45 protein-coding genes and 1 pseudogene (2 of these 46 cut by a window edge) are annotated in these 56,888 nt (G+C 72.6%); 21 read left to right on the forward strand and 25 right to left on the reverse strand.

What is annotated here, in order from left to right; translation table 11 throughout:
* On the reverse strand, positions 1–431 hold the beginning of the coding sequence (locus ACSIH6_RS04665) for a sensor histidine kinase (protein ID WP_435106945.1). It extends 1,930 nt beyond the left edge of the window; the window shows 431 of its 2,361 coding nt (coding positions 1–431); it begins with the start codon at positions 429–431; the stop codon falls past the left edge of the window.
* A gap of 423 nt (positions 432–854) precedes the next feature.
* Between ACSIH6_RS04665 and ACSIH6_RS04670 the strand changes: the two genes are divergently transcribed.
* Entirely contained in the window at positions 855–1,139 is a 285-nt protein-coding gene (locus ACSIH6_RS04670) for a 4a-hydroxytetrahydrobiopterin dehydratase (protein WP_435106947.1), read from the forward strand.
* Positions 1,140–1,218: 79 nt separating this feature from the next.
* On the opposite strand, the gene ACSIH6_RS04675 is transcribed toward ACSIH6_RS04670, so the two are convergent.
* Positions 1,219–2,838, reverse strand: coding sequence for an AMP-binding protein (locus tag ACSIH6_RS04675; RefSeq protein ID WP_435106949.1), 1,620 nt, complete (start codon positions 2,836–2,838; stop codon positions 1,219–1,221).
* Between the two features lie 231 nt (positions 2,839–3,069).
* Here ACSIH6_RS04675 and ACSIH6_RS04680 point away from each other — a divergent pair, with 231 nt between their 5' ends.
* From ACSIH6_RS04680 to ACSIH6_RS04705, 6 genes and pseudogenes are all read left to right on the forward strand, one after another.
* On the forward strand, positions 3,070–3,213 hold the full coding sequence (locus tag ACSIH6_RS04680; RefSeq protein ID WP_435106951.1) for a hypothetical protein: 144 nt from the start codon (positions 3,070–3,072) through the stop codon (positions 3,211–3,213).
* A gap of 344 nt (positions 3,214–3,557) precedes the next feature.
* A pseudogene (locus tag ACSIH6_RS04685) lies at positions 3,558–3,710 on the forward strand (transposase family protein); the annotation flags it as partial.
* 533 nt (positions 3,711–4,243) lie between these two features.
* Positions 4,244–5,272 carry an acyltransferase domain-containing protein gene (locus tag ACSIH6_RS04690; RefSeq protein WP_435106953.1) on the forward strand — a complete coding sequence of 343 codons (1,029 nt, stop codon included), beginning with the start codon at positions 4,244–4,246 and terminating at the stop codon, positions 5,270–5,272.
* A 1,132-nt stretch (positions 5,273–6,404) separates the two neighbouring features.
* Positions 6,405–8,753, forward strand: a complete 2,349-nt coding sequence (locus ACSIH6_RS04695; RefSeq protein WP_435106955.1) for a phosphoketolase family protein — start codon at positions 6,405–6,407, stop codon at positions 8,751–8,753.
* On the forward strand, positions 8,753–9,829 hold the full coding sequence (locus ACSIH6_RS04700) for an acetate/propionate family kinase (RefSeq protein ID WP_435107063.1): 1,077 nt from the start codon (positions 8,753–8,755) through the stop codon (positions 9,827–9,829). Before ACSIH6_RS04695 ends, ACSIH6_RS04700 begins: the two co-directional genes overlap by 1 nt.
* 102 nt (positions 9,830–9,931) lie before the next feature.
* Entirely contained in the window at positions 9,932–10,921 is a 990-nt protein-coding gene (locus ACSIH6_RS04705) for a tyrosine-type recombinase/integrase (RefSeq protein ID WP_150251366.1), read from the forward strand.
* Between the two features lie 205 nt (positions 10,922–11,126).
* Here ACSIH6_RS04705 and ACSIH6_RS04710 read toward each other — a convergent pair whose 3' ends face one another.
* Positions 11,127–12,374, reverse strand: coding sequence for an RNA-guided endonuclease InsQ/TnpB family protein (locus tag ACSIH6_RS04710; RefSeq protein ID WP_435106957.1), 1,248 nt, complete (start codon positions 12,372–12,374; stop codon positions 11,127–11,129).
* A gap of 298 nt (positions 12,375–12,672) precedes the next feature.
* Here ACSIH6_RS04710 and ACSIH6_RS04715 point away from each other — a divergent pair, with 298 nt between their 5' ends.
* Together ACSIH6_RS04715 and ACSIH6_RS04720 are read left to right on the forward strand one after the other, a co-directional pair.
* The gene (locus ACSIH6_RS04715; RefSeq protein ID WP_435106959.1) at positions 12,673–13,476 is read left to right on the forward strand and encodes an exodeoxyribonuclease III; all 804 of its coding nucleotides are present in this window, start codon (positions 12,673–12,675) and stop codon (positions 13,474–13,476) included.
* A 12-nt stretch (positions 13,477–13,488) separates the two neighbouring features.
* Positions 13,489–14,235, forward strand: a complete 747-nt coding sequence (locus ACSIH6_RS04720) for an alpha/beta fold hydrolase (RefSeq protein ID WP_435106961.1) — start codon at positions 13,489–13,491, stop codon at positions 14,233–14,235.
* A 53-nt stretch (positions 14,236–14,288) separates the two neighbouring features.
* On the opposite strand, the gene ACSIH6_RS04725 is transcribed toward ACSIH6_RS04720, so the two are convergent.
* The 3 genes from ACSIH6_RS04725 to ACSIH6_RS04735 form a co-directional block, all read right to left on the reverse strand.
* Positions 14,289–14,999 (reverse strand): class I SAM-dependent methyltransferase, encoded by a 711-nt coding sequence (locus ACSIH6_RS04725; protein WP_435106963.1) that lies wholly within the window; start codon positions 14,997–14,999, stop codon positions 14,289–14,291.
* A gap of 104 nt (positions 15,000–15,103) precedes the next feature.
* On the reverse strand, positions 15,104–15,760 hold the full coding sequence (locus ACSIH6_RS04730) for a response regulator (RefSeq protein WP_435106965.1): 657 nt from the start codon (positions 15,758–15,760) through the stop codon (positions 15,104–15,106).
* Positions 15,757–17,016, reverse strand: coding sequence for a sensor histidine kinase (locus tag ACSIH6_RS04735; RefSeq protein ID WP_435106967.1), 1,260 nt, complete (start codon positions 17,014–17,016; stop codon positions 15,757–15,759). Before ACSIH6_RS04735 ends, ACSIH6_RS04730 begins: the two co-directional genes overlap by 4 nt.
* Positions 17,017–17,414: 398 nt before the next feature.
* Here ACSIH6_RS04735 and ACSIH6_RS04740 point away from each other — a divergent pair, with 398 nt between their 5' ends.
* Together ACSIH6_RS04740 and ACSIH6_RS04745 are read left to right on the forward strand one after the other, a co-directional pair.
* Positions 17,415–18,800 carry an amino acid permease gene (locus ACSIH6_RS04740; RefSeq protein ID WP_435107064.1) on the forward strand — a complete coding sequence of 462 codons (1,386 nt, stop codon included), beginning with the start codon at positions 17,415–17,417 and terminating at the stop codon, positions 18,798–18,800.
* Positions 18,801–18,908: 108 nt separating this feature from the next.
* Positions 18,909–19,424 carry a hypothetical protein gene (locus ACSIH6_RS04745; protein WP_435106969.1) on the forward strand — a complete coding sequence of 172 codons (516 nt, stop codon included), beginning with the start codon at positions 18,909–18,911 and terminating at the stop codon, positions 19,422–19,424.
* A 56-nt stretch (positions 19,425–19,480) separates the two neighbouring features.
* On the opposite strand, the gene ACSIH6_RS04750 is transcribed toward ACSIH6_RS04745, so the two are convergent.
* From ACSIH6_RS04750 to nirB, 12 genes are all read right to left on the reverse strand, one after another.
* Positions 19,481–23,980 carry a molybdopterin cofactor-binding domain-containing protein gene (locus tag ACSIH6_RS04750; RefSeq protein WP_435106971.1) on the reverse strand — a complete coding sequence of 1,500 codons (4,500 nt, stop codon included), beginning with the start codon at positions 23,978–23,980 and terminating at the stop codon, positions 19,481–19,483.
* Between the two features lie 201 nt (positions 23,981–24,181).
* Complete coding sequence (locus ACSIH6_RS04755; RefSeq protein ID WP_435106972.1) at positions 24,182–25,609, reverse strand: hypothetical protein; 1,428 nt, start codon at positions 25,607–25,609, stop codon at positions 24,182–24,184.
* 133 nt (positions 25,610–25,742) lie between these two features.
* Positions 25,743–26,984 carry a tyrosine-type recombinase/integrase gene (locus tag ACSIH6_RS04760; protein WP_435106973.1) on the reverse strand — a complete coding sequence of 414 codons (1,242 nt, stop codon included), beginning with the start codon at positions 26,982–26,984 and terminating at the stop codon, positions 25,743–25,745.
* A gap of 80 nt (positions 26,985–27,064) precedes the next feature.
* Positions 27,065–27,571 carry a hypothetical protein gene (locus ACSIH6_RS04765; protein WP_435106974.1) on the reverse strand — a complete coding sequence of 169 codons (507 nt, stop codon included), beginning with the start codon at positions 27,569–27,571 and terminating at the stop codon, positions 27,065–27,067.
* 56 nt (positions 27,572–27,627) lie between these two features.
* Complete coding sequence (locus ACSIH6_RS04770) at positions 27,628–27,948, reverse strand: hypothetical protein (RefSeq protein WP_435106975.1); 321 nt, start codon at positions 27,946–27,948, stop codon at positions 27,628–27,630.
* 463 nt (positions 27,949–28,411) lie between these two features.
* Positions 28,412–32,008: a TM0106 family RecB-like putative nuclease gene (locus tag ACSIH6_RS04775; protein ID WP_435106976.1), complete on the reverse strand. Its 3,597-nt coding sequence runs from the start codon at positions 32,006–32,008 to the stop codon at positions 28,412–28,414.
* A gap of 225 nt (positions 32,009–32,233) precedes the next feature.
* The gene (locus tag ACSIH6_RS04780) at positions 32,234–32,953 is read right to left on the reverse strand and encodes a septal ring lytic transglycosylase RlpA family protein (protein ID WP_435106977.1); all 720 of its coding nucleotides are present in this window, start codon (positions 32,951–32,953) and stop codon (positions 32,234–32,236) included.
* Between the two features lie 221 nt (positions 32,954–33,174).
* On the reverse strand, positions 33,175–34,329 hold the full coding sequence (locus ACSIH6_RS04785) for a protein phosphatase (protein ID WP_435106978.1): 1,155 nt from the start codon (positions 34,327–34,329) through the stop codon (positions 33,175–33,177).
* A gap of 193 nt (positions 34,330–34,522) precedes the next feature.
* Positions 34,523–35,215 (reverse strand): sirohydrochlorin chelatase, encoded by a 693-nt coding sequence (locus ACSIH6_RS04790; RefSeq protein ID WP_435106979.1) that lies wholly within the window; start codon positions 35,213–35,215, stop codon positions 34,523–34,525.
* Positions 35,216–35,285: 70 nt separating this feature from the next.
* Complete coding sequence (locus ACSIH6_RS04795) at positions 35,286–36,461, reverse strand: uroporphyrinogen-III synthase (protein ID WP_435106980.1); 1,176 nt, start codon at positions 36,459–36,461, stop codon at positions 35,286–35,288.
* Positions 36,458–36,829, reverse strand: a complete 372-nt coding sequence (nirD, locus tag ACSIH6_RS04800) for a nitrite reductase small subunit NirD (RefSeq protein WP_435106981.1) — start codon at positions 36,827–36,829, stop codon at positions 36,458–36,460. The genes ACSIH6_RS04795 and nirD overlap by 4 nt, the downstream gene beginning before the upstream one ends.
* Positions 36,826–39,327 carry a nitrite reductase large subunit NirB gene (gene nirB, locus ACSIH6_RS04805; RefSeq protein ID WP_435106982.1) on the reverse strand — a complete coding sequence of 834 codons (2,502 nt, stop codon included), beginning with the start codon at positions 39,325–39,327 and terminating at the stop codon, positions 36,826–36,828. Before nirB ends, nirD begins: the two co-directional genes overlap by 4 nt.
* Before the next feature lie 308 nt (positions 39,328–39,635).
* Here nirB and ACSIH6_RS04810 point away from each other — a divergent pair, with 308 nt between their 5' ends.
* The 5 genes from ACSIH6_RS04810 to ACSIH6_RS04830 all read left to right on the forward strand — a co-directional run bounded on the left by ACSIH6_RS04810 (position 39,636) and on the right by ACSIH6_RS04830 (position 44,344).
* Complete coding sequence (locus tag ACSIH6_RS04810) at positions 39,636–40,277, forward strand: DsbA family oxidoreductase (RefSeq protein ID WP_435106983.1); 642 nt, start codon at positions 39,636–39,638, stop codon at positions 40,275–40,277.
* Positions 40,278–40,471: 194 nt separating this feature from the next.
* Positions 40,472–41,629 carry a hypothetical protein gene (locus tag ACSIH6_RS04815; protein WP_435106984.1) on the forward strand — a complete coding sequence of 386 codons (1,158 nt, stop codon included), beginning with the start codon at positions 40,472–40,474 and terminating at the stop codon, positions 41,627–41,629.
* 252 nt (positions 41,630–41,881) lie between these two features.
* Positions 41,882–42,313 (forward strand): hypothetical protein, encoded by a 432-nt coding sequence (locus tag ACSIH6_RS04820; RefSeq protein WP_435106985.1) that lies wholly within the window; start codon positions 41,882–41,884, stop codon positions 42,311–42,313.
* 209 nt (positions 42,314–42,522) lie between these two features.
* Positions 42,523–43,692: a PP2C family protein-serine/threonine phosphatase gene (locus ACSIH6_RS04825; RefSeq protein WP_435106986.1), complete on the forward strand. Its 1,170-nt coding sequence runs from the start codon at positions 42,523–42,525 to the stop codon at positions 43,690–43,692.
* 169 nt (positions 43,693–43,861) lie between these two features.
* Complete coding sequence (locus ACSIH6_RS04830; RefSeq protein WP_435106987.1) at positions 43,862–44,344, forward strand: anthrone oxygenase family protein; 483 nt, start codon at positions 43,862–43,864, stop codon at positions 44,342–44,344.
* Between the two features lie 135 nt (positions 44,345–44,479).
* On the opposite strand, the gene ACSIH6_RS04835 is transcribed toward ACSIH6_RS04830, so the two are convergent.
* From ACSIH6_RS04835 to ACSIH6_RS04845, 3 genes are read right to left on the reverse strand one after another with little or no spacing between them, the layout of a single operon-like run.
* Positions 44,480–45,928, reverse strand: a complete 1,449-nt coding sequence (locus tag ACSIH6_RS04835; RefSeq protein WP_435106988.1) for an FAD-dependent oxidoreductase — start codon at positions 45,926–45,928, stop codon at positions 44,480–44,482.
* Positions 45,925–48,021: a molybdopterin oxidoreductase family protein gene (locus ACSIH6_RS04840; protein WP_435106989.1), complete on the reverse strand. Its 2,097-nt coding sequence runs from the start codon at positions 48,019–48,021 to the stop codon at positions 45,925–45,927. Before ACSIH6_RS04840 ends, ACSIH6_RS04835 begins: the two co-directional genes overlap by 4 nt.
* Positions 48,018–49,403 carry an MFS transporter gene (locus tag ACSIH6_RS04845; protein WP_435106990.1) on the reverse strand — a complete coding sequence of 462 codons (1,386 nt, stop codon included), beginning with the start codon at positions 49,401–49,403 and terminating at the stop codon, positions 48,018–48,020. Before ACSIH6_RS04845 ends, ACSIH6_RS04840 begins: the two co-directional genes overlap by 4 nt.
* 415 nt (positions 49,404–49,818) lie before the next feature.
* On the opposite strand from ACSIH6_RS04845, the gene ACSIH6_RS04850 reads away from it, so the two are divergent.
* Together ACSIH6_RS04850 and ACSIH6_RS04855 are read left to right on the forward strand one after the other, a co-directional pair.
* Positions 49,819–50,688: an NmrA family NAD(P)-binding protein gene (locus ACSIH6_RS04850; protein ID WP_435106991.1), complete on the forward strand. Its 870-nt coding sequence runs from the start codon at positions 49,819–49,821 to the stop codon at positions 50,686–50,688.
* A 400-nt stretch (positions 50,689–51,088) separates the two neighbouring features.
* Positions 51,089–51,871 carry an SDR family NAD(P)-dependent oxidoreductase gene (locus tag ACSIH6_RS04855; RefSeq protein WP_435106992.1) on the forward strand — a complete coding sequence of 261 codons (783 nt, stop codon included), beginning with the start codon at positions 51,089–51,091 and terminating at the stop codon, positions 51,869–51,871.
* 283 nt (positions 51,872–52,154) lie between these two features.
* On the opposite strand, the gene ACSIH6_RS04860 is transcribed toward ACSIH6_RS04855, so the two are convergent.
* Positions 52,155–53,162 (reverse strand): MerR family transcriptional regulator, encoded by a 1,008-nt coding sequence (locus ACSIH6_RS04860; RefSeq protein WP_435106993.1) that lies wholly within the window; start codon positions 53,160–53,162, stop codon positions 52,155–52,157.
* 393 nt (positions 53,163–53,555) lie between these two features.
* On the opposite strand from ACSIH6_RS04860, the gene ACSIH6_RS04865 reads away from it, so the two are divergent.
* Positions 53,556–54,218: a hypothetical protein gene (locus ACSIH6_RS04865; protein WP_435106994.1), complete on the forward strand. Its 663-nt coding sequence runs from the start codon at positions 53,556–53,558 to the stop codon at positions 54,216–54,218.
* 102 nt (positions 54,219–54,320) lie between these two features.
* On the opposite strand, the gene ACSIH6_RS04870 is transcribed toward ACSIH6_RS04865, so the two are convergent.
* Positions 54,321–54,488, reverse strand: coding sequence for a glycine zipper domain-containing protein (locus tag ACSIH6_RS04870; protein WP_435106995.1), 168 nt, complete (start codon positions 54,486–54,488; stop codon positions 54,321–54,323).
* A 77-nt stretch (positions 54,489–54,565) separates the two neighbouring features.
* A complete protein-coding gene (locus ACSIH6_RS04875; RefSeq protein ID WP_043706442.1) occupies positions 54,566–55,030 on the reverse strand; it encodes an Lrp/AsnC family transcriptional regulator in 465 nt (154 codons plus the stop codon).
* 107 nt (positions 55,031–55,137) lie between these two features.
* On the opposite strand from ACSIH6_RS04875, the gene ACSIH6_RS04880 reads away from it, so the two are divergent.
* The gene (locus tag ACSIH6_RS04880) at positions 55,138–55,548 is read left to right on the forward strand and encodes a DUF2000 domain-containing protein (RefSeq protein ID WP_435107065.1); all 411 of its coding nucleotides are present in this window, start codon (positions 55,138–55,140) and stop codon (positions 55,546–55,548) included.
* A gap of 244 nt (positions 55,549–55,792) precedes the next feature.
* On the opposite strand, the gene ACSIH6_RS04885 is transcribed toward ACSIH6_RS04880, so the two are convergent.
* Entirely contained in the window at positions 55,793–56,488 is a 696-nt protein-coding gene (locus ACSIH6_RS04885; RefSeq protein ID WP_435106996.1) for a TetR/AcrR family transcriptional regulator, read from the reverse strand.
* A gap of 101 nt (positions 56,489–56,589) precedes the next feature.
* Between ACSIH6_RS04885 and ACSIH6_RS04890 the strand changes: the two genes are divergently transcribed.
* A protein-coding gene (locus tag ACSIH6_RS04890; RefSeq protein ID WP_435106997.1) for an NADP-dependent oxidoreductase crosses the window boundary here: on the forward strand, positions 56,590–56,888 show its 5' portion. The gene runs 640 nt beyond the window's last position; 299 of the gene's 939 nt are visible here — the first part of the coding sequence; its start codon is at positions 56,590–56,592; its stop codon lies off the right edge, out of view.

Below are 56,888 nucleotides of genomic sequence, written 5' to 3' on the forward strand. Positions count from 1 at the left end.
GTCTCCTCCAGGTCGATCTCGGTGGGGGAGGAGGCGTCCACCCGGGCACGCAGGGTGTCGACGCGGTTGACGGCGGCGCGGAAGGCCAGGGCCTGTTCGGGCAGGTCCTGCACGTCGAAGGCGTCCAGGCTCTGGCTGAGGGCGTCCACGGCCTCGTCGGTGTGCTGGCGCGAGTAGGTCAGGTACAGGGCGGTGCGCTCGGTGCCCCAGGCCGCGTCCATGGTGGCGCGGCGTTCGCGCTGGAGCGCGCCGATGGTCTCCTCGACGGGGACGCCGACCTGTTCGGTGAAGGTGGCGGTGGCGCGCAGCTCGCCGATGTCGCCGATGAGCAGGGCGGTGAAGGCGGCCCACAGGGTCAGCAGCACGGTGCTGGGGAACAGGACCAGCGTGATCATGCGGGCGCGAAGCGAACGGCGCTTGTTGTGGGGCATGGGCTCGCTTCCGGGGGGAGAGCGGCGGGCGTTGCCTGCGGGGGACGTCCACCGGGCGGGGGAGGGGCCGGAGTTCCCCAGAGTGAACCGCTCAACGGGGGATTGCGCAAGCCTGAGAGGGACACAGGGGCCCATACGGGCAGGATCGGCGCAGGTGGGGAGGCTGGCCTCAGCTTGATAACGCGAACTACTAAGCTACTAAGTTGATTAAAATCTACGTCGTACAGTCGGGCCTTCTTTTTCTCGAAACAACAAAAAACCTAAAGGAGCGGCTTCGCCGCACCAACCACCACACAGCTCCACCTCGGAGAACACACGCACCGAATGTGACCCCCACCCCGCACACGGGTACGTAGCCCCCTGCGACCACCCACACGGGCACCCGGCCGCACCGGAACACCACAACAGGGGAGAGGACCCACCATGAAGCTCACCGAGGAGCAGATCCGCGACGGCCTGACCCGCCTCACCGACTGGGAACTGGACCCCGCCGCACCCGCCATCCGCCGCACCGTGCGCCTGCCCGACTTCCCGGCCGCCATCGCCCTGGTCAACGAGATCGCCCAGGCCGCCGAGCAGGTCGACCACCACCCCGACATCGACATCCGCTACGACACCCTGCACCTGGCGCTGAGCACCCACTCCGAGGGAGCCGTCACCGACAAGGACATGTCCCTGGCCGCCCGCGTGGACGAACTCGTCCCCTGACCCCCACACGGGGGAAGCACCAGACAGCGCCGACGCGCCCGCCCGCCCCGCACCACCGAGCAGGGGAGGGGAGGAGGGGTCAGCGCAGACGCGCCCGACGCATCTTGCCCGAGGCCGTGCGCGGCAGCTCCTCCACGAAGTCCACCACCCGCGGCGCGGCGTGCGCGGCGAACCGCTCACCCACCCACCCCTTGAGCTCCTCGGCCAGCTCCGGCGTGGCCTCACGACCGGCGTGCAGAACCACCCGCGCACCGATCACCTGCCCCGCGAGCTCGTCGGGGATCGAGTACACCCCGCACTCCTCCACCGCGGGGTGGGCGTTGAGCACCGACTCCACCTCCGTCGGACCGATCCGGTACCCGTAGGTCAAGATGGCGCCGTCGTCACGGGTGGAGAAGAACAGCGAACCCTGACGGTCCTGGATACCGGTGTCCCCGGTCAGGTAGTAGGCGTGGTCGGGGGTGAACCTGACCTGCGAGGCCCCCTCGTGGCCGATGTAGCCGTCGAACCAGGCCAGCGGACTGTGCGCCAGGTCCACCGCCACACGCCCGTAGGCGCCCAGGGGAGCGGGGTCGTCGGAGATCGCCTCCAGGATCTGCACCCGCCAGCCCGGCAGGGCGGGACCGATCGCCCCCGGCGGCAGAACGGCGGGCTCCCGACCGGTGTCGCCGTTGGCAACGCCCACGCACCATCCCAGCTCGGTCTGCCCGTAGTGGTCGCGCACCGGGATGCCGAAGACGTCGGTGACCCAGTCGATGACGTCGGGGGCCAGGGGCTCGCCCGCACTGGCCAGGCTCTGCACCATGACCTCGGGGGGCAGGGTCTTGGTGGCCGCGCGCAACGTGCGGTAGGTGGTGGGATCGGCCGCCAGGTTGGTGACGCCGTGCACGCCCAGCACGTCCAGGGTCAGCTCGGGATCGAAGAACCCGGCGCGCAGGGCCAGGGAGTTGTGCCCGGCCAGCAGCGGTGAGATGAGCCCGTGGTACAGGCCGTAGGCGGAACCGGGGTCGGCGGTGTTCCAGTAGACGTCGTCGTCGTGCACGCCCAGGCCGTAGTGGTGGTAGGCGTGCATGGCGGCCAGGGCGCGCACGGGCACGCGCACGCCCCGGGGCGGACCGATGACGCCGGAGACGTAGACGACGGCCAGCAGCCCGGCCCCGCCCACGGCGGCGTCGGGGGCGGGCGGCGCGGTCGCGGCGCGGGCGGCCAGGCCGGTGAGGGTGTGGTCGCCCTCGTGGGCGGGCTCGACGGCGGTGGTGGCGATGTACCAGGGGTGGTCGGCGCCGGGGTCGAGCTTGGCGCGGTACTCGGCGTCGCACACGACCAGGCGGGCACCGGAGTCGGTGAGGCGCTCGTTGATGGCCGAGGGGGCGAAGGAGGAGAGGAGGGGGACCAGGACGGCTCCCAGGCGCCACACGGCCAGGGCGGTGACGGTCAGGTCGGTGCCCTTGGGGATGAGGGTGGCGACGCGGTCTCCGGTGGTGATGCCCAGGTCGGCGAGCCCGGTGGCCAGGTCGCGGGAGCGCTGGGCGAGTTCGCCGAAGGTGAGGGTGGTGGCCTCCAGGGTGGGGCCGATCTCGGTGGTGGCGGTGGCGTGGGGGTCGTGGCGGTCGCAGAGGAGGTGGGCCACCGATGTGGTGGGTGTGTCGTATGTGGCGAGCCAGTCGCGGACGTGCTGCTCCGGGTCGGGCACGGGCATCGGTGGCGGTCCTCTTTTTCGGTTGGTGTGGGGCTTTCGCGGGTTACGTCAACACTATGCCCACCTGTGAGGCTCATCATTAACCCTGGTTTTCCTTCGGCCTTGACCGGGCGGCCCAAGACGGACCTCCCAAAGACGAACCAGACCCCAGTCAGGACAACACAGCCCGAGCCAGCCAGCGCACAGGCCGCAGCGTCACCAGGACGCGGGAATTTCCCGAAACCCTCACACGTGTCCGTGCTGCGTGCCATGCTCGCCTTCATGCGCACCCGCTTCCCGGCCCCGGGCCGGACTCTGCCCGGGGCGGTCGGCCAGCAATGCCGATCGCCCCAGCCGGGTGCGCCCACCTGCCTGGTGTGGGGTGGTGACCGGTGAGCCGCAAAGCGCCTCTCATGAAGGGCGAGATCTCGCGCACCGCGTGCGCTCCGGTCGTGCTGCGTACCGGGTCGCAGGAGAGGGCCGGCGCACTCGTGTCAGCCTCAGCGCTGGCCGAACGTGTGGGCTGGTGTGCTGATCTGGTGTCGGCCATCCACCGGGTTGCTGGCCGAGCACTTCAATACCGCTGACGTGGACGCGTTGGCGTCCAGTGTGGACGAGACCGGGCGGCGATTGCCCTCGAACGCGTGGATGGCACTGCGCCGCCTGGGCTGGACCGCCGAACCGCCGAACCGCCGAAGGGCGTGCGTGTCAACGACCGGATCGTGCGCATGGCCCAGGAGATGGCCGGGCGCATCCTGCGCTCCGCGAAGTGGCGCGCCGAGGTGGGGATCGCGGTGGTCACCGTGCCCGCCCGGGGCACCTCCAAGCACTGCCCCCGCTGTCTGGCTCCGCTGGGGCACCGCAAGGCTCCTGAGCGGCCCGTCCGGGGGTGGAAGTGGGCGGTGTGTCCCGACCGTAACGGTTGCGGGTGGCAGGGCGACCGCGACGCCGGTGCGTGGCAGCGCGTGGCCGCACGCGGCCTGACCCATCAGGCCAGGACCGTCACCGACCGCGCCACGGGGGCGATGGGCATCCGCGCGGTGGTGGACACGCTCGAAACCCGCGCGGTGGTCATCGCAGCGGCCGTCACGAAGACCTGTCGGGGGGATCGGTCCAGGACCGGTCCGACCCGGCAACGACCCACACGCCCTGCGCCCAGGCGACGCGGGGCACCCACCACCGGACCGGTCCCGGCTGCCCCGCGCGGCCCACCGGCACCAGGGCGTGAACACGATCAGCACACCCACCACCCGGCACAGACCGAGAGGGGCGGCGTTGGGCGCGGGATTCCACCTGCACGCCCACGCCACCCCACCACGGTGGGAGATTCCGTTAGCAGGCAAGATGTCTTCCATCGGATCACTTAGCTAATCAGAGACGCTGGCCTCACTCGCGCGCCGCGTGGGCGCTGGGACATGATGTGGGGATGGATAGCGTCGCGGTGGTGGAACGTTTCGGTCTGGGCGCGGATGTGCGCCTGTGGCTGGAGGAGACGGAGCGGCTGCCGGAGCCGGTAAGGGCTCTGGAGGTTCCGGTGGGTGCTGAGGCGGAGCAGGTGTTGGACCTGTTCGCGCTGGAGGCGGTGGACCGGGCCGAGGTGGAGGCGCTCTGGCCGGGTTCGGGCTCGGAGCCGGGGGAGTGGCCGCCGGAGCTGTGGTACCTGGTGGGGTGCATGTACCGGCGTCTGTGCGCGGACGCGGATCTGGCGCTGGGGGAGTGGCAGGACTGGCCGTCGTTGGTGGGGGCCGAGGACGCGCGGGTGCGTGCGGCGTCGTTGTGGGCGTTCGCGGCGCGGGTTCCGGCGCAGTTCGAGGCGCACGCGGAGTTGGGCGTGGACCCCGCGGTGACGGCGGCGACGCTGGCCGACGTGGGTGTACAGGTGGCGCGGTCGCGGCGGATGTTCGGCCGGTTGGGTGTGGAGACGGCGTCGTGGGTGGCGGCGCAGTTCCGTGGGCGCCTGTACTGGGTGGGCGGGTTGCAGCTGGAGCCGGGGGTGCTGACCGACCAGGGCGGTGTGGAGTGGTACCCCCGGGAGGAGGCGGCGCGGTTGGGTCCGGGGATGGGCCGTGGGGACCTGGCGCTGCGGTTGCACATTCCGTCGGGGGGCCTGGATCCGGCGTCGGTGGATGACGCGTTGGGGCGGGCGCGGGAGTTCGCGCGCTCGCACCTGGGGTTCGATCCGGTGGTGGCCACGTGTACGTCGTGGTTGCTGGACCCGCAGTGGGAGGAGGTGTTGGGGGAGGGCTCCAACATCGTGGGGTTCCAGCGGAGGTTCACGTTGGTGGGGCGCGGGCAGCCGGGGGAGTCGGACGTGTTCCGGTTCGTGTTCGGGATGCCGGTGGTGGACGTGGCGGCGGCCGGGCGGCGCACGCGGTTGGAGCGTGCGGTGGTGGAGCGGCTGGAGTCGGGGGGTGCGTGGCAGGTGCGTACGGGATGGTTGCGGTTGCCCGAGTAGGGCGCGTGTGCGTTCCCCGGGGCCTGGTGGTGCGGGTCCCGGGGGCGCGGGCGGTTGACGTCGGTGGAGCTGCTGTGTCGCGGAATACGCGCTCGGGGGCGGGTCGGGAGAGGATCCGTCGGCCTCTGGGGGTGTCAGCGGACGGGGGAGGTCTTCCTTCAGCTCTACCTGTCAGGTCTACCTGACATAAGCTCCACTTGACATAATGTGCATTATCGGCGATACGGGATGGCCTGCGGGGAAGGGGTTCTCGGCCCTGTGGGCCGTGCGTGGGCGCGCCCGGGTGCTGTGACGCGTGGACGTCGGCGCGCCGGGCGGCTCTGGCGTCGGCGTGACTGGGCGGTTGAGTCCCTGGACGGCGGTGAGTACTGCGGCCGTGCGCGTGCCGGTCCGGGTCCGGCGCCGAGAACGCCGTCACGCGGGTGTTGGCTGGCCGTTGCGGGCTGATCGGATGTCTGTCGGATGTCTGGCAGTCCACGGCGGTGGTTACGTCTGAAGCCTGAAATCCGGGCTGGTCCACTGGTCAACCCCGGTGACGTGGCTCGCCGGACGCACTGGTGTCCGGAGATCGCTCGAGCTTCTCGGCCGCGCAGGCTGGGTCACTCTGTCCGGGCTGGCCTCCCGGCGCCGGGCGTCGTTCGCCTCGGTGTTCTGGGCGGCGGGGTGTCCCCCTGAGGCCGCACCCCTCTCCCGATTCGTCCATGTTTCATGCATAAACGGTGTTATGCATGATTTTGTGGGGTTTTGTACTTCTATGCGTAGTTCCATGGCGACCGATTGACCGATCACCGGCTTCCGCCGACCCTCCGACCCGCTCGCCGTCCACCCCTTCCGCCTCCGCTCCACCGCGAGCCTTGCCCCCACCGGACCCCGACCCTCCTCCCCCGCCAGCGCCCGACGCCACGACACCGCCCGCGAGGCGCCACCTCGCGTTTCCCCTCCCCCGCCCCGGGCAGGAGGGCGGCGTGGCACACAACGGCTCCCCGCCCGGGCCAGGCGGCCCCGCGGCACGTCGTTCGTGAACGGGTGAGCACGGAGAGTTACCGTGGCTGGGTCGGGCGCGGACTCCCCCGGTCCACCGGCCCGCTGCTCCCCCTCCACGCACGGGAACACCCTCCTGGGAGGAAGAGGCATGGCCCTGCAAGAGGACGAACTGCGACGCGTGGACGCCTACTGGCGGGCCGCGAACTACCTGTCGGTCGGGCAGATCTACCTGATGGACAACCCGCTGCTGCGCGAGGAGCTGCGGCCCGAGCACATCAAGCCGCGCCTGCTGGGGCACTGGGGCACCACCCCGGGGCTGAACTTCTGCTACGCGCACCTGAACCGGGCGATCCGGGCCCGGGACCTGGACATGATGTACGTGATCGGGCCGGGGCACGGCGGCCCGGCCGCGGTGGCCAACGCCTGGCTGGAGGGCACCTACGGCGAGGTGTACCGGCACGTGGGCCAGGACGTGGACGGGATGCGGCGACTGTTTCGGCAGTTCTCCTTCCCCGGCGGGGTGCCCAGCCACGTGGCGCCCGAGACGCCGGGGTCCATCCACGAGGGCGGTGAGCTGGGGTACTCGCTGGCGCACGCCCAGGGTGCGGCCTTCGACAACCCCGACCTGGTGGTGGCGTGCGTGGTGGGCGACGGTGAGGCCGAGACGGGACCGCTGGCGGGCAGCTGGCACGGCAACGCGTTCCTGGACCCGGTGCACGACGGCGCGGTGCTGCCGATCCTGCACCTGAACGGGTACAAGATCGCCAATCCCACGGTGCTGGCGCGGATCCCCGAACGGGAGCTGCTGTCCTACTTCGAGGGGTTGGGGTACCGGCCGTTGCTGGTCAGTGGTGAGGACCCCGAGTACATGCACCGGCGGATGGCCGAGGCGGTGGACGAGGCGCTGGAGGAGATCGCGCGGATCCAGCACCGGGCGCGGGTGTCGGGGGTACGGGAGCGTCCGGTGTGGCCGGTGGTGATCCTGCGTTCGCCCAAGGGGTGGACGGGGCCGGTGGAGGTGGACGGTGAGCCGGTGGAGGGGACGTGGCGTTCCCACCAGGTGCCGTTGGGCCAGGTGCGTTCGGACGAGGGGCACCGGAGGTTGCTGGAGGAGTGGATGCGCTCCTACCGGCCCGAGGAGCTGTTCGAGGAGTCGGGTGCCCCGGTGGCCCAGGTGCGCGGCCAGGTGCCGGAGGGCGAACGGCGGATGAGCGCGAGCCCGCACGCCAACGGCGGGGTGCTGCGGCGGGAGCTGGTGCTGCCGGACTTTCGTGGGTACGCGGTGGACGTGGGCAGGAACGGGACCCAGACCAGTGAGGCGACGCGGGTGCTGGGCCGTTTCCTGCGGGATGTGATCCGGGCCAATCCGCGGACGTTTCGGTTGGTGGGGCCGGACGAGACGGCCTCCAACCGGTTGGACGCGGTGTTCGAGGCCTCGGACAAGGAGTGGGAGGCGGGGCGGCTGGCGACCGATGAGCACCTGGGGCCCGGGGGTCGGGTGATGGAGGTGCTCAGCGAGCACCTGTGCCAGGGGTGGTTGGAGGGGTACCTGTTGACCGGGCGGCACGGGTTGTTCAGCTGCTACGAGGCGTTCGTGCACATCGTGGACTCGATGTTCAACCAGCACGCCAAGTGGTTGAAGGTGTCGCGGCAGCTGCCGTGGCGGCGTCCGATCTCGTCGTTGAACTACCTGTTGACCTCACACGTGTGGCGTCAGGACCACAACGGGTTCACCCACCAGGATCCGGGGTTCTTGGACGTGGTGCTGAACAAGCCCGCGGAGGTGGTGCGGGTGTACCTGCCGCCGGACGCCAACACGCTGTTGTCGGTGGCCGACCACTGCCTGCGCTCCAGTGACTACGTGAACGTGGTGGTGGCGGGCAAGCAGCCGGGGCTGGGTTACCTGTCGATGGAGGAGGCGGTGGCGCACTGTACGCGCGGGATCGGGATCTGGGAGTGGGCCAGTACCGACGGCGGGGCGGACCCGGACGTGGTGCTGGCGTGTGCGGGTGACGTGCCCACGTTGGAGGCGTTGGCGGCGGCGGACCTGGTGCGCCGGTGGTTGCCGCAGGTGCGGGTGCGGGTGGTCAACGTGGTGGACCTGATGCGGTTGCTGCCCGACAGCGATCACCCGCACGGGTTGCCCGACGCCGAGTACGACGCCCTGTTCACCACGGACAAGCCGGTGGTCTTCGCCTTCCACGGGTATCCGTGGCTGGTGCACCGGTTGACCTATCGGCGGGCGGGTCACGGGAACCTGCACGTGCGCGGGTACAGGGAGCGGGGCACGACGACCACGCCGTTCGACATGGTGATGCTCAACGACCTGGACCGGTTCCATCTGGTGATGGACGTGATCGACCGGGTTCCGGGCCTGGGGCAGCGGGCGGCGCAGGTGCGTCAGCGGATGGCGGACGAGCGGTTGCGGCACCGGGCCCACACGCGGGAGTTCGGTGAGGATCCGGCGGAGATCCGTGAGTGGGTGTGGCGGTACTGATGCGTGTTCTGGTGGTCAACGCGGGGTCCTCCAGCCTGAAGCTGGGGGTGGTGGACGGTGACGGTGCGGTGCTGGACTCGGAGTCGCTCGCGGCGCGTGGGGGGCACTGGGATCCGCGGGAGCTGAGCCGGGTGCTGGAGGGTGTGCCCGAGGTGGACGCGGTGGGTCACCGGGTGGTGCACGGGGGTGGTGAGTTCGTCGATCCGGTGCGGCTGGACGCCTCGGTGGTGGAGCGGTTGCGGGCGTGGGGTTCGCTGGCGCCCCTGCACCAGCCCAAGGCGTTGGAGGCGATCGAGGTGGTGGGGCGGGCGTTGCCGGGGTGTGCGGCGGTGGCGTGTTTCGACACCGCCTTCCACGCCGGTCTGCCGGAGGTGGCGTCCACGTACGCGGTGCCCGAGCGGTGGCGTCGGGAGTGGGGGGTGCGCCGGTACGGGTTCCACGGGCTCTCGCACGCCTATGTGTCGCGGCGGGCGGCGGAGTTGACCGGTGGGGAGCGTGTGGTGAGTGCGCACCTGGGGTCGGGGGCGTCGTTGGCGGCGGTGTCGGGGGGCCGGTGTGTGGACACCACGATGGGGTTCACCCCGTTGGAGGGGGTGGTGATGGCCACGCGTTCGGGGAGTGTGGATCCGGGGTTGGTGGTGTGGTTGGTGCGCCATGGCGGGTTGTCGGTGGAGGAGGTCGAGCGGGGGTTGGAGCGCGAGTCGGGGTTGTTGGGGCTGGCGGGGACCGAGGACATGCGTGAGGTGTTGGAGCGCGACGACGCGCGGGCGCGGTTGGCGTTGGGGGTGTACGTGCACCGGTTGTGTGCGGGTGTGGCGTCGATGGCGGCGGCGTTGGGCGGGGTGGACACGTTGGTGTTCACCGGTGGTGTGGGTGAGTCGGCGGCGCCGGTGCGTGAGCGTGTGGCGCGGGGGCTGGGTTTTTTGGGGGTGGGTGTGGACGGTGCGGTGAATGCGGCTGTGGAGGGTGAGGCGGAGGTGACGGGTGCTGGGGCGCGGGTGCGCACGTTGGTGGTGCCCTCGCGTGAGGACGTGGAGATCGCGGCGGGGGTGCGGCGGGTGTTGGGCGGGGGGTGAGACTGGGGCTCCCCCTCTCCCCCGCTGCCGGGTGTCGACCGTCTTCGACACCCGGTGGTGGCGGGCGGTGGAAGCGCCCGCGGAATCGGGGATGCTGGGGGTATGAGTGCTCAGACGGGGCCTGTGGCCGAGGCTGTGGAGCAGTACCTGGTGGCGCGTCGGGCGGCCAAGCCCTCCCCTCACACGGTGGCCGCCTACCGGCGTGATCTGCGCGGGGTGTTGGGGTGTGTGGCGCAGGTGGTGGGTGTGGAGCCCGATCTGGTGGGGTGGCAGGACCTGGAGGCGGGGGTGTTGCGGGCGGCGTTCGCGGAGTTCGCCGGGGAGCGGGCGGCTTCCAGTGTGTTGCGGGCGTGGTCGACGTGGAACGGGTTCTTCGCGTTCTGGGTGTCGGAGGGGGTGGTGGCGGGCAATCCGATGTCGGCGGTGCCGCGGCCGCGGGTGCGTCCCTCCGGGCCCAAGCCGTTGATGGGTGAGGACACCCCGGAGCGGTTGTTGGAGGCGTTGGCGCGGGGTGCGCGTAAGGCGCGTGATCCGTGGCCGGAGCGGGATCTGGCGGTGTTGGCGTTGGCGTTGCTGACGGGGATGCGGTCGGCGGAGATGTTGTCGCTTCGGGTGGAGTCGGTGGGTGGGCGTTCGGGTGAGCGTCGTATCCGGGTGGTGGGCAAGGGCGGGGGTGAGCGGGTCCTGCCGATCGAGGTGCCGTTGGAGGCGTTGTTGGAGGCCTATCTGGTCTCGCGGCGTGAGCGGTTCGGGGTGGTGCGGGGGTCGGATCCGTTGTTGGTGGACAACCGGGGTGAGGGGTTGCGCCGGGGTGGGTTGCAGTATCTGGTGCAGCAGTGTTACAAGCACGCGGGTGTGCACGACCGGGTGGCGCGGGGGACGTTGGTGCACGCGTTGCGGCACACCTTCGCGACGCGGTTGGCGGAGGACGGGGCGTCGGTGTCGGAGATCATGCATCTGCTGGGGCATGCGTCGGTGGCGTCGTCGCAGGCCTATATCGAGGTGACGGCGCGGGCGCAGCGGGAGGCGGCGTCGTCGAACCGTACGTACGGGGTGTTGCGGCGTCTGGTGGCCGAGGGCGGGGGCGGCTGATCGATGAGGTGCCGCGGCTGACCTCCCGCACCCACGGAATGTCGCCGTGGCCGTCGCGGATGTCGCTCATCAGCCGCTTCCAGTCCTCGCGTCTCCTGTGTGAGTACTGGGAGGTGGGCACGTCGTTGTCAGATTGACATCCTCTCCCGCTAAGGCGGGAGAATCCAGCTAACGGAACCGGTCCGCCGCTGGTGGTCTACGCTTCTCAGCCCGCCTGACGGCGAGGGCTCCACGTCCTGGCACCCACAATGTCCTGGGGCGCTTGCTGCTTGACCGCGTGCTCGACGTTGCACGCGGCGTTGGTGTCGGCGTGCGCGGTGTGCCCGCACGCGGGTGCCTTGCACACGAACCGGTCCTGGGACTCGCGGCTGCCCTCGGCGATGACCTGACACCGCGAGCAGCGCCGCGAGGTGTACAGGGCGGGCACCCGCACCAGGTGCCCGCCCCGCTCAGCGAGCTTGTACGCCAACAACGCGACCGTGCGCCCCCACGCCTGACCCGCGATCGCACGGTTCAACCCGGCCTTCTGCTTGACGTTGGTGCCCGGGGCGTCCACCGTTCCCCGGGCCGAGCGGACCATGCCGGTGATATTCAGGTCCTCGACCCCCACCACACCGAACTCCTGGGCCAGGGCGTGCGTGACCTTGTGCTGCCAGTCCAGGGCGCGGCGCTTGGCTTTCGCGCGCACCCCCGCGATCTGGTCATAGGTACGACGCAGCCGGTTCGAGGGCACCTGTCCGGGTGTGCGGTGACGCCGTTGGCGGGCGGCTTTACGCTCCAACCGGCGCACACGCTCGGCCTCACTCTCGGACAGCCACGGCTTGTGCTCACGGAACGTGCCGTCGGACAGGGCGAGCGGCTTGGCGATGCCCCGGTCGATCCCCACCCCCGGGCCGGTGTGCGGGGGCGGTTCCTTGGCCTCGGTGCGCACCCGCAGCACCACGTGCCAGCCATTGGCTTCCCGCACCAACCGGGCACCGGTGACGCGGTTGGCGGCGTCAGCGTGCTTACCGACCGGTAGGTCCTTGGTCCACCGGAATCGGACCACGCCGATCTTGGGGACCTTCACACTCCCCCACGTACGGGTGAGACGCTCGATGGCCAGGTCGCGACCTTGAGGGATGTCGACACACATCCGTGAACGCAGCCGTGCTTTGAAGACGGGCGGTCCGGCACGGCCCGCCCAGCAGTTCTGCCACGCCCGGAAATAGGTCTTCAGGACTTGTTGTGCTGCTTGCGCGGGAAGGGCCGCCAGCCACGGAATGTCCTTGCGGGCCTGCCGGATGGCCGCATCAGCGTCGGCCAGGGACACCCGCCGGTTCTCGGAGGACATGGTCCACCAGCAGTGCAAGAGGTTCCACAGGGCGCGGGCGGCATGGCCCTGGGTTTCCAACTCACGGAGTTGGTCCTTGGTGGGGTACAGGCGGGCCTTGTGGCCGCGCTCACGCTTCATGTGTCACCTCCCTTGGGTGGTCTGAATCGACCCTAGCGCGGGGGTGTGACGTTTCGTGACGGGCGATTCACCCACCGACTGAAGCCGGTGGCACTCTCGCGCAGGAGAGGTAGATTCCGGCGATCGGCCAGGAGTTTTCGGCGCAGCGGCGCTTGCCTATGCTGAGTTGTTGGTCGACGGACCTTCCCGCGTGTCCTCCTCTCTGCTGGTCCTTGGATATTCGTCCGTACAGAAGGACCCTGGGGTTGTGCTTGGGGATTTTTTGCATAGAGTGACTATATCAACACAGAGGGTTTAAGTGATCATTTCGTCGGTGAATGTGAATGGGCTGCGGGCCGCGGCGAAGAAGGATCCGGGGTTCGTGGGGTGGTTGGCGGGCACGGACGCCGACGTGGTGTGTCTTCAGGAGACGCGGGCCGAGGCCGAGCAGTTGCCGGCGGGGGTGGTGGCGCCTGAGGGGTGGCACGTGGTGTTGGCTCCGGCGGCGGCGCGGGGGCGTGCGGGGGTCGCGGTGTACTCGCGGCGTGAGCCCGATGAGGTGCGGGTGGGGTTCGGGCATGCCGAGTTCGAGGAGTCGGGCCGGTATGTGGAGGTGGACCTGGGTGAGGTGACGGTGGCGAGCCTGTACCTGCCCTCGGGTGAGGTGGGCACCGAGCGCCAGGAGGAGAAGGAGCGTTTCATGGAGGCGTTCCTGCCGTATCTGGTCAAGCGGCGTGCGCAGGTGGAGGAGCGCGGTCGTGAGCTGGTGGTGTGCGGGGACTGGAACATCGCCCATGCCGAGGCGGATCTGAAGAACTGGCGGGCCAACCGCAAGAACGCGGGGTTCCTGCCGGAGGAGCGGGAGTGGTTGTCGCGGGTCCTGGGTGAGGCGGGGTTCGTGGACGTGGTGCGGTCGTTGCACCCGGACCAGGAGGGACCCTACACGTGGTGGTCCTACCGTGGTCGTGCCTTCGACAACGACGCGGGGTGGCGGATCGATCTTCAGGTGGCTACGCCGGGGTTGGCGGGGTGTGCGGTGGAGGCGCGGGTGGAGCGTGCTCCCGAGCATGCTGGGCGTTGGTCTGATCATGCTCCGGTGACGGTGCGCTACCGGGTGCGGTAGGAGGAGGCGGTCATGGGTGTGCCGATCGTTCTGGTGCATGGGTTGCGGGTGTCGGGGAGTATGTGGCGTCCGCAGGTGGAGTTGTTGGAGAGCGAGGGGCGCACGGTGGTGGTCCCCGATCTTCCGGGGCACGGGTCGCGGCGGGGTGAGGAGTTCTCGCTGGGGCGTGCGGTGGACGCGGTGTTGGCTGCGGTCGACAGTGTGGGTGGTCGTGCGCTGGTGGTGGGGTTGAGTCTGGGCGGGTTCGTCTCGATCGCGACGGCGGCTGCCGCTCCGGGGCGGGTGGCGGGGTTGGTGGCTGCGGGTTGCACGGCCAAGCCCGCGCAGTTGTTGGCGCAGGTGTACCGGATTCCGGCGGTGTTGATGGATCGGTTGCCGGACAAGGGTGCGGCGGTCAACGAGCGGTTTCACCGGTTGACGTTGCGTGATGGTGCGGCGGACGCGGTGTTGGGGGGTGGTTTGGCGGTGGAGGCGGCCACGGCGGTGATCGACGCGGTCTCGGAGATGGACGTGTTGGCGGCGTTGGCCGCGTATGAGGGTCCGGTGTGGTTGATCAATGGGGCGCGGGACCACTTCCGGATCCATGAGAAGCGTTTCTTCGACGTGTGTGCGGATGGTCGGTTGGTGAACGTGCCGCGGGCGGGGCACATGGTGAGTTTGGATCAGCCGGTGAATTTTTCGCGGATTGTGGCGGATGCGGCTGATGTGGTGTCGGGGCGTGAGCGTGTGCGGCGTGCGGTGGAGGCCGGGGAGGGCTGAGGCCGTGGTGGTCGCGGGGGGTGGGGGCTGGTGCCTCCACCCCCCGCGGCGTGTCAGGGGGTGGGTGCGGGCAGGCGGAAGTAGATGGCGGGGTTGTGGTGGCCGGGGTGCAGGGGTGTGGTCAGGCCGAGTTCTTCCTTGAGTTCGCGTAGGGCGCGGTGGGTGTGGGGTGCGCGGGCGGCGGAGGCGGTGAAGAAGCCGGTGGTGTGGGTGGTGAGCCAGGCCATGACGTGGGCGCCTTCGGTGAAGGGCGGGGTGGAGTGGTGGCGGAAGACGTCGTGGACGGTGACGGTGGTGTGCGGGGGCAGGGTGGGCAGCAGGTGGTGCAGGTACCAGCGGGCGAACCAGCCCTGGTGGGTGGCGTTGATGTGCAGGTGGTCGGTGCGTGGTGGCAGGTGGGCGGTGCTGGTGCGGATGTCGCCGTGGGTGAAGGTCCAGCGGGTGTGGGCCAGGTCGGTGGGGACGTGGTGGGGGGCGTGGTCGCGGGTGTCGAAGGAGTGCAGGTGGCCGGTGCCGTTGTCGCGTAGGGCGGACAGGATCCAGGTGGTGGACCAGCCGTGGTCGGTGCCGATCTGGACGGTGTGGGCGGGGGTGTTCTCGCGCAGGAGCAGGTAGGTGATCTCGGCTTCGATGTCGTCGGTGCAGGGGCGCAGGTGGGGGTTGGTGGTGTGGTGGTGGCGCATCTGGTCGCGGACGCGGGCCAGGTCGTCGCGGTGGGTGCGGTAGAGGTGGCGGATGTGGTCGAGGTCGATGGTGGTGGGCATGTGCTTTCCCCGGGTGTGGCGCGGACACGGTGTGGTTGCCGAAAGTAGCAGTGTTGTTGCCGTGTGTTCACCTGGGGGTGGGTGTGTCGTCGTGTGCGGGGTGCTCAGTGGCCGGTGTTGGGGCGGATGAGGCCGGAGTCGTAGGCGGCGATGACGGCCTGGGTGCGGTCGCGGACGCCGAGTTTGGTGAGGGTGTGGGAGACGTGGGTCTTGACGGTTTCGGTGCCCAGGAAGAGGCGGTCGGCGATCTCGGCGTTGGTGAACCCCTGGGCCATGAGGGTGAGGGTCTGGGACTCGCGTTCGGTGAGGGTGGCCACGGCGCGGGCGGCGGGTGTGGGCGCGGTGGGCTGGGTGGCGGCCAGGTGGCGCAGGGCGGTGGGGAAGAGGAGGGTGTCGCCGCGGTGGGCGATGCGGATGGCGGCGAGGATGTCCTCGGGTGGGGTGCGTTTGAGGAGGAATCCGTGGGCGCCGGCGCGTAGGGCGCCCCAGACGTAGTCGTCGTTGTCGAAGGTGGTGACGACGATGACGCGGGGCGGGTCGGTCAGGGTGGTGTGCAGGGTGCGGGTGGCCTGGATGCCGTCCAGGTGGGGCATGCGCACGTCCATCAGGACCAGGTCGGGGCGGGTGCGGCGGACGAGGTCGGGGACGTCGGCGCCGTCGTCGGCCTGGCCGGTGACCCGCATGTCGTGCTCGGCGTTGATGAGGGCGGCCAGTCCGGCGCGGATGAGGGCTTCGTCGTCGACGAGGTTGATGCGGATCACGGTTGTTCTTCCCAGGTCAGGTGGCAGGTGAGGTGCCAGGTGCCGTGGTGGGGGCGGGCGGTGAGGGTGCCGCCGAGCAGGTGGGCGCGTTCTCGCATGCCGGTGATGCCGTGGTGGCCGCGTCGTCGTGGGGTGCGGTGGGCGCGGGTGGGTGGTAGGGGGTTGGTGAGGGTCAGGGTGAGGGCGGTGGGGGTGATGTCCAGGGTGAGGGTGAGGGGTTGGCCGGGGGCGTGGCGCAGGGCGTTGGTGAGGGCTTCTTGGCTGATGCGGTAGGTCTCGCGGGAGAGCAGGGCGGGTACGCGGGCGGGGTCGCCGCTCAGGTGCAGGGTCAGGTCGGTGCCGGTGTGTTGGGTGGCGTGGGCCAGGTGGGGCAGGTGGGTCAGGTCGGGGGGTGTGGTGCGTGGGGTGGGGGTGTTCTCGCGCAGGATGCCCAGGGCGTGGTCGAGGTCGGCGGTGGCGGTGCGGGCCTGGTCGGCGATGTGGGTCAGGGCCTGGCGGGCGAAGTCGGGGTCGGTGTCCAGCAGGCGGGCGGCGGTGGCGGCCTGGAGGGTGACCACGGACAGGGCGTGGCCCAGGGAGTCGTGGAGTTCGCGGGCCAGGCGGTTGCGTTCGGCGAGGGTGTGGGCGTGGGCCTGGGCGGCGGCCAGGCGTTCGGTGGGTGAGGGGCCCAGGAGGCGGGGGGCGGCCAGGGTGAGCAGGTGGCCGGTCAGGGCGGTGGTGTAGATCAGGGCGGCGAGCAGGGCGAGGCCGATGAGGGGGCCCAGGGCGCGTTGGGTGGGGGTCAGGGCGGTCTGGCCCATGAAGGTCAGGGGGCCCTGGGCGATGGTGGTGGGGTCGCGGGTCAGGGGTGCGACGGCCAGGAGGGCGGCCTCGGTCAGGGCGGTCATGGTGAGCAGGCTCACGGCCATGCCGGTGAGCATGTGCAGGCACAGCCACAGGCTGGTGCGGGCGTTGTTGCGCCAGGTGGGGTTGGGGCGGGGGGTGTGGGTGAGGGTGCCGCGGAGCAGGGCGCGGGCCAGGTGGGTCTGGGCGTTGCGGGTGCCGGGCAGGTAGGCGGTGGCGGCGACGGCGGCCAGGGCCGCGGTGAGGGTGAGGGTGAGGGCGGCGGGTGTGGGGGTGGGGTTGACGAGGGTGGCCAGGACGAGGGCGGCCATGGCGTAGGGCATCAGGAGTGCGCCGCCGATGACGAGGTAGGCCCAGCGCCGGTAGGTGTGGGCGCTGGTGAGCGGGCGCAGGAGCGGGGTGAGGTGGCGCACGTGGGTGATCGTGGCACAGGTGGGGGTGGTGGCGCCTCCCCCGGCGGGGTGAGGGTGACGCGGGGCGTTCCTACGGCCGGTGTGCGCGGTCCTCACGCCCCTCCCCCGCGGGTCCGTCTGCGGGGTGGCCCGGGGGTGAGGGGGGTTGCGGCACGTGGTGGTGTGGGCTCTTCGGGTGGGTGGCCTCGCTCATGTGCGCGGAGGGTGACTGTTCTGGGATGTTACTTATTTCACTTGATGGGGTCATCCGCTGTTTTTGGTGGGGTCAGGGCCGGTCCAAGGAATGAGATGCTCCTAAGGTTGGCCAGGTGACAAGCAGTGCGACGCCGCCCGAGAGCGCGGCCAACCAAACGCAGACCCCCGGCGCCGGACTGGCCCACTCGCTCCGGCGCCGCCACATGGCGCTGATCGCGATCGGCGGTTCGGTGGGCGCCGGACTCTTCATCGGCTCCGGGTCGGTCATCCAGATGGCGGGCCCGGCGGCGGTGTTCTCCTACGTCCTGGCGGGGGCGCTGGTGTTCTTCACCCTGCGCGCCCTGGGCGAGATGGTGGTGGCGGTCCCGGCCGGGGGCTCCTTCTCCGACTACGCCCGCCTGGCCTTCGGTCCCCGTGCCGGTTTCACCATCGGGTGGGTGTACTGGTGGATGTACGCGGTGCTGGTGGCCGCCGAGTCGGTGGCCGGTGCGGCGATCCTGGGCCAGTGGGTGCCGGGTGTGCCCGGGTGGGCGCTGGCGTTGCTGGTGCTGTTGTCGATGACGGTGGCCAACCTGGTCTCGGTGCGGGTGTTCGCCGAGACCGAGTCGTTCTTCTCGCTGGTCAAGGTGGCCACGATCGTGGCGTTCCTGTTGATCGGTGGCCTGTGGGCGGTGGGTCTGTGGAGCGGCGCGGGCGGCTCCAGTGTGGCCAACCTGTGGGAGCACGGCGGGGTGGCGCCCAACGGGTGGGTCGCGGTGCTGGCGGCCACGGTGGTGGTGCTGTTCGCCTTCGGTGGGGTGGAGATCATCACGGTGGCCGCGGGTGAGAGCGCCGAGCCCGAGCGCGGTGTGGCCTCGGCGGTAACCAACGTGCTCTGGCGGATCGGGCTGTTCTACGTGGCCTCGATCGTGGTCGTGGTGATGGTGCTGCCGTGGAACAGCGTGGATCCGGGGCGCAGTCCGTTCGTGGCGGTGATGGAGCACGTGGGTGTGCCCGGGGCGGCGCTGATCATGGAGATCGTGGTCTTCATCGCGGTGCTGAGCGTGTTGAACGCGGCGATGTACACCTCCTCGCGGATGCTGTTCACGCTGACCCGGCAGGGGGACGCCCCGCGGGTGCTGCGCGGGACCAACCGGCGGGGTGTGCCGGTGCGGGCGATCCTGTTGGGCACCGTGGTGGGGTACGGCGCGGCGGTGGCCGACTACCTGTGGCCCGACCGGGTGTTCCCGTTCCTGGTGGCCTCCATCGGCGCGATCCTGCTGGTGCTGTTCTTGACGATCTGCGCCTCGCAGCTGGTGGTGGGCAGGCGGGTGCGTCGGCGTGAGCCGGAGCGGCTGACCCTGCGGATGTGGGTGTTTCCGTACCTGACGTGGGCGGTGCTGGGGGGTCTGGTGACGATCTTCGTGGCGATGGTGGTCATCCCCGACCAGCGTCAGGCGCTGTTGGCCTCGGTGGGGTCGGTGGTGGTGGCGCTGGTGGCCTATGAGTTCCGGCGCCGGTGGGGGCGTACGCCGCCCAGTGACCGGGTGTTGGCGGTGCCGGAGCGGCCCGACGCGGACGCGCTGCGCCGTCGTCCGGGCGTCGACTAGCGCGGTGTGGGGCCTGTACCCGGGACGGGTGCCCGTCTTGATGTGATGTGATGCCGTTTCTGGTTTTTGTCGCTAGGGTGCTGCGCAACCTCTGAGAGGAGCACCCCCGTGCGACACTTCGTCGGCTTCCTGTTCGGTCTGATCCTGGGTCCGCTGCTGGTCCTGGTGGCGGGGTGGGCGTTCGTCCACCTGCGCGGCCTGCACGCGGCCGGTCTGGGCGCCCTCCAGGGCTCGGGTCCCCTGGCGGTGGCCGGGTTGGTGGGTGTGGGGTTGTTGGTGGCGATGCTGGTGGTTCCGCCGCGGCTGACGCCGATGCTGCCGCTGGGCGCGGGGTTGGCGGTCGGGTCCCTGAGTGGCCTGGCGGTGTGGCGGATGTACCTGCTGGAGCGGTTGCCGCAGCTGCCCGGGACCGAGGGCGCCCTGGTGCTGCTGCCGCTGGGGGTGTTCGTGCCCTTGGTGGTGGTGCTGGTGGCCCCGGTGTTCGTGGGTCAGCGCTGGCGCCGTGAGGAGGAGGGGCCCACCGAGGAGGAGTACTTCGAGGGCCTGTACGAGGACGAGCAGGACCCCCGGCGCACGCGCGGCGCGACCGAGTCGGTTCCCCACACCCCGCGCCACCGGGCCTGAGAAGGCCATCCGGGGCCCCTGTGAGGGCCCCGGACAGTGGGGTCAGGTCAGTGGGATCAGGTCAGGGCGCAGGCGCGTCGGACCTCCTGCACGGTGGCGGGGGCGTCCATGCGAAAGAGGCCGCTCAGGCCGCGTTCCAGGCGTGAGGCGCGCACGGCGGCCTTGACGGCGAAGAAGACGGTGGCGGCCAGGATGAGCGGGGGCTCGCCCACCTCCTTGGCCGAGAGCAGGTCGTTCGGGTTGTCGGGGACGTCGCCGGCCAGGTCGCGGGGGAACAGGCGCGTGTTCATCGTCAGGGGGATGGTGGAGGCCGCCGGGGGCTTGTAGCGCCAGGTGTTGGTGCTGTTGAGCCGTCCGCGTTCGGCGCCGGTGCCCTGGTAGGCCAGGTGTTCGGTGAGCAGGTAGCCCACGCCCTGGACGAAGGCGCCCTCGATCTGGCCCACGTCCAGGGCGGGGTTGATGCTGCGGCCCATGTCGTAGACCAGGTCGGAGCTGAGGATCTTGACCTCGCCGGTGAGGATGTCGGCCTCCACCACCGAGCAGGCCGCGGAGTAGGTGAACCCGGTGAAGGAGGTCACTCCCCCGCCGGGGACGGCGTCGGGGTCGACCTCGATGCCCGGCGGCGGTGTCTGGCCGGGTTTCTTGTAGGTCAGGGCGGGGATGGGCGTTTCGCCGCCGGTGATGGGCGCGTTGAGGGAGGCCACGAGGCTGACGCGGTGGTTGAAGGCCAGGTCGACGAGGTTTTGCCACACGAGTTTGCGGCGGCCCCCGGCCTCGGTCGGGGCGGCCCATCCCTGGGCGCCGTGGTTCCAGTAGTCGATGCCGCGTTCGGCGCACCAGGTGTCGCCGTGCTCGCGCAGCATGCGGGTGCCGAAGTCGGCCAGGCGTCGGCGCAGCTGCTCGCAGACCTGCTTGACGGCCTCGCCGTTGTAGGAGGTGCCGGTGGAGGCTCCGGTGCTGGTGGGGTTGGGGATGACGCTGGTGCGCGGTCCCTCCACGCGCAGCAGGCTCATGGGGATGTTGAGGACGTGGGCGGCGATCTGTTCGACCTTGGTGATCAGGCCCTGGCCCATCTCCACGCCGCCCTGGTGGATGACGACGCTGCCGTCGGCGGTGTGGACGGCGGCGTGCGCGGCGGCCTGTTCGAGCATGACGGCGTTGTAGCCGGACCCGTACTTGACCGGGATCATGGCCAGGCCGCGTTTGCGCCAGGTGTTGTCCCGGTTGTACCTGGCCACGTCGGCGGCCTTGGCCTCGTAGCCGGCGGTCTCCTTGAGGTAGTCCCAGACCCGGCGGATGTAGCAGTAGCTCAGGGCCTGGCCGAAGGGGGTGACGTCGCCGCGCTGGTAGAGGTTGCGTTCGCGTACCTGTTCGGGGCTCATGCCCAGGGCGAAGGCGGCGTCGTCGATGGCGTTCTCGGTGATGATCTTGCTCTGGAGGTCGCCGAAGCCGCGGAAGGCGGTGTTGGGGGCGGTGTTGGTGCGGCACACGTCGATGGTGTTCTCGAAGTGGGGCACGCGGTAGGCGTTGTCGGCGCGCAGCTGGATGCAGTTGGAGACGATGAAGGAGCAGTCGTAGTAGGCTCCGCCGTCGCCCCACATCAGGGTGCTCATGCCCCGGATCAGGCCCTTGGCGGCGGGGGTGGCGGCGCCGGTGTCCACGGCGATCTGGGCCTGGCCGTGGTAGGGGTGGCGTTTGCCGATCAGGGCGGTGTCCTGGTCGCGGGGTACCACCAGGCGCACGGGTCGGTTGAGGGCGTGGGCGGCGATGACGGCGGGGCCGGTGACGAACCGGGTGGGTTCGGTCTTGCCGCCGTAGCCGCCGCCGACCTCGTCCACGCGCACCTCCACGCGGTGGTGTTCCACGCCCAGGGCGTGGGCGGCGGTCTGGTGCATCTCCATGGGGCTCTGGGTGGACACGCGTAGGGACCAGCGGTCGCCGTCGGCGGGTTCGACCAGGCAGGCCTGGGTCTCCATGTAGAAGTGGGCCTGGCCTCCGGTGGTCTGGGGGCTGTCCACGACCGTGCAGGTGTTGTTGTCGATGTTGGTGGTGCGTGTGGTGGGTTCGGTGGTGGCGTAGGGGGTGCTGGGGCGGGTCCAGGACAGGTCGCTGCCCGGGCGGGTGACCTTCCAGATGTGGGAGACGAAGGAGGCGTCCTTGGGGCAGTCGGGGAAGACGCTGCCGCGGGCCAGGGCGTCCTTGAGGGTCAGCACGGGGGTGTCCCAGGGGGCGGGCCAGTCGATGGGGGTGTAGGTGACGCAGTGGTCGGTGACGTAGGCGGCGATGCGCTGGGCCTGGTCGTCGTCGGTGGCCGCGACCAGGGCCAGGGTCTGGCCGGCGTACATCACCCGTTGGTCGGCGAACAGGGGCTGGTCGGCGGCCATGCCGCTGCGGTTGGATCCGGCCGGGGGGACGTCGGCGCAGGTGATCAGGCCCAGGAAGGCGGGGTGGTGCTCGGCCAGGTGGCGGCGCAGCGCCTGGTGGCCGCTCTCGCCGGTGCCGGGGACGGTGAAGGCGAAGCGGGCCAGGGCCCGGCGGCTGGTGACCAGGGCGGCGTGGGCGGTGGCCTCGGGTACCGCGACGTCCTGGGTGTAGTGGACCTGGCCGGAGGCCTGGTACATGGACAGGTGTTTGACGTGGGGTTCGGAGACGGGTTCGCGGTCGTGGTCGGGGGTGTAGGTCTGCTGGCCGCCGCTGACCGGCCAGCTCCCCCAGGGCTGGGTGCCCCAGGGCGCGGTGGCGCCCGAGCGTTCGGTGGTCGGGACCAGGGCGGGTGAGTGCGAGAGCAGCAGGGACAGCAGGCTCTTGCGGGCGAAGGCGCACACCAGGTCGGCGCGGTAGGCGTCGGTGATGCCCTCGTCGGGGTGGTGGGCGCGGGCGGGGGCGGTGGCGGCCAGGGCCCGGGTGGTCTCCTGGTGCAGGGTGGCCAGCAGGGCGGGGATGTGTATGTAGGTGAGGGGGGTGTGCACCAGTTCCTGTTCGGTGCGCCTGGCGCGCCAGGGTGCGGCGGCGATGCCGGCGAAGACGAGGCGGGCCCCGTCCACGAGGACGGCGTCACCGGTGACGCCGCTGGTGCTCATGCGGGTGGCGGCGTTGACCAGGGTGTGGGCGTTGACCTCGCGCAGGGCGGTCTTGTGCGCCGTGACGTGCTCGTCCTTGCCCGTCAGGGGCAGGTCGTAGGAGAGCAGGAGCAGGTCCTGGAGCAGGGCGGGATCGGCGCTGACGTGGTCGAGCAGTTCCTGGGCGGTGGCGGTGTGCGTGGTGTCGGTGCTGGCGCGCCAGTAGGTGAGGGTGGTGTCGGTGGCCACCATCGTGGTGAACAGGTCGGAGGGGAAGGGTTCGCCCTGGGTGAGGTGGTGCAGGACCAGCATGGTGTTGCCGCCCAGGGTGGCGGTGTTGCGCACCAGGGTTCCGGCGGTGCGGCGGGCCATCAGGCGCAGGGCCTGGAGGGAGGCGGCGCCGGGGTGGGTGGTCAGGGCCTGGTCCAGGTGGGTGATCAGGTCGGTGTAGGTGGTGGCGGCGCCCACCCGCAGCCGGGCGTCGGTGAGGTCGTGCTGGTGCAGTTGGGGGATGTGGCGGATGTCGATCAGGCGGGTGGCGTCGTGGATCTCCTGGGGGTAGATGCCGTAGGAGGTGTTGGCGCAGACCAGGCGGGTGGTGCCGGTGGTGGTCTGGGTGAGCAGGGTGCGTAGCTGTTGCAGGGTGTGTGCGGTCAGCCAGGTGGTGTGCGGGGCCTTGACGGTGATGTCGCCGGGGGCGGTCTTGGCGCCTTCGGGGTAGGGCAGGGCGGGGCGGGCCTTGGGGTCGGGCGGGCAGCACACGGGTTCGGGGACGCAGTGCATGCGTTCCTCCTCGTCCTGGGGGGTCCAGTCCGAGGCGAAGGTCTTCATGCCGGTGAGGATGGGCCGGTAGCCGGTGCAGCGGCACAGGTTGCCGTCCAGGGCGCCTTCGATGTCGGCCTTGGTGGCGCGGGGGTGGTTGACGAGGAACCCGGTCATGTTCATGACGAATCCGGGGGTGCAGAAGCCGCACTGGGTGCCGTTGTTGGCCGCCAGGCGGTAGGCGACGGGGTTCATGCCCCGGCACGGGGCGGGGCCGGACTGTGGGTCGTCCTGGGCGGTGCGTGCGGCGGGGTCCGCGGGTGCGGGGGCGCTCTCCTGGGCCTGGCGCAGGGTCTGGACGGCTTCGGTCTCGGTGGAGGGGACGAAGCCGCTGGGGGCCGCGGCGAAGGAGTACAGGGTGCCGTGGGAGAGGTGGGCGGGTGCGGGTCGCTGGGCGGAGCCGGTGCCCTCGATGGTGGTCACGGCCATGCCGTCCAGGGAGCACACCGGGCGCAGGCAGGAGTTGGCGGCGCGGTGGTGGGCCGTGTTCTGGGCGCTGTCCCAGTGGGAGAGGACGACGGTGCAGGCGCCGCAGCCGCCCTGGCCGCAGCTCTTCTTGGTGCCGGTCAGCCCCACCGGGTCCGAGCGCAGGTAGTCCACGAGCAGCAGGTGGGGTGAGGGGTCGACCAGTTCGACCCGGGTGCCGTTGAGGTGGAAGGTCACACGGTTGGTCACGGTGACGTCTCCTGTCCATCCGGGCGGCCCCGCCGCCCGGGGAGTCACGGAAGGTTACAGTGACGCGACGCTACTTTGCGTGATGATTCCTGTGCAAGGAGTCGGAGTTTCGGTCACCGTGACTTTTGGTGAGGGGAACGCGCCCAATCCGGGGTCTCAGTACACCTGTCCGCCCTGCGGGGCGGACAGGCGGGAGGCGCGTCAGCGCCAGGTGGGTCCCCAGCCCGAGCTGTTGGACACCCCGGGGGGCAGGGGCGGCAGGATGCCGTTGCCGCCGGTGGGCTCGGCGGGAGGTCGGGGTGCGCGGGGCGGTTCGGGCCGCTGCGGGTGCGCGGAGGACTCGGCGGGAGCGGGTCGGACCGGGACGCTCGGGGGCTGGGGCCGGGGCCGGGCGGGTTCGGGGCGGGGCGCGCTCTGCGGCTCAGGTGGGGCGGTCACGGGGGGCGCGGGCTCGGAAGGCTCGGGCGCGGGGGGTTCCTCGGGCAGGAAGCCGCGGACCCGGACGGGTTCGGCCTCCTCGGCGCCGAGCACGACCGGTTCGGGCAGCGGCGGGTGCTGGTCCTCGTCGGCGCTGGGGATGGCCGGTTCGGCCGGGGCGACGCGCTTCCACCACAGCGCGGCCTCCTCGGGGGGGAGTTCGGCCTCCACCTCCAGCCAGCCGCGCACCTGGGGGTGGCGCCTGGCGGCGTTCCAGGAGCGGGGGTAGGGCTGCTCGTCCAGGACCACCAGGTGTTCGCCCTCCAGGGTGGGGATCTCGGCGGGCAGGCCCTCGTTCCACACCCAGGTGCCGTCGTGGGCGACCAGGTTCCACCAGCCGCGCACGGTCTGGGCGGCGGGGTCGGGGGCGCTGTCGCGGAAGGCGGCGACCCAGCGCGGGTCGGGCGGGTCCCCGGGCAGGCCCTGGCGTTGGGGGCCGATGAGGGCGTCGGCGAGCAGGGTGTGCAGCTGGGAGTTGTCGCCGATGCCCTCGAAGCGCACGCGGAAGGCGCGTTGGGAGGCGCGGTCCAGGACCAGGGCGCCGGTGGCCTCGGCCATGCGCAGCAGGTCGCGGACCTGGTCGAACTCGGTGAGCAGGTCGCCGAGCTGGTTGGCGATGGCCAGGAGTTCGGCGTGCAGGGCGGGGTCGCGGCGGATGTGGGCGCGCACCGCGGCCTCGCTGAGCATGGTCCTGGCGGCCAGGCCGTGGCGGCGGATGGTCCACCAGCACATGGTGGCGCCGGGGGCGTCGTTTCCCAGGTCGGCGGTCACGCGGGCCTCGGCGTCGGCGGTGACGGCGTCGGGGTCGGGCGGGGCGTCGGCGCCGGTGCGCTCCCAGGCGCGGACGAAGACGATGGCGCCCCGGCCCATGGTGCGCAGGCGGCGCAGGACCTCCACGCCGGTGGGGCCGGGGTCGGTGCCCATCTCGACCAGGGCTCCGGCGACCACGGACAGGTCGGCGATGATGCCGGGGGCGGCGTGGTCTCCCGAGAGCAGGGGGGCCAGGGCCTCCAGGGCGAGTTCGCGTTCGGAGGCGGGGATCTGGGAGGCCAGGACGTAGACCTTGTGGACGGCTGGGGGGAAGTGTTGGGGGTCGGTGGCGACGGAGGCGTCGATCAGTTCTTGGAACGCCGCGCGAAACTCGTCGACCATGGGCCCGTCCCCTTTCTCACGGAACCAACCTAATGTCTCATCAGGGAAGGATCGCACTTTAACTGGTGATTTCGAGTACTACTGGTGGGTTTGTTGGCAAGCTGAGATGCCCCGGGGGCTGCGGGTGCGGGGCTCACAGGCCCAGCCGGGTGACGGCGTTGTCCTCCAGCGGGTTGGCGGTGCGGATGTAGTCGTGGACCGTGCGCGGGTTGGTCCAGCGGCCCTGGCGCATGATCTCGCGGTCGCTGGCCCCGCCCAGCGCGGCCTGGGTGGCGAAGCCCGCCCGCAGGGAGTGCCCGCCGAAGTCGTCGGGGTCCAGCCCGGCGCGGCGGGCGTAGCGTTTGACCAGCTCCCCCACGGCCCGGCCCGACATCGGACGCGTTCCGATGTGGCCGTGGCGGTCCACGGCGGGCAGCAGGGGGCGCTCGGAGCCGTCAGCCAGGTCCGTGCCCGACCAGCCCTGGCACAGGTGGGCCAGGCCCTCCTCGGGGCGGGCGCGGCCCAGCAGGTGGGCCACCGCCTCCTCACCGCCCGCGCGGTGGGCCTGGAGCAGGGCGGCCCAGTCGGCGTAGGCGCACACCGGGCAGGTGTGGCGGTGCCGTCCCCGGGGCAGGGCGACCCGCTGGCCGTGGCGGCCCTCCTGGTCGGTCTTGGTCGCGCCCAGCCCCACCACCAGGGCGGGGGCGCCGGTGGCGGGGTCGGTGTGCAGGGTCAGGTCGTCGAAGGTCAGCGCGGCCAGCTCGCTGCGGCGCAGGGCCCCGCCGAACCCGGCCAGCAGCAGCAGGGTGTCGCGTCTGCGGGCCACCCCGTGGGGGTGCTCGGGGCCCGGGCGCACCGACAGCAGCGCCTCCAGGACGGGCAGGATGACCGGTTCCTTGCGGCGCGGGCGGGCCCGGCGGGTGCGGCGGATGCCGCGCAGGGTCATGCGCACGACCTCGGCGCGGGTGGGCGAGTCCAGGCCGTGGGCGCCGTGGACGGCGGCGATGGCGGCGGCGCGCCGTTCGATGCTGGAGGGAGCCAGGGCCCAGCCGGTGTCGTCGGGGGTGCGCTCCTGGGCGCAGGCGGCCAGGTACACGGCCACGTCCACCGGGTCGGCGGGCAGGGACTGGCGTTCCTGGGCCAGGCACCAGGCGGTGAAGGAGGTCCAGTCGGCGCGGTAGGCGCGCAGGGTGTTGGGCGACTGGGCGCTGGCCAGGTAGCGGCCCAGGGTCTGGGCCTGTTCGGTGTCGAAGCGCTCGCGGACCCGGGCCAGGGCGCGGGTGTCGACCAGGACGCTGGGGGTGGCCTGCTCCAGGCGGGCGCGCACGGCCCCGGGCAGGGCGATCTCGTGGGCGGCCGTGGGGTCGGGGGTGGGCTGGGGTGTGTTCACGGTCATCCATGATGGCCCAGGGCCCTGCGCGAAGGCGGGAGGCGGCGCGGGCGCCCGGGTGCGGCGGGAGCGGTCGGGGCGGGGTGTCAGCCAAGCAGGTGGGTGCGCAGGGCGTCCCACAGTTCGGCCGGGGGCATGACCCACAGCAGGGGCAGGGCCGAGACGACCAGGGCCGCGGTGAACCCGATCGCGGCGATCCTGCGCCGCAGGACCAGGGCGGTCACGGCCGAGGCCGCCGGGACGACCAGGGCCAGGACCAGGACCCAGACCAGGGCGTTGCCCACCGGTTCCAGGCTCTCGGGGGCCACCGGGGCGTCGGGGGCGGCGGAGATCACCGATTCCTGTAGGTCCATGAACACGAACAGCAGGTTGGCCAGCGCCAGTGGGGTGCCCAGCAGCCACACCAGGGTCAGCACCACCCACAGGGCGGTGATCCTGCGGTCGGGCGGGTCGGCGACGACCACCGGGGTGCGGCTGACACTTCCCGTCCGCGTGAGCGGGCCGGGGCCTGGTTCGTTCTCCTCCTGGGGAGGAGCGGCCGGGGCGGTGTCGGGGCGCTGGGCCTTGCGGCGCTTGCGTTTCTTGGGTGACACGTCGGTAGCTTACCGCCGGTCCGAGCGGGGGGCGGGCCCCGGCGGGCGGGGGGCGCTCACAGCGCCTGGGCCAGGTGGATGGCCACGACGAAGACCACCGGCCAGGCCAGCAGGGCCAGCGACCACAGGGCGGCCCTGCGGTCCCCGGCGACGGTGGCCACGGCGGCGGCCAGCAGGGGGATGCCCACGGCGGCGCCAAAGGCCAGGGTGAACCACTCGGCCGCGGAGCCGGCGTGGGCCTGGACGCTGAGTCCCCGGAGGTAGCCGGCCGGCCCCAGCACCAGGCACAGCAGGGCCAACAGGGCGATGACGACGCGGATGCCGGTGGGGTGGCGGGTGTTGCGGCCGTTGCCGGGAGCGGAGGGACGGTCAGACACGGGGGCCGTGGTGCCTTTCGAGAACGGGTGGCGGTCCAGGGCGGGCGGAGGCACGCCCGCACCGGGGTGCGGGTGGTGGTTCTTGCCGTCAGAACACGCGTGGCACCGCCCCTGACGTGTGACGCCCGGGGCGAGCGCGGTGCTGTTTGACTTCTCTTCCAGCCGAAGCAGGGAGATTCTTCCCTCGCGGGTCGAGCTTTCTGCTTCGTTGCCGGTTGCCGAACCGAACTATCGGAGGGCGGGGTGCCACCCATCGGTCTTACATCAGCTCCACCGACATCGCTTCCCGCCAGCCCGGCGGTAGGCCGACCCGGACGTGGTTTTCGTCCGAGCCGACGCCCACCAAGCTAGCACTGACTCCAGCAGCGGTGTGCGGGGCGGCGATTCCGGTGGATGGCGATCCGCCTCAGGGGCCAAACGTACTCCACCCGGCGGGTATCCGAAACCGCGGGGCGGTGACGTGTCAGTGCGCGGCGGGCCAGGGGCGGGCGCCCTCGCTCAGGCGGGTGAAGGAGGACAGCAGGCGCAGTTCGTCGATGCTGCGCGGGGCGGTGGTGAGCAGGTCGGGTGAGAAGACCACCGCCGCGACCAGCTGGGCGCGCGACAGGGCCACGTTGAGGCGGTTGCGGTCCAGGACGAAGGCGGTGCCGCGGCTGGCCTCGGCGGCGTTGGAGGTGGTCATCGAGCAGATGACGGCGGCGGCCTCCTGGCCCTGGAACTTGTCCACCGTGCCCACGCGCACCCCCTCCAGGGCGGGGTGGGTGCGGGCGGCCTGGGCCAGGGCGTGGCGCAGGGCGCGCACCTGGAGGTTGTAGGGGGCCACCACGAGGATGTCGTGGCCGGTCAGGGGACGCGGGTGCGCTTCGGCGGCGCTGGTGACCTTGTCGGTGACCAGGTGGGTGGCCACCTGCACCACCGCCTCGACCTCCTCGGGGCTGTGGGTGGTGCGGCCCTGGTGGGGGGTGGGCAGGGTGTACACGCCCGGCGCCAGGGTGGCCAGGGCGCGGTCGGCGGTGCTGGGGTGGGCGTGCAGGCGCCCCTGGTAGGACAGGGCGGAGACGGTGGCGCACACGGCCGGGTGCATGCGGCGGGTCTGGTCCAGGAAGTAGCCGCGTGAGGGGTCGATGATCTGGCGTCCGGCCATGAGGTGTTGCAGGGCGGAGGCGTCGGCGCCCTCGCCGTGGGTGCCCTGGACGACCTGGGGCAGCTGTTGGGGGTCGCCCAGCAGGACGAGGTTGCGGGCGGCCGCGGAGACGGCGAGGGTGTCGGCCAGCGCGAACTGTCCGGCCTCGTCGATGATGAGCACGTCCAGGGGGTCGGCGAGCATGGCGGCGTTGGACATGGCCCAGGCGGTGCCGCCGATGAGGACGGGGTGGCCCTGGGCGGTGTGTTTGTCGCGCCAGCTGGCCAGGGCCTGGGGGCTGGAGGGCTGTTCCCAGGGCAGGTCCTCGGCGGCGTCCTTGCCGCGGCCCTTGGCGCGTTTGGCGGCGGCCACCTCCACTCCGGCGGCCTCGGCGGCGCGCAGGGCGGCGGTCATGACGTTCTCCACGGCCTTGTGGCCGGTGGAGCACACGCCCACGCTCTTGCCCTGGCGGGCCAGGTGGGTGATGAGCTGGGCGGCCAGGTAGGTCTTGCCGGCGCCGGGCGGGCCCTGCACGGCGAGGTAGGAGCCCTCCAGGCGGTCCACGGCGGCGATGGTGGTGGCGATGAGGTCACCGTCGTGGTCGGCGGGGTCGGGCAGCGGGCCGGGGGCGCTCAGACGCGGCGGGATGCGGCGCAGCACGTCCAGGCCGGGGTGGTGGGGCCAGGCGGGCAGGGTGTCCAGGGCGGTGCGGGCCACCGTCTCCAGGGCGCCGTCCTTGGGGGTGGGGTTGACCGGGGATCCGGGCAGGACGGCGACGGGGGGCCGGGAGTAGGTGGAGTCGGGGTCGCAGGTCTCGGTGATGGCCAGGGCGTCGGCGTCGGCCTCGGCGACCTTGGCCTGGGTGGTGGTGGCGGCCTGTCCGGGGGCGCCGGGGTAGAGCAGGTGCACGTCCTGGCCGGAGGTGAAGGGGTGGGGGTGGGCGGTGTCCAGGCGCAGGGACAGTTCGCGGCGGGACTTGCGCTGGCGGCCGCTGGGTTCGATCCACTCCCCCGCGCGTACCTGCCAGGGCACGGCGCAGTCGGTGTCGGACTCCAGGTCGGTCAGGGGGGCGCTGGTGCGCCGGTAGTGCTCGCGCCAGGGGGGCAGGTTCTCGCGCTGGTAGTAGCCGACCAGGGCGGCCAGTTGGGCGCGGGTGTGGTGGTCGGGTTCGCGGTCCTGGGCCTGGGCGGGGACCTGGTCGAGCAGGGGTGCGGTGAGGGCGGCGTGGCGGGCGGCCTTCTCCTCGCGTTTGCGGGCGCGTTCGGCCTCGGCCTCGGTGAGTTCGAGCTGGACCAGGGGGCGGTCGGTGATGCCCTGGTGGGTGCGGTGGTCCTCCAGCCAGTCGCGCAGGCGCGCGGTGGAGTGGCAGTCGTCGCGGTTGTAGGCGGCGATGTCGGCCAGGACCTGCGCGGCCCGGTCGGGGCGTGCGGCCTCGGTGGCGGCCAGGTAGGCGGCGTAGGCGTCGATGCTGGAGGTGGCGGTGGTGACGCCGCCGGAGCGGGCGGCGGGCAGGTAGAGGGGTTCGAGGTACTTGATGGAGTAGGAGCGCTGGGACACGCGCAGGCTCTTGCGCACGACGGTGTACAGGTCCACGAGGCGGTTCTCGCGCAGGAGCCGGTTGACCTCCTCCTCGCGGGTGGCGAACTCCGAGCTCAGGTGTTTGAGGCGGTCCACCTCGTAGGAGGCGTAGTGGTAGACGTGGGCGCCGGGGTCGGCGTCCACGCGGGCGGTGGCGAAGTCGACGAAGTCCTCCAGGGCCTTCTTCTCCTGGGCGCGGTCGTGGGCCCAGAAGGCGTGGAAGGTCTCGTTGCCGTGTTCGTCCTCGGTGGTGGCGCCGAAGAGGTACTCCAGGCCGCGTTCGCCCTCGCGGGAGTGGTAGGGGTAGCCCTCCATGTCGAAGAAGACGTCGCCGGGGCTGGGGGCGGGCAGGCTGGCCAGGCCGTCGGGGGCGAAGACCTCGGCGGTGACGGTGCCCTGGGGGTTGGCGGGGGTGCGGGTGTGGTCCTGGCGCACCTGGAGGGCGGCCTGGGCGCGCAGCTGGTCGAAGGAGCGGCGGGGCAGGGTGGCGGGGCGCTCGTCGTCGCCGGCCCGGGCGAGGGCGTCGATGGTGCCCAGGCCGGCGTCGGTGAGTTTGGCGGCCTGGTCGGTGCGCAGTCCGGCGACCAGGGACAGGTGACGGGCGGCGGTGCGCCCCTGGGAGCACCAGGCCTGGTAGCCGCAGCCCTCGCAGGCGGGGCGTGGTTGGCCCCAGGTGGGGGTGGGCAGGGCGGGTTCGCTGGCCAGGAGGGTGAGCAGGCGGGTGGTGACGGTGCTCAGGATGGGGGTGAAGTCGGCGGTGGGCAGGGTGTGGGTGTGGTTGTCGCCGGTGAGCAGGTGCATGTGCTGGGGGGTGTGGCCGGTGGCGACGCTGACGGCGTGGGCGTAGGCGGCGAGCTGGACGACGGCGCCGGGGCCGGGGCGGCGGGCGAGCTTGGTGTCCCAGGGTTCGTAGGTCCAGGCCGTGGGGGCGGGGGTGCGGGTGCGGCCGGTGGCGGGGTCCAGGTCGGAGCGGATGAGGAAGTCGGCGCGGCCGTGGAAGGACACCGCCTGTCCGCCGGGGCCGGGTTCGGTGAGGCGGTGGTGGAAGCTGCCCTGGTAGATGACGGGGACTCCGGCGGCCATGGCGTCGGCGGTGGCCTGGGCGGCCGCGGCCAGGGAGGCGTCCTCGGGGCGGGGGTCGGGCATGCGGGCGACCTCGACCAGGGCGCTGAGGCGTTCGAGTTCGGCCTGTTCGTGGGCCAGGCCGTGCTGGGCCACGAGCGGGTCGATGGCGGCGGGTGCGGGTGCGCCTTCGACGCGGGCGGCCAGGGCGGTCTTCAGGGCGCTGCGGTGGTCGCACTCCAGGGTGTCGACGAGGTCGGTGGGTGAGACGACCCAGCCGGTGGTGGTGCGGAACACGCCCCTGCTCCCCTGTGTGGTGTTGGTGTGGGTGCTGGGGATTGTGCCACGAAGCGGTGACGTGTGGGGGCTCACACGCGCGGCGGGTGCGGTGGCCGCGTGCCCGGTGGGCGCGGTCCGGGGCCGGTGGCCCGCCTTCGCTCCGGTGGGCGGCCCTCGGACGCGGGCGCCGCGACGGCCCCGTCCGGGGGCGGCCGCGGCGCGCACGCGTGTGGGGGTGGGGCGTTACCCCACGACCTGCCACTCGACCTGGCCCACACCGGCTCCGGTGCCGATGATCTGGTCGAAGGCCGCGGTGGACAGGTCCAGGCAGCGTCCGTCGACGTAGGGGCCGCGGTCGTTGATGCGCACGGTCACGGACTCGCCGCTGCCGGGGTTGGTGACCTGGACCTGGGTGCCGAAGGGCAGGGTCTTGTGCGCGGCGGTCATGGCGTTGGGGTCGAACGTCTCACCGTTGGCGGTGGTGCGCCCGGCGAAGTCGGCTCCGTAGTAGGAGGCCTGGCAGGTGCCGCCCTGGCCGGTGGACTCGGAGTCGGCGCCGCTGTCGGCGGCGGGCTCCTCGGCCTCCTCGGTCTCCTCCTCCTCGGGCTCTTCGAGGACGTCGGAGGCGTCGGTGCTGGAGCGCTGGGTGGCGGAGGTGACGGCCTCCTGGGCGAGTTGCTGCTGCTCCTGCCCGGCGTTGGGCGTGGCGTCGTCGGCGACCAGCGGGTCCGGGTCGGCCTGGGGGACGCCCGCGGCGTTGGTGGCGCTGCCCGGGTCGGCGCCGGTGGCGATGACGGCCGCGGCGGCGGTGCCGCCCACCAGCAGTGCGGCCCCGGTGGCCGAGGCCAGGATCAGGGTGCGCTTGCGGCGGGAGCGCTTGGCGGCCACGCGGGGACCCACGGGCGCGCCAGCGCGGGTGGCGTCTTCTTCGGCCGGCGGGTTCTGGGGCGGGTGTGTGCCCACGACGGGTAGTCCTTCGAACGGGAACAGGGCGTGGCGGCGCGGGTGCTCCGGGGTGTGGTGCGCGGTTGCCGTGGCAGGGTGCGCGGGTGGTGCGGCGCCCCGGGTCGCGGGAGGGCGCGGCACCTGGAGCGGGCCGCCGGGTGGTGCGCGGGGTTCTGGGCGCAGATCCTAGGGGTAACGCGAGGGTAACGGTACCGGAAAGGGAGGATTTGTGGAACTTGTCACCCGGTGATGTGGGGTTCGGGCAGTTCGGGGCGTCGGGGCGGCACGCCCTCGGGGAAGAGGGTGGCGGCCGGGTCGGGCAGGTCCACGCCGCTGAGCCGGGCGACGGCGGTGGACAGGCTGGGGTTGTCCAGGTGCCCGCCCACGGTGCGGATCATGGCGGCCAGGGTGGGCAGGACGGGGGCGCCCAGGGCGGTGACGGCGTAGCGGGTGGCCACGGCCGGGGTGCGCGAGGCGCCCGCCCAGCAGTGCAGCAGGACGCGTTTGCCCTCCGCGCGCAGGGCCGCGACCGCGGCGGCGGCCTCGTCCAGGGTGAAGTGCGGGTGGGAGTTGGCGCCCCTGCGGTCGTGCAGCCACACCCGCACCCAGTCGGTGGCGGGCAGGTGGGGTGCGTCGCTGGGGTGGGTGCGGCACAGCGAGACCGCGGCGTCCACGGTGTCGGGGCGGGCGCGCAGGTGGTCGAGGTTGCCCAGCAGGACGCCCGGGTCCAGGGGGTGGGGGACGGCGAAGGGCGGCAGGCGGCGGGGTTCGTCGACCAGGACGGGGTGTTCGGGCCACAGGGTGGGGTGGGGGCCGCGGGCGGTGGTCAGGGCGGTGGTGGTCAGGGCGTGGGGGTCGGTGGTCTCCGACAGTCGGCGCAGGGCGTGCAGGGGCAGGGCCGAGGCGCCCCACAGGGCGGCGGCCAGGGTGCCGGTGTACAGGGCGGCCCGGTCCCCGGCGGCGGCGTAGGCCGACCAGACGGCGTCGACCAGGTGGGTGCAGGCGAAGGAGCCGCGGGCGGGGTCCTCGGCGGGGCGGCGGGTGCGCGTCAGGGCCCGCCAGGAGGCGCCCAGGGGGTCGTCGGCGGTGGTGTGCTCCAGGGCGGGTGCGGCGGGGGGCGGGGCGCCGGTGCGGGCGGCGGTGCGCAGCGCCCCGGCCCAGGCGCGCTGAACGGGGTCCTCAGGGGGCCGGGGCGGGTGGTCGGGTCCGGCCAGGTCGGTGAGCGCGGCGCGCACCAGGCGGGCGTGGGCGGTGTCGGGGGCGGTGGTGTGCGCGGTCAGGGAGGGGGAGGTGCCGACCAGGGCCGCGGCGGCGGGGGCGCCGAACAGGGCGCCGACGGCCCGGTCGCTGGCGGGGTCGTGGAAGTCGAGCAGGGGTGCGGATACTGCGGGCATGGCCGTCCTCGTGGGCGGTGCGGACCGGGATGGGTGGGGAACCCACGGGTGGTCTTCCCCGTCCGGTGGCCCCGCGCACCCGGCGGCCGGTTGTGGCCATGGCTGGGGAGCGCGCGGCCGGGTGGACCGGTGCCAACCGGTGCCCAGCCCGCGGACACCGCTCCCCTCCCCCGCCTGGTGTCAAAACCCTGAGTCAGACGGGCTGGGCGATGGCGGCCTGGCGGTAGCGGGCGGCCACGGCGTGGGCCAGCGCCGGGTCCGGGCACAGCGGGCGCGCCACCACGTCCGCGCCCGCCCCGGCCAGGCGGTCGTGGAAGAGCCCCGGCGCCAGCAGCCAGCTGGCCACGGCCACCCTCCGGTGCCCCCGCTCGCGCAGACGGGTCACCTGTTCGGCCACGGTGGGACTGCCGGTGGCGATGAACCCCAGCTCCACGGGGGTGCCCAGGCGCTGGGCCATGCGCTGGGCGGCCTGCTCCAGCTCGGCGCCCGCGAAGGGGTCGGAGGTCCCGGCGCAGGCCAGCACGACGGCGTCCCCGGGCCGGTACCCGGCCCCGACCAGGCGGCGCACGGCGGTGTCCAGGACCGCGGGGTGCTCGCCCAGGGCGGGGGTGATGACGGCGTCGGCGCGTCCGGCGCGGGCGAGCTGGTGGGGGATGTCGGTGCGCACGTGGTAGCCCGAGGCCAGGAACGCGGGCACGACCACCAGGGGCCCGGGGGTGTGGGCGGCGACCTCGCCGACGGTGGGCGCGAGCACGTCGGCGAAGGCCAGGCGGGTGGGCTGGCCCGTCACCTCGGCCACGCGCAGGGCCAGGGAGTGGGCCACGGCGGTGCCGTGGGGGTCGCGGGTGCCGTGGACGGCCAGCAGCAGGGTGGGGTGTCGGTGCATCGCGTGGCGCGGACGGCCGGGGCCGGGGTCCGCTTCTTCCTTCCCTTGGGCGGGTGGGCCGGTGCGCCCGTCAGAGGGCGGGTTCGGTGGTGTCCAGGGCCAGCCGGTAGCCGCGTTTGACCACGGTCTGGATGATCCGGGAGTCGCCCAGCGCGGTACGCAGCCGGGCCACGGCCGTCTCCACGGCGTGGGCGTCGGCGTCCTCGCCCAGGCAGGTGAGCAGGCGGGTGCGGTCCAGGACCTGGCCGGGCCTGCGGGCCAGCTCGCGCAGCACACGCATCAGGGTGGGCGAGAGGGTGCGCACGGTGCCGTCGACCAGGACGGCGTGGCCGCGCAGGCGCAGGCGGTGTCCGGCCACGGGCAGGGTGGGAAAGCGCGCGGGCAGCTCCTCGGCGAGCGCGCGGACCTGGGCGCCGACGCGGGCGCGCTGGGGCCACACGGTGGGGATGTCGTGGGCCATGAGGGGGCGTGCGGTGACCGCACCCACGCACATGGCCAGGACGTCGCCGCGCAGGGCCTGGACCAGGGCGGCCTGGTGGCCGGTGGTGTGGGCGCGGGCCAGCAGCCCCGCCGCGGCCGGGGCGCTGGTGAAGGTGACCGCGTCCACTCCCCCGCTGGTGACGGCCTCGATGAGGCGGTCCAGGGGCGCGGTGTCCTCGGGCTGGGTCCAGCGGTAGACGGGGACCTCGACGACATCGGCTCCGGCCAGGCGCAGCGCGGCGGTGAAGTCGGGCAGGGGTTCGCCGTGCAGCTGGATGGCCACGCGCAGCCCCTGCACGCCCTGGGCGAGCAGGTAGTCCAGGACCTCGGCGGAGGACTCCGAGGGCGGCGACCACTCCTCGGTGAGTCCGGCGGCGCGGATGGCGCCCTTGGCCTTGGGGCCGCGGGCCAGCAGGCGCGAGGTGCGCAGGCTCGCCAGGAGCGGGTCGACGGTGCCCCAGGTCTCGCAGGCCTCCACCCAGCCGCGGAAGCCGATGCCGGTGGTGGCCACAACGACGTCGGCGGGGCGGCGGGCGAGCTGTTCGGAGACCGCGGCCAGGCGCTGGTCGTCGCTGAGCGGGACGATGCGCAGGGCCGGGGCGGCCAGGACCTGGGCACCCTTGCGGCGCAGCAGGGCGCTGATCTCCTCGGCGCGGCGCGCGGCGGTGACGGCGACGGTGAACCCGGCCAGCGGCGCGGTGGTCGCGGGTTCGGCCGGGCGCCGCGCGGGCGGGGCCGCGGTCCCGCCGTCCAGGGAGGTGTTCACGGTGTGCTCTCCTCGGCGCGTGCGGCGATCTGCACGGCGGTGTCGGTCTGGCGCACGGGCCAGGTGGTCAGGCGCACGTGCTCGTCGTCCAGGCTCTGGCCGGTGCGCAGGGAGAAGACGTTCTTGAGCATGGGCGAGGCGACGGTGGGCTCGCCCGCGCGGTCGCCGACGATGCCGCGCGAGATGACGGCGGCGCCGGTGTAGGGGTCGATGTTGTCGACGGCGTACAGGTGCTGGTCGCGGGTGCGGAACAGGGCGACCTGGCGGCCGTCGGGGAGCAGCACGGCCACCCCGTCCTCGACGCGCAGGCCCGCGAGGGGGCAGGCGTCGATCCAGGTGGTGGGCTGGGCTTCGGTGGTGACGGTCATCGGGTGGCCTCCTGGGGTCGGCGGGCGGGCATGCCCAGGCTGACGGGAGCGGCGGGGACCGGCTGGTCGCGGGTGGTGGTGAAGCTGATGGTGGGGTCGGGGGTGTCGGGGGCGTTGGCGAAGGAGACGAAGCGCGCGAGCTTGTCGGGGTCGGCCAGGACCGCGGCCCACTCGTCGCCGTAGGAGTCCACGTGGCGTTCCATGGCCTCCTCCAGTTCGGCGGCGATGCCCAGGGAGTCCTCGACGACGACGTCGCGCAGGTGGTCCAGGCCGCCGTCCAGGGACTCGACCCAGGGGGCGGTGCGCTGGAGGCGGTCGGCGGTGCGCACGTAGAACATCAGGAACCGGTCGACGTAGCGGATGAGGGTGTCCTCGTCCAGGTCCGAGGCCAGGAGTTCGGCGTGGCGGGGGGTGAAGCCGCCGTTGCCGCCCACGTACAGGTTCCAGCCCTTGTCGGTGGCGATGACGCCGAAGTCCTTGCCGCGGGCCTCGGCGCACTCGCGGGCGCACCCGGAGACGGCCGCCTTGAGCTTGTGAGGCGAGCGCAGGCCCCGGTAGCGCTCCTCCAGGCGGATGGCCAGGCCCACCGAGTCCTGGACGCCGAAGCGGCACCAGGTGGTGCCCACGCACGACTTGACGGTGCGCAGGGACTTGCCGTAGGCGTGTCCGGACTCGAACCCGGCGTCGACCAGGCGCTTCCAGATGAGGGGCAGCTGTTCGAGGCGGGCGCCGAACAGGTCGATGCGCTGGCCGCCGGTGATCTTGGTGTAGAGGTTGAAGTCGCGTGCGACCTCGCCGATGACGATGAGCTTGTCGGGGGTGATCTCGCCGCCGGGGATGCGCGGCACGACCGAGTAGGTGCCGTTGCGCTGCATGTTGGCCAGGTAGCGGTCGTTGGTGTCCTGGAGGGTGGCCTGTTCGCCCTCCAGGATGTGCCCGTTGCCCAGGGAGGCCAGGATGGAGGCCACCGCGGGCTTGCACACGTCGCAGCCGTGCCCGGTGCCGTGGGCGGCGATGAGCCCGGAGAACGTGCTGGTGCCGGTGGCGCGCACGATCTCGACCAGTTCGGCGCGCGACTGGGGGAAGTGCTCGCACAGGGCCTTGGACTGCTCGATGCCCGCCTGGGCGAGGATCTGCTTGAGCATGGGCACGCACGAGCCGCAGCTGGTGCCCGCCTTGGTGCAGGCCTTCAGCGCGGGCACGTCGTGGTTGCCGCAGGAGATGGCCTCGGTCAGCTCGCCCTTGGTGACGGCGTTGCACGAGCAGATCTGGGCGGTCTCGGGCAGGGCGTCGGCGCCCAGGGCGGCGCCCTCGGGGGTGATCAGCGACAACGGGTCGCCGGGCAGCGGGGAGCCGACCAGGGGGCGCAGGGTGGCGTAGGCCGAGGCGTCGCCGACCAGGATGCCGCCGAGCAGTGTGGCGGCGTCGTCGGAGACCACGAGCTTGGCGTAGCGGCCGCTGGCGGCGTCGTTGACGACCACGTCCAGGGCGCCGGGGGTGCGGCCGTGGGCGTCGCCGAAGCTGGCCACGTCCACGCCCATGAGCTTGAGCTTGGTGGAGGTGTCGGCGCCGGTGAAGGTGGCCTGGCCGCCCACGAGCCGGTCGGCGACGACCTCGGCCATGGCGTTGCCGGGCGCGATGAGGCCGTACACGGTGCCCCGGTGGTTGGCGGCCTCGCCCACGGCGTGGATGTGGGCGTCGCTGGTGGTGCAGGTGTCGTCGACGACGATGCCGCCGCGCTCGCCGACCTCCAGCCCGATCGCGCGGGCGAGGTCGTCGCGGGGGCGGATGCCCACGGAGAACACGACCAGGTCGGCGTCCAGGGAGCCCTCGCCCAGGGTCAGGCGGGCCACGCGCCCGTCGGGGCCGGCCTCCACGGCCGTGGAGGCCGAACCGGTGTGGACCCGCACGCCCAGGTCGGTGATCAGGTTGCGCAGCAGGCCTCCGGCGCCCTCGTCGATCTGGGCGGGCATCAGGTGGGGGGCGAGTTCGACCACGTGCGCCTGGACGCCCAGCAGGCGCAGGGCGTTGGCGGCCTCCAGCCCCAGCAGGCCGCCGCCGACGACCACGCCGGTGCTCGCGCCGCGGGCGGAGGCGGTGATGGCGTCCAGGTCCTCGATGGTGCGGTAGACGTGGCAGCCGGGCAGGTCGTGGCCGGGTACGGGGGGCACGAAGGGTGTGGAGCCGGTGGCCAGGACGAGCCGGTCGTAGGCCAGGACGCGCCCGCTCGCGGTGGTGACGGTGCGGTTGGCGCGGTCCACGCCCACGGCGCGTTCGTTGACGTGCACGTCCACGTCGGGGCCGCTCAGGTCGCCCAGGGACAGGTCCTGGGCGCTGGCGCCGTCGAAGTAGGAGGACAGGGCCACCCGGTCGTAGGCGGTGCGGGGCTCCTCGCCCACGACGGTGATGTGCCAGTGTCCGGCGGTGTCACGGTCGCGGAGGGCCTCGACGAGGCGGTGGCCGACCATGCCGTTGCCGATGACGACGAGTTCTTCCATGGGCTCCTCCTGCTGCGGGGTCGGACAGGTTTCAGGCAACCTTCCGGGTGTTTCCCGACGGTCAGCCGTATGTGTCGCGCTTGTTTCGATGTGCTGCCACCGCAGGTGGCGGGTGCGTGATGCGAGGTGAAGCCCCAGGGTGGGCGCCGGTCGGACCCCGGATGGGTGCTTGGTCACACAGGGCGCGTTCCGCGGGCCCGGGGGCCTGTTCGCCGACGGATACGCCGGTATCGGGTCCCGGTTAGTGTGGCTCGGAGCCGGAGCGGAAACGCGCCCGAAGAACGTGTGGGTGAGTGGGGGGTTGGCCTGTGCAGGTCGAGGTGTGGTCCGACATCGTCTGTCCGTGGTGCTACATCGGCAAGCGGCGCCTGGAGAGGGCGCTGGAGCTGTTCGAGCACTCCGACCAGGTCCGGGTGCGCTGGCGCAGCTTCCAGCTGGACCCCTCCTTCCCCGCGGGTGCGAGCGAGCCGGTCTACGACTCGCTGTCGCGCAAGATGGGGGCGCCCCGCGAGCAGGTGCGGTCGATGACCGAGCAGGTCACGCAGGTGGCCGCCCAGGAGGGCCTGGACTACGACTTCGCGGGCGGGGTCATGGTCAACACCTTCGACGTCCACCGCCTCATCCACCTGGCCCGGACCCACGGCCTGGAGGGGCGGGCGCAGGAGCGGTTCATGCGCGCCCAACTGGTGGAGGCCCGCGACCTCAGCGACACCGCGGCCCTGGTGGAGGTGGCGGCCGAGGTCGGCCTGGAGTCCCAGGAGGTGCTGCGGGTGCTGGAGGGCGGGGAGTACGCCGAGGACGTGCGCGAGGACATCGCCCTGGCCCGCCGGTTGGGCGCGACCGGGGTGCCCTTCTTCGTCATGGACCGCGCCGTCGGCATTTCGGGTGCCCAGTCCGTGGAGGTGGTGGTCTCCGCCCTGGACAAGGCGTACCAGGCCGGTCAGGGATAGCCGGGCGCGGCGGCGGGGCGCACCGGTCCGGCCGTGGCCGCCCGGCGGGGACACGGGCCGGGATGCGTACGCGGGGCACCGGATCTCCCCCGCTCGGGGGAGGCGGATCCCGCTGCACGGTGAGGTGCGCCGGGGCCCGTGCGCGCGAGGGTGTGGGGGTCAGTAACGACCGCACCTGAGATGAGGAGCAGGCCATGGCCGCCTCACCACCTGTCACCGAGACCCGCCACGACCACCCGCGGCCCACCGCCGCCCCCTGGACGGCCCTGGCCTGGTCGGCGGTGGCCCTGGCCCTGGGGCTGGCCTGGCTGAGCGGGGTGGTCTCGGCGGGCGCCCCCGGGCAGGCCGGGTTCGGCTCGCTGTTCGCCCTGCTCGCCCCGGACGCCTCGGGCCTGCTGAACGCCCGGACGGCCTCGGGGGCGGTGTCCCTGCTGCTGGGTGCGGTGGGCGCGGTGGGCGCCGTGCTCATGCTGCGCCCGCGGGGAGGCGGGGGCCGCGCGGGCGAGGCGCTCTCCTGGACACTGGGTGCGGTGGTGCTGCTGGTGTTCGTGGACGGGCAACTGCTGTCCTGGCTGGGGTACACGATGATCCTGCCGGTGGCGGGGTGGGTCGTGCCCGACCTGTTCCAGCTGTGGGTGGAGGCGACCTTCACCGCCTCCCACCTGTCCACCCTGTTCTTCGCGGCGGGTGTGGCGGTGTGGGTGGTGGCGGCGCTCACCCACCGCCGTGCGGTGCGCGGCGCCTGCCAGCGCTGCGGGCGCGCGCCGGAGTGGGACGCCGGGCGCGAGCGCGCCGTGCGGGCCCGGGCGCTGTGGGTCGGCCGGATCGCGGTGGCCGTGGCCTGCGTGGTGGCCCTGTTCTACCCGTCGCTGCGCCTGCCCTGGCTCTTCGGTATCGCGGTGGGGGTCGGCCAGGAGCGGTTCGACGCCATGGCCGCCGACGGCATGATCGTCATCGGGGTGGGGCTGGGCACGGCCGGTCTGGTGGGCGTGGTGCTGATGCTGGGACTCGTCCAGCGCTGGGGCGTGCGCTTCCCGTGGTGGATGGCCGGTCTGGCCGGTCGCCGGGTGCCGGTGGGGCTGGCGGTGGTGCCCGCGTCCCTGGTGGCGGTGGCGCTGGTGGCGATGGGCCGCGGCATCGTGGTCGAGCTCCTCGACGCGCAGGCGCGTTCGCTGCTGACCGCCGAGCCGCTGCACACGGCGGCGTTCGCGTCGATGGCGGTCTGGGGCGCGGCACTGGGGGTGGCCACGGCCGCCTACGCGGTGCGGCGCCGGGCCGCGTGCGCGGGGTGCGGGCGCGGGCTGCCCGAGGTGCTGCCCGGTGACATCCGCGGGGCCCACGGGGGTCGTTAGGTCCGCGCGGTGCCAGCGCCGCGCACGGCGCCCGTGGTGCCCGGGTGTCCAGGCCGTCGACCTGTACCGCGCGGCCGAGCGCTTCCTCGCCCGCCTCCTCGGCGGGCGGGTCCGGCCCCGCCTGACACCACGGACGCCCTGACGGCCGCCTCCTCGACCCAAGGCCCGTGTCCGGTTCACGCCGGGCGCGGGCCTTACACGGCCTGGTTCCTGACCCTGGCCGTCGTCGGGGCGGTGATCCGGGCGCCGGGGATGACGGCTCAGGAGACGCTGCTGCCCGCCCTGGCCGGACTCGGAGCCGACCGACCGGACCGACCGGACCGAGCCGATCGGCCGGGTAGGCGGGCCGGTGCCGCCGGGCCGGGACGGCTGGACCGGCTGATCGCCACCCGCGAGACGATGGGCAACGTCCTGCTGCTGGCCGGACCCGGCCTGGGCGGACTGCTCGTCGGGCTGCCCGTCGCGGGTGCCGTCCTCGCCGTGCTCGCGGGCGTCACGGCGATCGCCGCCCTGGTCGCGCCCGTGTTCCGCTCACTCGACGACCCGCGGGCGCGGGAGTCGGCCAGCCCTTCCGAGCGGCCTCCGCGGTCGTCGGAGAGGACGCCCACCGGGCTCGCGCTCGCGAACACCCTGCCCTGCGCTCCGAACGCCCGCGCGGTGGAGGAACCTCCCGCCGACCGGTGAGCGGGCGGGGGCCCAGCGCCGTCCGCGGCCACCCTCCTCTACGGCGGGGGTGGTTTCGGACGGGGCGCCCCGAGGGAGGTTCCGGTGGGGGCCGTGGCCTGTTCGGTCAGGCTCTCACGTGCGAAAATGTATTTTCTGGTCGAAAGGTGGCATGGCGGGTAGAAGTTCGTGAGACGAACGACTGTCGTGCCGGATTCCGGGGTGCTGTCATGCCGGTGCAACACGTGTCCAACGAGTTGATGGTCTCCCTCGTGCGGGCCGGACACCTGGCCACCTTCGAGGAACTGCCCTCACTCGTGGCCAAGAAGGCCGACAGCGCCGGGCTCTCCCAGGCGCGCGTCTACCTCGCCGACCACCAGCAGCAGGTCCTGCGCGAGGTCACGGGAGAGGGGATCGACGCCCACCAGGGCGGTGAGGACCTGCCGGTGGACGACTCCGTGGCCGGTCAGGCCTACGTCACGGGCGTGGCCGTGCGGGTGGAGGACGAGCAGCGCTACTGGGTCCCGGTCCTGGACGGCGCCGAGCGCCTGGGCGTGCTGCACGTGGGCTACCCGGGCGACCCCGACCGCTCGGCGATGCGTGACCTGGCCTCCATGGTGGGCCTGCTGGTCATCGCCAAGCGCTCCAACAGCGACGCCTACGCCCGGTTGATCCGCACAGAACCCATGTCGGTCTCGGCGGAGATGCAGTGGACGCTCATGCCGCCGGGCACCTTCGCCGACTCGCGGGTGACGATCTCGGCCGCCACCGAGCCGGCCTACGACAACGCCGGCGACTCCTTCGACTACGCCCTGGCCGGGGAGACCGCCCACCTGGCGGTGTTCGACGCCATGGGCCACGACAACGCCGCCGGGCTCATCGCGAACCTGGCGGTGGGGGCCTTTCGCAACGAGCGACGCAAGGGCACCCCGCTGGTCGACATCTGCGGAGGGGTGGAGCACACCCTGATCCAGGAGTTCGTGCGCACCCGCTTCGCCACCGCGGTCCTGGCCGAGCTGAACATGGCCACCGGGGAGCTGTACTGGGTCAACTGCGGGCACCTGCCGCCGGTGCTCATCCGGGGCGAGGAGGTCCGCGACCTGGAGTGCGAGCCCTCCCACCCGCTGGGGATGGACCTGGGGCTGCCGGTGACGGTGTGCCGGGAGCAGCTCGAACCGGGCGACCGGCTGCTGCTGTACACCGACGGCATCATCGAGGCGCGTGACTCGGAGGGCCGGGAGTTCGGCGTGGAGCGGTTCGTGGACTTCGTCATCCGCCACCAGGCCGACAACATGCCGGTGCCCGAGACGCTGCGGCGCCTGGTGCACGCGGTGCTGGAGTACCACCACGGCAAGTTCGGCGACGACGCCACGGTGCTCTTCTGCGAGTGGCACGGCTGACCTGGGAGGCGTCGCTCGAAGGCGGGCGGGACGCCTGGTGCGGCGGGTATGCGGGACGGGCCGGTGGTGGCGACCGGAACGTGGGGGACGAGAGTGCCGTGGGCACTCCGCCCGGCACGTAGAATCCGCCCATAACACGCGGGCGGGACAACAGAATCCGGGGTGTGGCGTGGCGGAGATGGTGCACGTGGTCGTTCCGGTGTTCGCCGTGGTGGCGACCGGCCTGTTCGCCGGGTTGTTCTTCGCGTTCTCGATCGCGGTGATGCCCGGTCTGCGCAGGGCCGGGGACCGGGCGATGATCGAGGCGATGCAGGGGATCAACGTCGCCATCCTCAACCCGTTCTTCGCCGTGGTCTTCATCGGCGCCCCGGTGGCGGTGCTGGCCTGCGCCGTGCTCTACGCCAGCGTCGGCGCGACCGCCTCCGCCGTGTGGTCGGGGGCGGCGCTGCTGTGCCTGCTCGTGGCCCTGGTGTCCACCTTCGCGGTCAACGTCCCGCGCAACAACGCCCTGGACCGGGAGGGCCCGGCCGAGCGGATCGCGGACCCGGCCGCCGTGCGCGCCGCCTTCGAGCCGGTGTGGGTGCGCTGGAACAACGTGCGCACCCTGGCCTCCCTGGTCGCGCTGCTCTGTGTGGTCATCGCGCTGCGCTGACCAGGACGGACACTTCCGGCCCAGGCGTCAGAACAGCCCCCTCCCCCCTCCTCCCCCGGGGCCGGACGGTCCTTCCGGTCGGGTCCCCGGAGGGGTCCGAGGCCGCGTCTCCCCGCACGCGCCTCCCCACAGGGGTCAGATCCCCGCGGTGGCCTGGCCCTGCATCCCCGACAGCAGCGCCTGGACGTCCCGCACACACCCCCCGCAACCCGTCGTGGCCCGGGTCCGGTCGGCGATGGCCTCGCGGGTGCGCGCCCCGTCCAGCCATGCCTGTTCGATGTCGGTGCGGCTGACGGCGTTGCACCGGCACACCAGCGCGTCGGCCGCGCCGTCGGCCTCCTCGGGAGCGGCGGTCGGCAGCCCCTGGAGCAGCGCCAGCCGGTCGGCGGGCACCGGGGCGCCCGTGTCGTAGAGCTGGGCCAGGGTCGCGGCGGCCTCGGGGAAGCCCAGCAGCACCGCGCCCACCACCTTCTCCTCGCGCACGGACAGCTTGGCGTAGCGGCCGCCGTAGGGGTCGCTGATGGTCACCGTCTCCAGGTCGTCGGCGTCCTCCTCGTGCACCTGCCCGAACGCGGTCAGCTCGATCCCCTCCGCCTTGAGGCGGGTCAGCGGCCTGGCCCCGGCGTAGAGGGCGTGCGGCGCGGCACCGGTCAGACGCCTGGCCAGCACGGCGGCCTGCTCCCAGCCGGGCTGGATGAGTCCGGCCCCGCCGCCGGGGTGCTGGGCGCAGTCGCCGATGGCGTGCACGCGGGCGTCGGAGGTCGAGAGGCGGTCGTCCACGACGACGCCGTGCTCGACCTCGATACCGGCGTCCTTGGCCAGTTCGATGTTGCCGCGCACACCGGCGGTGACCACCAGGGCGTCGCCGGGCAGCACGCGGCCGTCGTCCAGTTCCAGGCCGGTGCCCGGAATCCAGCGGGCGGCCACCCGCCAGGAGTGCACGGTCACGCCCAGGGCGGCGTAGCGTTCGGCCAGGATGCGCGCGGCGGGCTGGTCGATCTGGCGGCGCATGATCCAGGGCGAGGACTCCACCACCGACACGCGCATGCCGCGTCCGACCAGGCCGCGGGCGGCCTCCAGGCCCAGCACGCCCCCGCCCAGGACCACCACGGGGGCGCCCGGGCGGGCCAGGGCGAGCAGCCGCTGGCAGTCGTCCAGGTCGCGCAGGGCCGTCACTCCGTCACCGGGCGCGCCGTCGGGCCCGGCCACGCCGGTGACCGGCGGGAAGGAGGCGCGTGCCCCGGTGGCCAGGACGAGCTCGTCGTAGGGCAGCGCGCTGCCGTCGTCCAGGGTGACGGTGCGCCGTTCGGTGTCCAGGGCGGTGGCGGTGACGCCGGTGCGCACGGTGACGCCCGGGGTGTCGGGGACGGGCAGGCGGATCTGCTCGGGGGTGTAGTCCCCGGCGACCACGCCCGAGAGCAGGACCCGGTTGTAGGCGGGGTGGTGCTCGGCGCCGACCACGCTCACGTGGACCCGTTCTCCGGCCGGGTCCAGGCGTGCGGTCTCCTCGGCGAAGCGGGCGCCGACCATCCCGTTGCCCACGACCACGATCTGACGCGGGGACGCGCCCTGCACGGTGCTCAACTGCTGCCTCCTGGTGTGTGCGTGTCCTCGGGTTCCAACCGCACCGCGCTCACCTTGAACTCGGGCATGCGGCTGGTCGGGTCCAACGCCGGGTTCGTCAGGTTGTTGGCGGACTGGGCGCCCGCGTAGTGGAAGGGCAGGAACACCGTGTCCAGGCGGGCGGTGGGTGTCAGCCGCACCCGCGCGCGCGTGTGGCCGCGCCGGGAGGTGACGCGGGCCCAGTCTCCCGCGGCGAGCCCGGCGTGCGCGGCGGTGTCGGGGTGCACCTCCACGTACGCCTCCGGTTCGGCCCGGTCCAGTTCGGCGACGCGGCGGGTCTGGGCGCCGGACTGGTAGTGGCCCATCAGCCGTCCGGTGGTCGCCACGAGGGGGTAGTCGGCGTCGGTGTCCTCGGCGGGGGGCCGGTGGGCGACCGGCACCAGGCGGGCGCGGCCGTCGGGGTGGGCGAAGGCGTCCAGGAACAGCCGGGGCGTGGGCGGCTCCTGCGCGCGCACGGGCCAGTGCAGGGCCTCGCCCGAGGCCAGCCGCTCGGGGGTGACGCCGGAGTAGTCCGCCGCTCCCCCGGCCGAGGCCCGGCCCAGCTCGGCCAGGACGGCGTCGGGGTCGGCGGGAAAACGGTCGGCGGGCTGTCCCAGGCGCACCGCCAGCGCGGAGAGCACCTCCAGGTCGGTGCGCACCCCCTCGGGCGGGGCGGCGGCCCGCGTCCGGCGCAGAACGCGCCCTTCCAGGTTGGTCATGGTGCCGCTCTCCTCCGCCCACTGGGCCACGGGCAGCACGACGTCGGCCATGGCCGCGGTCTCGGAGAGCACGAAGTCGGCGGCCACCAGCAGGTCCAGGGAGGCCAGACGGGCGCGCACGCGCGCGGTGTCGGGGGCCGAGACGACGGGGTTGGAGCCGAACAGCAGCATGGCGCGCGGTCCGCCGCCGCTGCCCAGGGCGTCGAGGAGTTCGAAGGCCGAGCGGCCCGGGCCGGGCAGGGCGTCGGGGTCCACGCCCCACACCCCGGCCACGTGGGCGCGGGCGGCGGGGTCGTCGATCCTGCGGTAGCCGGGGAGCTGGTCGGCCTTCTGGCCGTGTTCGCGCCCGCCCTGGCCGTTGCCCTGGCCGGTGATGCACCCGTACCCCGAACCCCGGCGGCCGGGCAGGCCCAGCGCCAGGGCCAGGTTGATCCAGGCCGAGACGGTGTCGGTGCCCTTGGCGTGCTGTTCGGCGCCGCGTCCGGTCAGGACGTAGGCGGAGCGGTTGCGGGCGGCCCCGCCCAGCAGGTCGGCGGCGGCGCGGATGCGGGTGGCCGGGACGCCGGTGACCTGTTCGGTGCGTTCGGGCCACCAGGCGGCGGCGTGCTCCCAGGCGGACTCGAAGCCGGTGGTGCGCTCGGCGAGGAACTCCTCGTCGCACCAGCCCTGGACGCGGGCGGCGTGCAGCAGTCCCAGGGCCAGGGCCAGGTCGGTGCCGGGGCGCGGTGCCAGATGCATGCCGCCGCCCGAGAGCGCGGCCTGGGCGGTGGCCGAGCGGCGGGGGTCGATGACGATCAGGGTGGGCGCGGACAGGTGGCCCATCATCGGCGGCATGGTCTCGGCCGGGTTGGCCCCGGCCAGCAGGACCACCTCGGCCTCGCCGACGTCGGTCAGCGGGAAGGGCATCCCGCGGTCCAGGCCGAAGGCCCGCGTGCCCCCGGCCGCGGCCGAGGACATGCAGAACCGGCCGTTGTAGTCGATCTGGGAGGTGCCCAGGGCCAGACGGGCGAACTTGCCCAGGGTGTAGGACTTCTCGTTGGTCAGGCCGCCGCTGCCGAAGACCGCGACGGTGTCGGGCCCGGACTCGGCGCTCAGGGCCAGCAGGCGTTCGGCGACGTGGTCCAGGGCGGTGTCCCAGTCGGTCTCGACCAGGTCGGAGCCGCGGTCCTTGCGCACCAGGGGGTGGGTGAGGCGGTCGGGGACGGTGAGGACCTCGGCGGAGGTCCAGCCCTTGCGGCACAGGCCGCCGCGGTTGGTGGGGAAGGGCGCGGGGCGGGCGGCCAGGCGCCCGTCGGGCCCGGGCTCCAGGTGCATGGCGCACTGGAGCGCGCAGTAGGGGCAGTGTGTGGTGGTCATCGGTTGGCGCTCTCCACGCTGGTGGCGCCGACCGGGGCGGCGGCGGGGCGGCGCAGGTAGACCGCCCAGGTGACGGCGGCGCACACCAGGTAGAAGGCGCCGAAGGCGGCGAAGGCCGGGGCGGTGGAGCCGGTGGCGGCGAAGGACTCGCGGAAGGCGATGTTGACGCCCACCCCGCCCAGGGCGCCGACCGCGCCGATGAGGCCGAGCACGGAGGAGGCCACGCGCTTGGTGCGGGCCAGGGCCTGCTCGCGGGGTTCCCCGGCGGCGACGGCGTCCTCGGCGCGTGCGGCGTAGAGGGAGGGGATCATCTTGTAGGTGGAGCCGTTGCCCAGGCCGGTGAGGACGAACATCACCGCGAACGCGCCGATGAACAGGGCCAGCTGGGCGGCCTGGACGGAGAGCACCAGGACGGCGGCGCAGGCGGCCATGGCCAGGAAGACCCACAGGGTGACGCGGGCCCCGCCCAGGGAGTCGGCCACCCGGCCGCCCACGGGGCGGATGAGGGAGCCGATGACCGGGCCGAGCACGGCGATCGCGGCGGACTGCACGGGCGCCAGCCCGAACTGGGACTGCAACAGCAGCCCGAAGGCGAACCCGGTGCCGATGAAGGAGCCGAAGGTGCCCACGTACAGCAGCGACATGATCCAGAAGTGGCGGTCGCGGGTGGCCGACAGCTGCGCGGAGACGTCGTTGCGCACGTGGGCCAGGTTGTTCATGGACCGGTACGCCCACCAGGCGGCCAGCAGGATCAGCGGCGCGTAGAACAGCGGGACCAGGTACCCGGCGGAGGTGGTGAACAGGGCGATGACGGCCAGGCCGACCAGTTGGACGGTGGCCACGCCGATGTTGCCGCCGCCCGCGTTCAGGCCCAGCGCCCACCCCTTCTCCCGTTCGGGGAAGTAGGAGTTGATGTTGGCCATGGAGGAGGAGAAGTTGCCGCCGCCCACGCCCGCGGTGGCGGCCAGGACCAGCAGCAGCCAGAAGGGGGTGTCGGGGTCGCGGACGAGGAAGAGGGCGGCGACGGTGGGGACGATGAGGGTCAGGGTGGAGATGACCGTCCAGTTGCGTCCGCCCAGGGCGGGGACGGCCAGGGTGTAGGGCACGCGCAGGATCGCGCCGACCAGGGTGACCACCGACAGGAGCAGGAACTTCTGCTCGGGGGTGGTGGAGAAGCCGTGCTCGGGGGTCATGAAGAGCACGAGTACCGACCAGATGCTCCACACGGAGAAGCCGATGTGCTCGGAGGCGATGGAGGCCCACAGGTTGCGGCGGGCCACGCGTCGCCCGCCGTCGTTCCAGAACCCCTCGTCCTCGGGGTCCCAGGCGGAGATCCAGCTCTTACCGGTGCGCGGTGCGCGCGGGCCAGACTCTGAGGCCACGGCCGTGCCTTCCTGCTCGACGGCTGCTGACAAAACCGAAGGTAGGGAGCCCGCGTTGCCTGGAGGTGTCCAGCCGTAACACGCGGGAAACAGTCGGCTCACCCGGAGCGCGCGGCCGCGGTGAGAAACCCCGTCATAGCTGGTGGGAGGGGGTGCGGGCGTTCGCGGTGCGGCGGGTCCCACACCGGCCGGTGTGGGGCGAATCACCCCCGGTGGGCGGGTGCCCGTGTGACCGGGGTCGCTTCCCCCCACCGTACGGCTCCCGGGAGCGGCGGACCGCCGGAAGGAGGCGGTGTTCTCGGGAGGTACCGGGCGCCCGTGTCGTCGAGGGAGGGGAAAGCGTGAGTTGTGGCCGGAATCCGACCGCTTCCCTTCCTAGCGTGGGAGCACTTCCGTCGAGCACAAGGAGTCCGTGGTGAGTATCGCCGTGACCACACCCACCGGCAACGTCGGCCGCCACGTGGTGGCCGGCCTGGTCCGCGCGGGCGTGCGCCCGCGCGTGCTGATGCGCGACCCGGCCCGGTTGGACCCGGCGCTGACCGACTGGGTCGACCCGGTCGCCGTGGACCAGGGCGACCGGGACGCGGTCCTGGCCGCGACCGCGGGCGTGGACGCGCTGTACTGGGTGAACCCGCCGACCCCGGCCGATGATCCGGTCGCCGAGTACGCCCGGATGGGCGCGCACGCCGCCCGTGCCGTCACCGCCAACGGGATCTCCCGCGTCGTCTTCCAGAGCAGCGTCGGCGCGGAGAGGCGCTCCGGGGCCGGGGAGATCGACGGGCTGGCCCGCACCGAGCAGCTGTTGGAGGGGACCGGAGCGACCGTGGCGCACCTGCGGTGCGGTTTCTTCTTCACCAACCTGCTGATGGAGCTGGACGCCATCCGGTCGGGCACCGTCTCGGTGGTGCTGCCCGTGGACCATCCGATGCCCTGGGTGGCGCCGCGCGACATCGCCGACACGGCCGTGGGTCTGCTGCTCAACCCCGACCTGGCGGGCCGGGCCGTGCGGGCCGTGCACGGCCCCGCCGACCTGACCTGGGAACAGGCCGCGGCCGTCGTCACCGAGGTGACGGGGCGCCCCGTGCGCGCCGAACGCGTTCCCGACGAGCGGATGCGCGAGGTGCTCGCGGGCGCCGGCCTGGGGCCGGGTTCCGTCGAGGCGATCATGGGCATGTCCACCGGTCTGCGTGACGGCTTCACGCCCGAGCAGTCCCGCACCGTGGCGACCACGACGCCGACCACCCTGGCCGCCTGGTGCCAGGACGAACTGCGGCCCCTGCTCTGACACCGCGGGCGTACCGACGGCGCCCCCGCTCCCCCGGCGCGGCGACGGTGCCGTCGGGCCCGGCCCGCGTCACGGGGGCGGCACCCGCGCGGCCCCTGCCAGAGCGGTCGGTCCGGTGCACAACGGTTCGTGGAAAGGAAAACCGGTGTGTACCATGCCCGCATGCGTTCCTGAGAGTGCCGGTCCCCGCGTGCGCGGCGTACAGCCCCGTGGGGTAACCCTCCCCCCCAGCTCAGGACGCCTGTGCTCCTTTTCCGCCTCCCGGCTTCGCGCTCGCGGTTCTCGCCGCCCCGTCCGTGGCGCGCCTCCTCTCCCGTCCGTGGCCCTCCCGCTCGCGGGGCGAGCGCCCGTGCTCGCCTTCCACGAGTCCGGCTGACGGAACAACCACGGAGGAGAAACCATGATCGACACCCGCCTCGACGGCCAGACCGTCCTGGTCACCGGAGGGTCCGGCAACATCGGCGCGGCGATCAGCCGCGCGTTCGCCGCCCAGGGGGCGCGCGTCGCGATCCACTACCTCGCCCAGGATCCCCCCGCTCCGACGAGCGCGGAATGGGCGCACATCACTCCCGCCGCGGAGGAGGGGGCCAGGCTCGCGGAGGAACTCGGCAACGGCTCCTTCGCCGTCAGCGCCGACCTGTCCGAGCCGGATGGAGCGGCCCGGCTGGTGCGTGAGGTCGTGGGCCGGGCCGGTGCGGTCAACGTCCTGGTCAACAACGCGGCCCACTGCGAGACACCGGACACCGTCGACACGTTGACCCACGCGTCCTTGGAGCGCCACTACCGGGTGAACGCCATCGCCCCCGCGCTCCTCACCGCAGAGGCGGCGCGGCTGCGCCGGGGAAGGGACCCGTTGTGCGTCGTCAACGTCACGACCGACGCCGCACGGGCCTTTCCCGGCCAGACCGGCTACGGGACGTCCAAGGCGGCGCTGGAGGCGATCACCAGGTCCACCGCGCTGGACCTGGCGGCGCGCGGCATACGCGTGAACGCCGTCGCTCCGGGTCCCGTCCAGACCGGCTGGATGGATGAGGACATCCTCGCCCGGGCGGAGGGGATCGTGCCGATGGGCAGGGTCGGCGAGCCTGAGGACATCGCTGACGCGGTGGTGTACCTGGCCTCCCATCAGGCCCGCTGGGTCACCGGGCAGGTTCTCCAGGTCTCCGGCGGGCACGCGCTGTGACCCTGTCGGCCACGGCCTCCGGCGGCGGGTAGGGGCGCTCCGGGGCCGCCTTGCGCGCCCTGGAGCGCCCGGTCCGCCGGGGCCGGATGAAGGCCGTCGTCCTGGGCGGCCTGAACGAGACCGCCCGCCTGCTCGACTGCCTGGAAGGCGTCCTGGCCCCCTGACCACGATCTACACCTCCCCCGACGGCGAGCGCGGACTCAGGTCCCACTACCTCCGGGCCCTGGAGTCCTGGCCGGTGCCCGCCGACCACCAGGAGTCGACGGTCGGGGCGGCGGGGCTCTCAGGAGTCGGCGGCCGGAGCGCGCATGGCCTCGGCGATCCAGGCGTAGGGCAGCGTGTCCTCCTCGGGCGGGGTCCCGTTGACCGCCGCCACCAGGGACAGGTACCGGCCGTGGGTGTCGTCGTAGACGGGGTCCTCGGAGGCGGCGTCCTCCTCGGCGATCTGGCGCTCGATCTCGGGGATCTGCCGGAACGTGTCGGCCAGCCGGTCGCGGATCTCGGGGGTGAGCGGGGTGTCGGACACCCCCGCGGCCGCCTCCATGAAACGCGTGATGACCTCCTGCGACCGGGGGGACCGGGGGGACTCACCAGCGCGGTGCGCGGCCAGGACCTCCTCCACCAGCGCGGTCCCGCTCCCGTACATGAAGTCCTGGAACCGTGGGCTCGCCACACTCCTTCCCACGTCCGTGGAGTAGGTGTCGCGCAGGTAGGTGCGGACCGCGTCGCGAAACTCCGGGTCACGTACCAGATCGGCCAGTTCGATCCATGCCTCCAGTTGGGCGGCCGTGGGGTCCGCGGGCAGGACCGGGCGCATCGTGCGCAGCCGGTCGACGAAGCCCTCGGGGACGTCGAGGCCCGCGCCGACGTCGTTCCAGAAGTCGTCGACGACCTGTTCGCGCTCCTCGTCGGTCATCGAGACGAGCTTGTGCATCAGGTCGGCCTGCGCGGTCGTGCCGCCCTGTCTGATCAGGGTCCGCAGCACCGCCCTCCTGGCCCGCAGGGTGCGCTCCTGGCGCTCGACGATCTCCAGGTGGGTGGTGAGCAGGTCGTGCAGGGTCGTTCCGCCTTGGAGTAGCCGGCGGATCTCGTCCAGGTCGGTGTCCAGCTCGCGCAGGGTGCGGACGAGTTCCAGGCGGGCGATGGTGTCGACGTCGTAGAGGCGGTGGCCCGCCTCGGTCAGGCGCGTGGGCTCGACGACTCCGGCGTCGGCGTAGAAGCGGACGGCGCTGACGCTCAGGCCGCTGCGGCGTGCGGCGTCTCCGATGGGGTACAGCTCGTGTTCGTGCATGGGAGCCACTGTGGTACCTCAAGCCGCTTGAGATGCAAGCCCGTGCGGTCCGGCGAGGGCACCGCTGTGCGGACCACCACCGAGCGCACTCCCTCAGCCGCCGGTGGGGACCTCGCCCCGCTCTTCGCCGACCCATGACATCTGTCATGCCCGACCCGTGCGGACCGCAGAGGGAACCCATGAGTCGCGACACTCCGTCACGGCTCTGCTCCGGTCTAGCTTCGAAGTACGGACTTCTTCCCCCTCAGCCCGCACGGGGTCGACGCCCTCGCTCTGGCACGCGACGGCGCGCCCGTGGACGCCTGGAGTCCTCCTGCCTGATGACCAGTCGGCCTCGACGCCGCCGGGGCCCTTTCCCGAGATGACAGTCCGCGAGATGACGGGGAGACCGAGATGTTCAAGGAGTGGCGTCGGCACCGAGCCACGCAACGGGTCAAGCCCGGGAACGGGCGTCCGCTGAAGCCCTTCCGCTGGTGGCAGCTGACGTCCCGTGCCCTGTTCTACCTCGCGTTGGGGGACTTCGACGGTCGGCAGACGGTCTACACCGTCCATGTCAACCACACGCAGCGGTTCTTCTCAGAGGACGGCAAGGGCAGGGCCCATCTGTACCTCGACGGCAGGCACCACGCCGAGTCCGGACTTCCTGCCGTCTTTCCCGTCCGGGGCGGCGTGATCGAGGTGGCGGCGACGGCCTTCGGCCTCAGGCGCTGCCGCTACGTCACCGACGAGGGGACCGAACACCAGCTCGTCCCGGACCGCCGCTCCGGTGAGGGGCGCCGTGCGCGCCTGGACCGCGAGCACCCGGCACTGAGCCGCTGGATCGGTGTCCTCTCGCTGCTTCTGCTCGTCGTCCCCGCGCTGTTGCTCATCCCGCAGCTCGTCGAGGTGGCCTTCGAGCTGCCCCCCGTGACCGAGCGCTTCGGGACGTTCACCTCACCCGTGCATCTGCCCGTATGGCTCAACACCGCGCTCGCGCTCGGCGCCGCGGCGGCCAGCACGGAGCGCGCGCTGCGCCTGCGCTACAACTGGCTGCTGGACTCCGCGGCGCAGGGGTGAGGGCGGCCCGGCCGGGCGGCGGGTTCGCGTGGGGGTCCCACTGTCGCGGTACGCGGTGGCCCCCGGCCTTCGGCCGGGGCGGGGAGCGGACCCCTTGAACGGCTAGTCGCCCTTGCCCTTGGTCTTCTTGCCGGTGTTCAGGCCGAAGGCGACGCCCATGCACAGGCCCAGGGCCACACCCAGCGCCAGGTTGTCCATGAGCATGCCGAAGGAGACGCCGAAGCAGACGCCGAGCGCGAGTCCCAGTCCGAGGTTGTTCTTCTTGTCCATCTATCCCCTTTGTGGCCTTGTGTCGGTTCTTGGACGCGGGTGCGCCGTCCACGGTTCCCCGCTGGCGGGACTCCGGCTCACTGCGGTGGTTCCAGGGGCGCGGCGACGTGTTTGCGGGCGCTGTCGTAGATGATCTGGCTGCGGAAGCTGGTCACCTCGCGGCGCTGGGTGAGCCGGTCGATGAGGAAGCTGTGCAGCGCGTCCAGGGAGGGTACGGACACGTGCACCAGGAAGTCCTGCTCCCCCGCCACGACGTAGACCGCCAGCACCTCGGGCAGGGCGAACATCGCGCCCTTGAAGCCCTCGATGACCTGGCGGCTGGGCGGGCGCAGCTGCACCGACACGAAGGCCTCCACCTCCCGGTTGAGCGCGGCCGGGTCGATGTCGGCGTGGTAGCCCCGGATGACCCCGCGCCGGTGCAGCAGGCGCACGCGCTCCAGACAGGTGGAGGGGGCCACGCCGAGCTTGTGTGCGAGGGCGCGGTTGGTCTGCCGCGCGTCCTGCTGGAGTTCGCGCACGATCGCCGAATCAAGTTCGTCCATGGCCTCCACGGTAGCTCCTGGCGCGAATAGTGTTCGGTGATAGGACCACGAGTGCGCTCGTATGCCTAGATTCTGCACCGTTCACAGATCATATGAACGGGGTAACCATGGGGATGTCCACCAAGATCGTCGTCGTCCTGCGGGAGGGCCTGGAGCCCGCGCTCGCCGCCAACGCGGGGGTGGTGCTCGGCTTGGCGCTGGGCGGACGGATGGAGAACTCGCTGGCCGCGGACGGCAAGGACGCGGGCGGCGGGGTGCACGCCGGGCTCAACCCGCACCCGGTGCCGACCCTGGTGGCCTCGGCGGAGCAGCTGCGCGAGCTCAAGGCCGGTGCCGACGAGCGCGACCTGACGGTGGTGGGCTTCAACGAGGTGGCCCGCCGCTCCCGCGACTACGTGGAGTACCTGGACGCCCTCGCGGCCACCGAGCCGCAGGACGTGGAGTACGTGGGGGTGACCGTCTTCGGGGCGCGCAACGCCGTCAACAAGCTCACCGGGAAGCTGGCGCTGATGCGCTGAGGCCGGTGGTTCCCACGTGAGGGGTGGAGAGGCGCGGGCAGGGGGCCCGCGCCTCTTCGCCTGTCAGGAGGCACACCCCCACGACGGCCGGGTGTTCCTGCTCGACGCAGCCCCGGCTCCACAGCAGCGCTCCGCGGTCCGGGAGGCCGCCCAGCCCTGTCCTTCCGACGCCGTGACCGTCCTCGGCCGGGAATCGCGCCACGATGCGCCGGGGAGCCCGCCCGCGATGGCGTGATGGAACCGCTCACGGGTTCGTGGCCCCGGTCCGGCTCAGGCGGATCATGGCCCGGTACAGGGCCGTGGGTGCGGGGGGCTCGGGCAGAGGGGGGACCGGGGTTCCCGGAGCGGCGTAGGCGCGCAGCATCTGCGCGACCAGGCGCCGCCAGGTGTCGGGGGCGGCGGCGCCGGTGGCGTTGACCACGCCCGCGTTGGCCATGAGCAGGATCACCACGTCCCGGTCGGTGAAGTCCTCGCGCAGCTGTCCGCTGTCCTTGGCGCGGCTGATGAGTTCGACGAGGCCGTTGTAGGCCTGGGCGCGGCGGGCCTCCAGGGCCTTGGCGGCGGGGAAGGTCATGGTCAGCACGTCGGCGAAGCCGCGGTCGGCGGCCTGCATGGCGCAGATGTCGTGGATGTAGCCGGTGAAGCCGTTCCAGGGGTCGGGGTCGGCCAGGGCGACGGTGACGGCCGCGGCGTAGGCGTCCATGCGGTCGGCGAAGACCGCGTTGACGAGCTCCTCGCGGGTGGCGAAGCGGCGGGACAGGGTGGCCTTGCCGACCCCGGCCTCGCGGGCGACGGCGGCCATGGACACCCCGAGGCCCTCGCTGGCGTAGAGGCGGCGGGCGGCGGCCAGGATGCGGTCGCGGTTGCGCGCGGCGTCCACACGCAGGTCCGTTTCCCGGGGCTGGTCTGAGGTTTTCCTGGAGTCCGCGGAGGAGGTCATGCTTTCACTGTACCTAAGTGGAACATGCGGGCCACTTATGTTGTTACGCTGTTCGACGATGGAATCGGGAAGCCCGTTCCACTTAATCGGAAGGTGTTGCCATGCGTGCTGTCACTCTCAACGAGGTTCCTTCGGCCCCGACCGTGGCCGAGGCGCAGACCCCCCGTCCGCAGACCGGTGAGCTGCTGGTGAAGGTGGCGGCCTCGTCGGTGAACGGCTTCGACCTGTCGGTGCTGGACGGCCACCTGGCCGGGATGATGGAGCACCGCTTCCCGCTGGTGGTCGGCATGGACTTCGCGGGCACCGTGGAGTCCCTTGGCGAGGGCGTGGAGGGCTTCGCGGTCGGCGACGCGGTCTTCGGCGTGGCGATGAAGCCGTTCGTGGGCGCCGGATCGCTGGC

The organism is Nocardiopsis synnemataformans (assembly GCF_965343085.1).
Classification (GTDB): domain Bacteria; phylum Actinomycetota; class Actinomycetes; order Streptosporangiales; family Streptosporangiaceae; genus Nocardiopsis; species Nocardiopsis alborubida.

What these genes read in the sequence shown, in the direction of transcription:
- ACSIH6_RS04670 (WP_435106947.1), top strand. Translation starts at nt 855, where the DNA reads ATGAAGCTCACCGAGGAGCAGATCCGCGACGGCCTGACCCGCCTCACC.
- ACSIH6_RS04675 (WP_435106949.1), bottom strand. Translation starts at nt 2,838, where the DNA reads ATGCCCGTGCCCGACCCGGAGCAGCACGTCCGCGACTGGCTCGCCACA.
- ACSIH6_RS04690 (WP_435106953.1), top strand. Translation starts at nt 4,244, where the DNA reads ATGGATAGCGTCGCGGTGGTGGAACGTTTCGGTCTGGGCGCGGATGTG.
- ACSIH6_RS04695 (WP_435106955.1), top strand. Translation starts at nt 6,405, where the DNA reads ATGGCCCTGCAAGAGGACGAACTGCGACGCGTGGACGCCTACTGGCGG.
- ACSIH6_RS04700 (WP_435107063.1), top strand. Translation starts at nt 8,753, where the DNA reads ATGCGTGTTCTGGTGGTCAACGCGGGGTCCTCCAGCCTGAAGCTGGGG.
- ACSIH6_RS04705 (WP_150251366.1), top strand. Translation starts at nt 9,932, where the DNA reads ATGAGTGCTCAGACGGGGCCTGTGGCCGAGGCTGTGGAGCAGTACCTG.
- ACSIH6_RS04710 (WP_435106957.1), bottom strand. Translation starts at nt 12,374, where the DNA reads ATGAAGCGTGAGCGCGGCCACAAGGCCCGCCTGTACCCCACCAAGGAC.
- ACSIH6_RS04720 (WP_435106961.1), top strand. Translation starts at nt 13,489, where the DNA reads ATGGGTGTGCCGATCGTTCTGGTGCATGGGTTGCGGGTGTCGGGGAGT.
- ACSIH6_RS04725 (WP_435106963.1), bottom strand. Translation starts at nt 14,999, where the DNA reads ATGCCCACCACCATCGACCTCGACCACATCCGCCACCTCTACCGCACC.
- ACSIH6_RS04740 (WP_435107064.1), top strand. Translation starts at nt 17,415, where the DNA reads ATGGCGCTGATCGCGATCGGCGGTTCGGTGGGCGCCGGACTCTTCATC.
- ACSIH6_RS04755 (WP_435106972.1), bottom strand. Translation starts at nt 25,609, where the DNA reads ATGGTCGACGAGTTTCGCGCGGCGTTCCAAGAACTGATCGACGCCTCC.
- ACSIH6_RS04760 (WP_435106973.1), bottom strand. Translation starts at nt 26,984, where the DNA reads ATGACCGTGAACACACCCCAGCCCACCCCCGACCCCACGGCCGCCCAC.
- ACSIH6_RS04785 (WP_435106978.1), bottom strand. Translation starts at nt 34,329, where the DNA reads ATGCCCGCAGTATCCGCACCCCTGCTCGACTTCCACGACCCCGCCAGC.
- ACSIH6_RS04790 (WP_435106979.1), bottom strand. Translation starts at nt 35,215, where the DNA reads ATGCACCGACACCCCACCCTGCTGCTGGCCGTCCACGGCACCCGCGAC.
- nirD (WP_435106981.1), bottom strand. Translation starts at nt 36,829, where the DNA reads ATGACCGTCACCACCGAAGCCCAGCCCACCACCTGGATCGACGCCTGC.
- nirB (WP_435106982.1), bottom strand. Translation starts at nt 39,327, where the DNA reads ATGGAAGAACTCGTCGTCATCGGCAACGGCATGGTCGGCCACCGCCTC.
- ACSIH6_RS04815 (WP_435106984.1), top strand. Translation starts at nt 40,472, where the DNA reads ATGGCCGCCTCACCACCTGTCACCGAGACCCGCCACGACCACCCGCGG.
- ACSIH6_RS04820 (WP_435106985.1), top strand. Translation starts at nt 41,882, where the DNA reads ATGACGGCTCAGGAGACGCTGCTGCCCGCCCTGGCCGGACTCGGAGCC.
- ACSIH6_RS04825 (WP_435106986.1), top strand. Translation starts at nt 42,523, where the DNA reads ATGCCGGTGCAACACGTGTCCAACGAGTTGATGGTCTCCCTCGTGCGG.
- ACSIH6_RS04840 (WP_435106989.1), bottom strand. Translation starts at nt 48,021, where the DNA reads ATGACCACCACACACTGCCCCTACTGCGCGCTCCAGTGCGCCATGCAC.
- ACSIH6_RS04855 (WP_435106992.1), top strand. Translation starts at nt 51,089, where the DNA reads ATGATCGACACCCGCCTCGACGGCCAGACCGTCCTGGTCACCGGAGGG.
- ACSIH6_RS04860 (WP_435106993.1), bottom strand. Translation starts at nt 53,162, where the DNA reads ATGCACGAACACGAGCTGTACCCCATCGGAGACGCCGCACGCCGCAGC.
- ACSIH6_RS04865 (WP_435106994.1), top strand. Translation starts at nt 53,556, where the DNA reads ATGTTCAAGGAGTGGCGTCGGCACCGAGCCACGCAACGGGTCAAGCCC.
- ACSIH6_RS04870 (WP_435106995.1), bottom strand. Translation starts at nt 54,488, where the DNA reads ATGGACAAGAAGAACAACCTCGGACTGGGACTCGCGCTCGGCGTCTGC.
- ACSIH6_RS04875 (WP_043706442.1), bottom strand. Translation starts at nt 55,030, where the DNA reads ATGGACGAACTTGATTCGGCGATCGTGCGCGAACTCCAGCAGGACGCG.
- ACSIH6_RS04880 (WP_435107065.1), top strand. Translation starts at nt 55,138, where the DNA reads ATGGGGATGTCCACCAAGATCGTCGTCGTCCTGCGGGAGGGCCTGGAG.
- ACSIH6_RS04885 (WP_435106996.1), bottom strand. Translation starts at nt 56,488, where the DNA reads ATGACCTCCTCCGCGGACTCCAGGAAAACCTCAGACCAGCCCCGGGAA.